The organism is Desulfovectis peckii, from assembly GCF_055391705.1.
Window position 1 is genome coordinate 1,265,535 of the sequence record NZ_AP042409.1, and the last position, 57,671, is coordinate 1,323,205.

General features: G+C 45.2%; 51 protein-coding genes, 2 CRISPR repeat arrays and 1 riboswitch (2 of these 54 cut by a window edge). Of the genes, 14 read left to right on the forward strand and 37 right to left on the reverse strand.

What is annotated here, in order from left to right; genetic code table 11:
* The 11 genes from hslU to ku form a co-directional block, all read right to left on the reverse strand.
* A protein-coding gene (gene hslU, locus ACZ5NG_RS06320) for an ATP-dependent protease ATPase subunit HslU (RefSeq protein ID WP_464250982.1) crosses the window boundary here: on the reverse strand, positions 1-569 show its start. It extends 838 nt beyond the left edge of the window; the window shows 569 of its 1,407 coding nt (coding positions 1-569); it begins with the start codon at positions 567-569; its stop codon lies beyond the left edge, outside the window.
* A gap of 14 nt (positions 570-583) precedes the next feature.
* Positions 584-1,114, reverse strand: a complete 531-nt coding sequence (hslV, locus tag ACZ5NG_RS06325) for an ATP-dependent protease subunit HslV (protein ID WP_464250983.1) — start codon at positions 1,112-1,114, stop codon at positions 584-586.
* Positions 1,115-1,222: 108 nt separating this feature from the next.
* On the reverse strand, positions 1,223-2,125 hold the full coding sequence (gene xerC, locus ACZ5NG_RS06330; RefSeq protein ID WP_464253113.1) for a tyrosine recombinase XerC: 903 nt from the start codon (positions 2,123-2,125) through the stop codon (positions 1,223-1,225).
* A 29-nt stretch (positions 2,126-2,154) separates the two neighbouring features.
* Positions 2,155-3,480 (reverse strand): FADH(2)-oxidizing methylenetetrahydrofolate--tRNA-(uracil(54)-C(5))-methyltransferase TrmFO, encoded by a 1,326-nt coding sequence (gene trmFO, locus ACZ5NG_RS06335; RefSeq protein ID WP_464250984.1) that lies wholly within the window; start codon positions 3,478-3,480, stop codon positions 2,155-2,157.
* 17 nt (positions 3,481-3,497) lie between these two features.
* Positions 3,498-5,606, reverse strand: coding sequence for a type I DNA topoisomerase (topA, locus tag ACZ5NG_RS06340; protein WP_464250985.1), 2,109 nt, complete (start codon positions 5,604-5,606; stop codon positions 3,498-3,500).
* An 83-nt stretch (positions 5,607-5,689) separates the two neighbouring features.
* Positions 5,690-6,799, reverse strand: coding sequence for a DNA-processing protein DprA (gene dprA, locus ACZ5NG_RS06345; RefSeq protein WP_464250986.1), 1,110 nt, complete (start codon positions 6,797-6,799; stop codon positions 5,690-5,692).
* Positions 6,800-6,976: 177 nt separating this feature from the next.
* Positions 6,977-7,888, reverse strand: a complete 912-nt coding sequence (ligD, locus tag ACZ5NG_RS06350; RefSeq protein WP_464250987.1) for a non-homologous end-joining DNA ligase — start codon at positions 7,886-7,888, stop codon at positions 6,977-6,979.
* Positions 7,889-7,970: 82 nt separating this feature from the next.
* On the reverse strand, positions 7,971-9,158 hold the full coding sequence (locus tag ACZ5NG_RS06355) for a hypothetical protein (RefSeq protein ID WP_464250988.1): 1,188 nt from the start codon (positions 9,156-9,158) through the stop codon (positions 7,971-7,973).
* Between the two features lie 63 nt (positions 9,159-9,221).
* Positions 9,222-10,166 carry a non-homologous end-joining DNA ligase gene (ligD, locus tag ACZ5NG_RS06360; RefSeq protein ID WP_464253114.1) on the reverse strand — a complete coding sequence of 315 codons (945 nt, stop codon included), beginning with the start codon at positions 10,164-10,166 and terminating at the stop codon, positions 9,222-9,224.
* Between the two features lie 45 nt (positions 10,167-10,211).
* Positions 10,212-11,939, reverse strand: a complete 1,728-nt coding sequence (locus ACZ5NG_RS06365; protein ID WP_464250989.1) for a chloride channel protein — start codon at positions 11,937-11,939, stop codon at positions 10,212-10,214.
* Positions 11,940-12,044: 105 nt separating this feature from the next.
* On the reverse strand, positions 12,045-12,869 hold the full coding sequence (gene ku / locus ACZ5NG_RS06370) for a non-homologous end joining protein Ku (RefSeq protein WP_464250990.1): 825 nt from the start codon (positions 12,867-12,869) through the stop codon (positions 12,045-12,047).
* Between the two features lie 223 nt (positions 12,870-13,092).
* Here ku and ACZ5NG_RS06375 point away from each other — a divergent pair, with 223 nt between their 5' ends.
* The 3 genes from ACZ5NG_RS06375 (at position 13,093) to ACZ5NG_RS06385 (ending at position 17,134) form a co-directional block, all read left to right on the forward strand.
* Positions 13,093-14,841 (forward strand): LytS/YhcK type 5TM receptor domain-containing protein, encoded by a 1,749-nt coding sequence (locus tag ACZ5NG_RS06375; RefSeq protein WP_464250991.1) that lies wholly within the window; start codon positions 13,093-13,095, stop codon positions 14,839-14,841.
* Entirely contained in the window at positions 14,841-15,554 is a 714-nt protein-coding gene (locus ACZ5NG_RS06380) for a LytR/AlgR family response regulator transcription factor (protein ID WP_464250992.1), read from the forward strand. The genes ACZ5NG_RS06375 and ACZ5NG_RS06380 overlap by 1 nt, the downstream gene beginning before the upstream one ends.
* A 131-nt stretch (positions 15,555-15,685) precedes the next feature.
* Positions 15,686-17,134 (forward strand): carbon starvation CstA family protein, encoded by a 1,449-nt coding sequence (locus ACZ5NG_RS06385; protein WP_464250993.1) that lies wholly within the window; start codon positions 15,686-15,688, stop codon positions 17,132-17,134.
* Positions 17,135-17,183: 49 nt separating this feature from the next.
* On the opposite strand, the gene ACZ5NG_RS06390 is transcribed toward ACZ5NG_RS06385, so the two are convergent.
* Genes ACZ5NG_RS06390 through ACZ5NG_RS06400 form a run of 3 tightly spaced genes read right to left on the reverse strand, consistent with a single transcriptional unit; the run spans position 17,184 to position 21,646 of the window.
* A complete protein-coding gene (locus ACZ5NG_RS06390) occupies positions 17,184-18,587 on the reverse strand; it encodes a SpoVR family protein (protein ID WP_464250994.1) in 1,404 nt (467 codons plus the stop codon).
* A gap of 17 nt (positions 18,588-18,604) precedes the next feature.
* The gene (gene yhbH / locus ACZ5NG_RS06395; protein ID WP_464250995.1) at positions 18,605-19,750 is read right to left on the reverse strand and encodes a sporulation protein YhbH; all 1,146 of its coding nucleotides are present in this window, start codon (positions 19,748-19,750) and stop codon (positions 18,605-18,607) included.
* Entirely contained in the window at positions 19,751-21,646 is a 1,896-nt protein-coding gene (locus tag ACZ5NG_RS06400) for a PrkA family serine protein kinase (protein ID WP_464250996.1), read from the reverse strand. It abuts the gene before it with no gap.
* Positions 21,647-21,974: 328 nt separating this feature from the next.
* Positions 21,975-22,269: direct repeats of the CRISPR family, unit length 30 nt; unit sequence GTTTCAATTCCTCATAGGTAGGCTACAAAC.
* Between the two features lie 179 nt (positions 22,270-22,448).
* Here ACZ5NG_RS06400 and istA point away from each other — a divergent pair.
* The gene (istA, locus tag ACZ5NG_RS06405) at positions 22,449-23,660 is read left to right on the forward strand and encodes an IS21 family transposase (protein WP_464250997.1); all 1,212 of its coding nucleotides are present in this window, start codon (positions 22,449-22,451) and stop codon (positions 23,658-23,660) included.
* Between the two features lie 2 nt (positions 23,661-23,662).
* A complete protein-coding gene (gene istB / locus ACZ5NG_RS06410) occupies positions 23,663-24,436 on the forward strand; it encodes an IS21-like element helper ATPase IstB (RefSeq protein WP_464250998.1) in 774 nt (257 codons plus the stop codon).
* Positions 24,437-24,555: 119 nt separating this feature from the next.
* Positions 24,556-27,920: direct repeats of the CRISPR family, unit length 30 nt; unit sequence GTTTCAATTCCTCATAGGTAGGCTACAAAC.
* Between the two features lie 366 nt (positions 27,921-28,286).
* Here the strand turns inward: istB and ACZ5NG_RS06415 are convergent.
* The 3 genes from ACZ5NG_RS06415 to modA are packed head-to-tail and all read right to left on the reverse strand — an operon-like array spanning position 28,287 to position 30,520.
* Positions 28,287-28,958 carry an ABC transporter ATP-binding protein gene (locus tag ACZ5NG_RS06415; RefSeq protein ID WP_464250999.1) on the reverse strand — a complete coding sequence of 224 codons (672 nt, stop codon included), beginning with the start codon at positions 28,956-28,958 and terminating at the stop codon, positions 28,287-28,289.
* Entirely contained in the window at positions 28,951-29,718 is a 768-nt protein-coding gene (locus ACZ5NG_RS06420; RefSeq protein ID WP_464251000.1) for an ABC transporter permease, read from the reverse strand. The genes ACZ5NG_RS06415 and ACZ5NG_RS06420 overlap by 8 nt, the downstream gene beginning before the upstream one ends.
* Positions 29,699-30,520: a molybdate ABC transporter substrate-binding protein gene (gene modA / locus ACZ5NG_RS06425; RefSeq protein WP_464251001.1), complete on the reverse strand. Its 822-nt coding sequence runs from the start codon at positions 30,518-30,520 to the stop codon at positions 29,699-29,701. The genes ACZ5NG_RS06420 and modA overlap by 20 nt, the downstream gene beginning before the upstream one ends.
* A gap of 138 nt (positions 30,521-30,658) precedes the next feature.
* Positions 30,659-30,773, reverse strand: a riboswitch (molybdenum cofactor riboswitch).
* Between the two features lie 443 nt (positions 30,774-31,216).
* Here modA and ACZ5NG_RS06430 point away from each other — a divergent pair.
* The gene (locus ACZ5NG_RS06430) at positions 31,217-31,552 is read left to right on the forward strand and encodes a YmaF family protein (RefSeq protein ID WP_464253115.1); all 336 of its coding nucleotides are present in this window, start codon (positions 31,217-31,219) and stop codon (positions 31,550-31,552) included.
* A 33-nt stretch (positions 31,553-31,585) separates the two neighbouring features.
* Here ACZ5NG_RS06430 and ald read toward each other — a convergent pair whose 3' ends face one another.
* From ald to ACZ5NG_RS06485, 11 genes are all read right to left on the reverse strand, one after another.
* A complete protein-coding gene (gene ald / locus ACZ5NG_RS06435) occupies positions 31,586-32,725 on the reverse strand; it encodes an alanine dehydrogenase (protein WP_464251002.1) in 1,140 nt (379 codons plus the stop codon).
* A gap of 262 nt (positions 32,726-32,987) precedes the next feature.
* A complete protein-coding gene (locus ACZ5NG_RS06440) occupies positions 32,988-34,385 on the reverse strand; it encodes an amino acid permease (protein WP_464251003.1) in 1,398 nt (465 codons plus the stop codon).
* A 409-nt stretch (positions 34,386-34,794) separates the two neighbouring features.
* Entirely contained in the window at positions 34,795-35,103 is a 309-nt protein-coding gene (locus tag ACZ5NG_RS06445; RefSeq protein WP_464251004.1) for a thioredoxin family protein, read from the reverse strand.
* Between the two features lie 22 nt (positions 35,104-35,125).
* The gene (locus ACZ5NG_RS06450) at positions 35,126-36,037 is read right to left on the reverse strand and encodes an NAD(P)/FAD-dependent oxidoreductase (protein WP_464251005.1); all 912 of its coding nucleotides are present in this window, start codon (positions 36,035-36,037) and stop codon (positions 35,126-35,128) included.
* 190 nt (positions 36,038-36,227) lie between these two features.
* Positions 36,228-38,093: an aryl-sulfate sulfotransferase gene (locus ACZ5NG_RS06455; RefSeq protein WP_464251006.1), complete on the reverse strand. Its 1,866-nt coding sequence runs from the start codon at positions 38,091-38,093 to the stop codon at positions 36,228-36,230.
* Between the two features lie 60 nt (positions 38,094-38,153).
* A complete protein-coding gene (locus ACZ5NG_RS06460) occupies positions 38,154-38,450 on the reverse strand; it encodes a hypothetical protein (RefSeq protein WP_464251007.1) in 297 nt (98 codons plus the stop codon).
* Between the two features lie 247 nt (positions 38,451-38,697).
* Positions 38,698-39,351 (reverse strand): Crp/Fnr family transcriptional regulator, encoded by a 654-nt coding sequence (locus ACZ5NG_RS06465; protein ID WP_464251008.1) that lies wholly within the window; start codon positions 39,349-39,351, stop codon positions 38,698-38,700.
* A 147-nt stretch (positions 39,352-39,498) separates the two neighbouring features.
* On the reverse strand, positions 39,499-39,624 hold the full coding sequence (locus ACZ5NG_RS06470) for a hypothetical protein (RefSeq protein ID WP_464251009.1): 126 nt from the start codon (positions 39,622-39,624) through the stop codon (positions 39,499-39,501).
* Between the two features lie 347 nt (positions 39,625-39,971).
* Positions 39,972-40,700, reverse strand: a complete 729-nt coding sequence (locus ACZ5NG_RS06475) for a type 1 glutamine amidotransferase (RefSeq protein ID WP_464251010.1) — start codon at positions 40,698-40,700, stop codon at positions 39,972-39,974.
* Positions 40,672-42,072 (reverse strand): MurT ligase domain-containing protein, encoded by a 1,401-nt coding sequence (locus tag ACZ5NG_RS06480; RefSeq protein WP_464251011.1) that lies wholly within the window; start codon positions 42,070-42,072, stop codon positions 40,672-40,674. Before ACZ5NG_RS06480 ends, ACZ5NG_RS06475 begins: the two co-directional genes overlap by 29 nt.
* Before the next feature lie 53 nt (positions 42,073-42,125).
* Positions 42,126-42,941 (reverse strand): lipoate--protein ligase family protein, encoded by an 816-nt coding sequence (locus ACZ5NG_RS06485; RefSeq protein ID WP_464251012.1) that lies wholly within the window; start codon positions 42,939-42,941, stop codon positions 42,126-42,128.
* 247 nt (positions 42,942-43,188) lie between these two features.
* On the opposite strand from ACZ5NG_RS06485, the gene ACZ5NG_RS06490 reads away from it, so the two are divergent.
* The 5 genes from ACZ5NG_RS06490 to ACZ5NG_RS06510 all read left to right on the forward strand — a co-directional run bounded on the left by ACZ5NG_RS06490 (position 43,189) and on the right by ACZ5NG_RS06510 (position 47,043).
* Entirely contained in the window at positions 43,189-43,692 is a 504-nt protein-coding gene (locus tag ACZ5NG_RS06490; RefSeq protein ID WP_464251013.1) for a DsbA family oxidoreductase, read from the forward strand.
* 89 nt (positions 43,693-43,781) lie between these two features.
* A complete protein-coding gene (locus ACZ5NG_RS06495; protein WP_464251014.1) occupies positions 43,782-45,224 on the forward strand; it encodes an IS1182 family transposase in 1,443 nt (480 codons plus the stop codon).
* Positions 45,225-45,668: 444 nt separating this feature from the next.
* On the forward strand, positions 45,669-45,893 hold the full coding sequence (locus tag ACZ5NG_RS06500; protein WP_464253116.1) for an autorepressor SdpR family transcription factor: 225 nt from the start codon (positions 45,669-45,671) through the stop codon (positions 45,891-45,893).
* Positions 45,883-46,539 carry an SdpI family protein gene (locus ACZ5NG_RS06505; protein ID WP_464251015.1) on the forward strand — a complete coding sequence of 219 codons (657 nt, stop codon included), beginning with the start codon at positions 45,883-45,885 and terminating at the stop codon, positions 46,537-46,539. Before ACZ5NG_RS06500 ends, ACZ5NG_RS06505 begins: the two co-directional genes overlap by 11 nt.
* Before the next feature lie 33 nt (positions 46,540-46,572).
* On the forward strand, positions 46,573-47,043 hold the full coding sequence (locus tag ACZ5NG_RS06510) for a DUF456 domain-containing protein (protein ID WP_464251016.1): 471 nt from the start codon (positions 46,573-46,575) through the stop codon (positions 47,041-47,043).
* A 163-nt stretch (positions 47,044-47,206) separates the two neighbouring features.
* Here ACZ5NG_RS06510 and ACZ5NG_RS06515 read toward each other — a convergent pair whose 3' ends face one another.
* The 3 genes from ACZ5NG_RS06515 to cobT all read right to left on the reverse strand — a co-directional run bounded on the left by ACZ5NG_RS06515 (position 47,207) and on the right by cobT (position 50,239).
* On the reverse strand, positions 47,207-48,280 hold the full coding sequence (locus ACZ5NG_RS06515) for a pyridoxal phosphate-dependent aminotransferase (RefSeq protein ID WP_464251017.1): 1,074 nt from the start codon (positions 48,278-48,280) through the stop codon (positions 47,207-47,209).
* 28 nt (positions 48,281-48,308) lie between these two features.
* Entirely contained in the window at positions 48,309-49,049 is a 741-nt protein-coding gene (gene cobS / locus ACZ5NG_RS06520; RefSeq protein ID WP_464251018.1) for an adenosylcobinamide-GDP ribazoletransferase, read from the reverse strand.
* 152 nt (positions 49,050-49,201) lie between these two features.
* Positions 49,202-50,239, reverse strand: coding sequence for a nicotinate-nucleotide--dimethylbenzimidazole phosphoribosyltransferase (gene cobT, locus ACZ5NG_RS06525; protein WP_464251019.1), 1,038 nt, complete (start codon positions 50,237-50,239; stop codon positions 49,202-49,204).
* Positions 50,240-50,317: 78 nt separating this feature from the next.
* On the opposite strand from cobT, the gene ACZ5NG_RS06530 reads away from it, so the two are divergent.
* A complete protein-coding gene (locus ACZ5NG_RS06530) occupies positions 50,318-50,629 on the forward strand; it encodes a YmaF family protein (protein WP_464251020.1) in 312 nt (103 codons plus the stop codon).
* Positions 50,630-50,656: 27 nt separating this feature from the next.
* Here the strand turns inward: ACZ5NG_RS06530 and ACZ5NG_RS06535 are convergent, their stop codons facing one another.
* On the reverse strand, positions 50,657-50,995 hold the full coding sequence (locus tag ACZ5NG_RS06535) for a hypothetical protein (protein ID WP_464251021.1): 339 nt from the start codon (positions 50,993-50,995) through the stop codon (positions 50,657-50,659).
* Between the two features lie 191 nt (positions 50,996-51,186).
* Here ACZ5NG_RS06535 and ACZ5NG_RS06540 point away from each other — a divergent pair, with 191 nt between their 5' ends.
* The gene (locus tag ACZ5NG_RS06540; RefSeq protein WP_464251022.1) at positions 51,187-52,722 is read left to right on the forward strand and encodes a YifB family Mg chelatase-like AAA ATPase; all 1,536 of its coding nucleotides are present in this window, start codon (positions 51,187-51,189) and stop codon (positions 52,720-52,722) included.
* A gap of 21 nt (positions 52,723-52,743) precedes the next feature.
* The gene (locus ACZ5NG_RS06545; protein ID WP_464251023.1) at positions 52,744-53,322 is read left to right on the forward strand and encodes a nuclear transport factor 2 family protein; all 579 of its coding nucleotides are present in this window, start codon (positions 52,744-52,746) and stop codon (positions 53,320-53,322) included.
* 48 nt (positions 53,323-53,370) lie between these two features.
* Here ACZ5NG_RS06545 and ACZ5NG_RS06550 read toward each other — a convergent pair whose 3' ends face one another.
* From ACZ5NG_RS06550 to ACZ5NG_RS06570, 5 genes are all read right to left on the reverse strand, one after another.
* The gene (locus ACZ5NG_RS06550; protein WP_464251024.1) at positions 53,371-53,538 is read right to left on the reverse strand and encodes a small, acid-soluble spore protein, alpha/beta type; all 168 of its coding nucleotides are present in this window, start codon (positions 53,536-53,538) and stop codon (positions 53,371-53,373) included.
* 199 nt (positions 53,539-53,737) lie between these two features.
* The gene (locus ACZ5NG_RS06555) at positions 53,738-54,040 is read right to left on the reverse strand and encodes an AzlD domain-containing protein (protein ID WP_464251025.1); all 303 of its coding nucleotides are present in this window, start codon (positions 54,038-54,040) and stop codon (positions 53,738-53,740) included.
* Positions 54,033-54,797: an AzlC family ABC transporter permease gene (locus ACZ5NG_RS06560; RefSeq protein ID WP_464251026.1), complete on the reverse strand. Its 765-nt coding sequence runs from the start codon at positions 54,795-54,797 to the stop codon at positions 54,033-54,035. The genes ACZ5NG_RS06555 and ACZ5NG_RS06560 overlap by 8 nt, the downstream gene beginning before the upstream one ends.
* A gap of 78 nt (positions 54,798-54,875) precedes the next feature.
* A complete protein-coding gene (locus ACZ5NG_RS06565; protein WP_464251027.1) occupies positions 54,876-56,315 on the reverse strand; it encodes an NAD(P)/FAD-dependent oxidoreductase in 1,440 nt (479 codons plus the stop codon).
* A gap of 206 nt (positions 56,316-56,521) precedes the next feature.
* Positions 56,522-57,671: the 3' portion of an alanine/glycine:cation symporter family protein gene (locus ACZ5NG_RS06570; protein WP_464251028.1), read on the reverse strand. The gene runs 242 nt beyond the window's last position; only the last 1,150 of its 1,392 coding nucleotides appear in the window; its start codon lies off the right edge, out of view — the gene reads right to left on this strand; its stop codon occupies positions 56,522-56,524.

Genomic DNA, 57,671 nt, shown 5'->3' on the forward strand with positions numbered 1-57,671 from the left:
TCACCCCGGGCCAACTTTTCCCGCAGTATTTCCCGTTCAAACTCCACTCTTTTTTCCCGCTGTTTTTGTAATTTATCTTCCTCACTGTCAGCAGTCGGGTTGTTCATGCCAAAAAGCATTTCAAAGGGATTTTTAACCGACGTATTCCTTGCCGGTTTGGGAGCCAGGATCTCCACAATCCGCTCTTCCGCCATTTTCGCGGCCCTGTCTTCCACTTCGGCAATTTTTTCCTGCTTAACCATGCGCACACTGGTCTCTACCAGATCCCTGATCATCGACTCCACGTCACGGCCTACATAACCAACTTCGGTAAATTTGGTCGCTTCTACTTTAATAAAAGGTGCTTTCACCAGCCGGGCCAAGCGGCGCGCAATTTCCGTTTTGCCTACACCGGTCGGACCGATCATTAAAATGTTTTTCGGCAGCACTTCTTCCTGCATTTCTTCCGGAAGCTTGCTTCTGCGGTAGCGATTGCGCAAGGCAATGGCTACTGCCTTCTTTGCTTCCTCTTGGCCCACGATATATTTATTTAGCTCAGCGACAATTTCTCGGGGAGTTAAAGAACTCATCTTCTGATGCCCCCTTACAATTCTTCCACACTAATATTGTGGTTGGTATATACACAAATATCAGCCGCTGTGTGCAGCCCTTCAACAGCAATCTCCTTGGCAGAAAGGTTCGAATGTTTTAACAGCGCCCTGGCCGCTGCCAGCGCATAATTGCCGCCGCTACCGATAGCGGCAATGCCGTCATCCGGCTCAATAACTTCACCGCTGCCGGAGATAATTAAAATATGCTCTTTATTGGCCACAATGAGCATCGCTTCCAAGCGGCGCAGCGCTCTGTCCATACGCCAATCTTTGGCCAGTTCTACGGCTGATCTTAAAATATTGCCGTGATATTCTTCTAACTTGCCTTCAAATTTTTCAAAAAGTGTAAGAGCATCGGCAACAGAGCCGGCAAATCCGGCCAGCACCTTTCCTTGATAAAGCCGACGCACCTTAGTGGCCCTTTGTTTAAAAATGGCGTGTTCACCGAAAGTTACTTGGCCGTCTCCGGCAATCGCCACCTGTTCACCTTTTTTAACCGCCAGTATTGTTGTGGCATGAAACATAGAATATTCCCCTTTTCACAATTTATAATTATATCGGCTTTATTGTTTTTTGGCAATTAAATTTTCAACACATTTTGACAATTTATACTTTACAGACTGCCAATGGGTTCATGCCCGCGGATGGGTCTTTTGATATATCTGCCTTAGTTTTTCTCTGGTAACATGGGTGTAAATTTGCGTAGTTGAAAGGCGCACGTGTCCTAAAAGTTCTTGCACCGTGCGCAAGTCCGCCCCCCGATCCAACAGGTGGGTGGCAAAGGTGTGTCTTATGGTATGGGGGCTGGCACGGCGCTCCATGGCCACTTTCTTTAAATACTTATCCAGTATTTTGCGTACGCCGCGGGCAGTCAGCCGCTCACCCCGATAATTGACAAACACCGCATCAACACGGTGGGCTTTGGCCAATAGCTTTTCGCGGCCGTTGTTAAAATATATTTTTAAAGCTTCTACCGCATATGAGCCTAGGGGCACAATCCTTTCTTTCGCCCCTTTGCCGTAAACCCGCAAGTATCCGCCGGCAAGATCAACATCGGCAACATCTAAGTTAACCAGTTCACTCACCCTTAAGCCACAGGCATAAAGGGTTTCCAGCATTGCCTTGTCCCGCTGCCCTAAAGGTGTGTTGTCCGGCGCGTCCAACAGTTTTGTCACTTCTTCGGGATAAAAAAAACGGGGCAGCTTTTTCTTTACTTTCGGCGTTGCCACCCGGGAAAGGGGGTTATGATCAATAAAATCTTCCCGCAACAGATAATTATAAAAAGAGCGCCAGGCAGCAAGCTTGCGGGCAACGGTGCTGCGGGCCATGTCCGAAGATTGCAGCGCGGCCAAAAAACCGCGCATTAAATGATGATTTATGTCTGCCGGGTGCAGGTCTTCATCTTTCTTGCCGGTAATGGCACTAAAGTAATCCAACCCTTGAAAGAGATCCTTTTGATACTCTTCTATGGTGCGGGTTGAGGCGTTTTTTTCCAATTGTAAATACAGCAAAAACTGATCAATGTAGTGATACAAAGAAATCATCTTCCTTATAATACGATCTGTTAACACTCTTTTAGGTCATGTTCGGCAATAAATGTGCTTAGTTTTTCCAGTGCCCGCCGGGCAATGGTTTGATTGCGCAGTTTTTTGTTTTTAATTTTCTTTTCCAGCGGCGGTATCAAACCAAAGGTGATGTTCATCGGCTGGAAGCACTTGGCATCTGCCGTGGTGATGTAATGCAGCAGTGCTCCATGGGCGGTTTCCCGCGGAAAGACAAGGGGACTTTTGCCCACTGCCATGCGGGCGGCGTTAATTCCCGCCACCAAGCCCGCTGCCGCCGATTCCACATATCCTTCCACGCCGGTTATTTGGCCGGCAAAAAATAAACTTTCCCTTTTTTTGCATTGCAAGGTCGGCTGCAACAGGGTCGGCGAGTTAATGTAGGTATTGCGGTGCATTACACCGTAACGAACAAATTCCGCATTTTCCAGGCCGGGTATTAAAGAAAACACCCGCTTTTGCTCGCCCCACTTTAAGTTTGTTTGAAAGCCGACCATGTTGTACAGTGTTCCTTCCGCGTTGTCCTGACGCAGCTGCACCACGGCATAGGGGCGCTTGCCGGTCCGGGGATCGATCAGCCCCACCGGCTTGAGCGGCCCATACAACAGCGTATCCCGCCCGCGGGAGGCAAGTACCTCTACCGGCATGCAGCCTTCAAAGTGAATTTGTTTTTCAAAGTCTTTCATGGGTGCACGCTCGGCATTAATCAGGGCCTCATAAAAAGCGTTATACTCCTCTTCGGTCATCGGGCAGTTCAAATAAGCCGCCTCTCCCTTTCCATACCGAGAGGAGCGAAAAATCACGTCCATATTTAAAGATTCCAAGGTCACGATGGGTGCCGCCGCATCGTAGAAATACAAATAATTGCTACCGGTAATGGTTTTTATCTGGGCCGCCAAACTGTCTGATGTTAACGGTCCGGTAGCAATAATGACAATTCCCTCTGTCGGTATTTCCGTTACTTCCTCATAAACCACTTCCACCAGCGGATGGGCTTGCAGCACTTCGGTGATGTATTGGGAAAACCCCGTCCGATCCACTGCCAGCGCCCCACCGGCGGGAACGCGATGGCGCTCGGCGCTTTCCATAATCAGGGAACTCAGCCGGCGCATTTCTTCTTTTAACAGGCCGACGGCATTTTCCAGCCCGTTGGCTCTTAGAGAGTTGCTGCAGACCAATTCTGCAAAGTAGGCTGTATGGTGAGCCGGCGATTTCTTTTCCGGCCGCATTTCATACAATTTAACCGGAATACCGCGCCGGGCCAGCTGCCATGCGGCTTCCGATCCGGCCAAACCGGCGCCGATAACGGTTACAGCGTTGCTTTTCATGTGCTATTCTACAACTCCTATTGGTTATCTTGAAAAGATTGTTCCGCCCGGTAGCCGCATTCCTCATTGGTACACTTGACATAAGTTTTGTTGCGGCTATTTTTCTGCACCATTAAACTTTGGCAGTTGGGGCATTTTTCTTTCACGGGCAAATCCCAGCTGACAAACTCACAGTCGGGATAATTGCTGCAGCCGTAAAACTTTCTGCCTTTTTTACTGCGGCGCAACACTATGTCGCCGTCACATTCCGGACATTTTACGCCGGTAGGCTCCAGTAAGGGTTTGGTAAACCGGCAATCCGGAAAACCCGGGCAGGCTAAAAACTTACCGTAACGGCCAAACTTAACCACCATATTGCGCCCGCATTTTTCGCAAATTTCATCCGTTACTTCTTCTTGCAGTTCTACTTTACCGATGGCCTCTTCCGCCGCTTTTAAGGTTTGATCAAAGGGGCCGTAAAAGTCTTTTAAAACCTTTACCCAATCCTCTTCCCCTTCGCCGATTTTATCCAGTTTGCTCTCCATTTCGGCGGTAAATTCTACATTAATTATATCATTAAAATATTCTTTAAGTAAATCAACGACAATGATGCCCAGTTCCGTGGGGTAAAACTGCTTATTCTCCCGCACCACATATCCCCGCTTTTGAATGGTATCTACAATCGGTGCGTAAGTGCTGGGGCGGCCGATGCCCTGTTCCTCCAGCGCCTTTACCAAGGTGGCTTCGGTATAGCGGGGCGGGGGTTGGGTAAAGTGCTGCTTGGGATCCAATCCCTTTAAGTCCAACTGTTCCCCTTCATTGAGCGGCGGGATAATCCCTTCCGTTTCCTTTTCATCGGTTTCATCGTCCGTTCCCTCGATATAAACCTGCATAAAACCGGGAAACTTCATAATCGAGCCGTTGGCGCGAAAGATATAATCATTGGCTTTAATGTCAACGCCGGTGGTGTCCATCACTGCCGGCGCCATTTGACTGGCGATAAACCGGGACCAAATCAATTTGTAAAGTTTATATTGGTCGTTGGTTAAATATTGTTTGATTGACGCCGGATCAAGATGTACATATGTGGGGCGAATTGCCTCGTGGGCGTCCTGAATTTTTCCTTCCTTTTTATCTTTGCCCTTTTGCTTTACTTCTTCCGGCACATATGCCGGGCCAAAGCGTTCCAAAATAAACTGCCTGGCTTCTTGTTTAGCCGCCTCTGACACTCTTTGCGAGTCGGTACGAATATAAGTAATCAAACCGGTAGTGCCTTCGCTGCCAATATCCAAGCCTTCATAAAGCTGCTGCGCCACCACCATGGTCTTGCGGGCGGTAAAGTTTAGTTTTCTGGAAGCTTCCTGCTGCAGTGAGCTGGTGGTAAAGGGGGGTGCCGGGTAACGCCGCTTTTCCTTGCGCGTGATTTTATGCACAATAAAGGACGCATTTTTCAGCTCGGCCAGCACTTGCTTCATCTGCTGTTCACTTTTTACTTCCAGCTTTTTGTCGCGGTACTTATTTAGCTTCGCTTCAAAAACACTCTGTCCGGGTTTGGAAAGTTTTGCGGTCAGGGTCCAATATTCTTCCGGCACAAAAGCATTAATTTCTTCTTCCCGATCAACAATCAAGCGCACCGCCACCGACTGCACCCTGCCGGCAGACAGCCCTTTCTTTACTTTCCGCCACAACAGCGGACTTAAGTTATAGCCAACCAGGCGATCAAGAATTCTTCTGGTTTGTTGGGCGTTAACCAAATCCAGATTAATCTTGCGGGGCTGTTTAACCGCTTTTTGAATTGCGGATTTGGTAATCTCGTTAAACTCAATGCGGCAGGGCATATCTTCGTCAATACCCAACAGATGCTGCAAATGCCAGGCAATGGCCTCCCCTTCCCGGTCGGGGTCAGCGGCCAGCAATATGCGGTCCGCTTTTTTGGCTTCCTTTTTTAGCTCCTTGATTATTTCGCCTTTTCCCCTAATGGTGATATATTTGGGAGTAAAATTATTTTCTATGTCAACACCAAACTGGCTTTTCGGCAAGTCTCTGACATGACCCATAGAAGCCTTTACTTTGTAATTCCTGCCAAGAAATTTACTGATACTTTTGGCTTTAGCCGGAGATTCCACAATTACTACAGTCTTTGCCAACTGTTATACACCCCTATACATAACAAAGTTCAATAGCGCAAATATCTTTACTGTTATTTCTAACAATCTATCCAACTGCTCATTTATTTAGAACTGTGCCCAGAATTTATCACGGCATACATTTTGCCGGGCAGTTTTTTTACCAAGCCCTTAACTTCTAAAAAGGTAAGTGCCGATACCACTTCCGCTGAAGGTGCATTTACCTTTAAAATTAATTCTTCCAAATGGAGCGGATCGCCGGTTAACGCCTGATATACCTTTTGCTCTGTAAGGCTGAGCTTTAACTTGCCGAAGCTTTTGGCTTTGGGTTCAGCAAATAAAGTTTCCAGCCCCAGCTCATCTAATATATCGCCAACTTCCGTTACCGGTCTTGCCCCCTGCTTTAACAGTTTAAGGGGCCCCTTGCTTAAACTGCTGAATATACTGCCCGGAACGGCCATCACTTCGCGCCCCTGTTCCAGCGCCAAATCTGCGGTAATTAAGGCGCCGCTTTTTTCCGCCGCTTCCACAACCACCACAATCTTGGCCAGGCCGCTGATAATGCGGTTGCGGGAAGGAAAATGCCAAGCCTCGGGCGGTGAACCCAGCGGAAACTCGGTAATTAACGCTCCCTGCTCGCCGATTTGCTGATATAGCTTTGCGTTCTCTCTGGGATAAACCACATCTAAACCGCAGCCCAACACGGCAAGGGTAAAGCCCTTTGCTTCCAGGCAACCGCTGTGTGCCGCCGTGTCTATTCCGCGGGCCAAGCCACTGACCACTATAACATTATTTTCCGCCAATTCACCGGCTAACCTTCTCGCGGCGGTAATGCCATAAGCCGTCGGCTTGCGGGTGCCCACCACCGCCACCGCCTGTTCATGGTACTTTTGCAAATTGCCGCGCACAAACAATCCCGGCGGCGGATCATATATTTCCCGCAGCGGCTGCGGATAAAGAGGATCGTCAAAGGTAATGAAACTAATTTTGTGCCGGTAGAGCCGGTCCAGTTCGGCATCCAAATCTATCTGCGAGCGCTGCCAAACCAAACCTTCCGCCATTACTGACGTAATATTGGGAACGGCTTTAAGTTCCTGCTCACCGGCCAGCCAGGCATTTTGGGGCCCGTCAAAGTGATCAATAATTTGCCACACTCTTTTCCCGCTGCCCGGCAGTAATAACTGCCAGCCCAGCCAATACTTTTTATCATCCATCAACATCCACCCCGAGGAAATGCACAACCTGTCAACTGCATTAGCCTATTCGGGGCGGAAGATATATTTCCTGCATATTCAGATAATTATTTTGTCCGGCCGATTGTCAATACAGCTGTCAACACATTGCCAGGGCTTAGTTTTTTCGGGGTACATAAAAATATATTTTTGGCAAAATCACTCTGTCAACTCTAAAATAGGGTCCAAATTTTGCCGTACCGTTAACAAATCGGCGTATAAATCGCCGTACACTTTAAGGCGTTGAAAAATTGTTTTTAGATTAAAATTAGCCTGATTTATACCGCCGGCCTCAATTTCACTCCAAGTTAGCGGGGTAGATACCGGCCCACCCGCTTGCGGCCGCAAACTGTACACCCAGGCCATTGTCTTTCCCCGGGTGTTTTGTAGATAATCCAAATAGATTTTTTGCCCCCGTTTGCTTACCGTTCTTTCCGTGGTGCATTTTGCCGGATAAATTTCTTCAATTGTATTGGCGATGTACTTCATCGCCGCGGTAACTTCCTTAAAGGTGTGTTTGGGTTCCAGCGGGATAAAAATATGCAGCCCGCTCAAGCCGGATGTTTTGGGATAGCTTTTAAGATTAAACTCTTTTAAGGCCTGCTTTACCAGCAAGGCTACCTTTAACACTTCATCAAAGGCCATGTTTTGAGCCGGATCAAGATCCAGCACCGCAATGTCGGGGTATTCAATATGTTCTATGCGCGATGTCCAGGCATGAATCTCGATACAGCCCAGGTTAGCCAGCCAGAGCAATACCGGCAGCCGATCGCATACCGGATAATTTATTTTTTTCTCCCCATGGTCAACGGCATGGGTTTTTACCCAGGCGGGAGCGTGCTCCGGACATTCTTTTTGATAAAAATATTCCCCGCCGATACCGTGGGGATAGCGCTTCATCACCAACGGCCGCCCGGCAATGTGCGGCAGCAAGGTTTGTGCAATATCATAATAGTATTTAATTAGCTCACCCTTGGTGATGCCGTCGGTAAACATAACTTTATTTAAGTTGGTAAGCTTCACTTTTATGCCTTCAACTTCTACTACCGCCTCGTCTTTTTTCACCGCCATTTTTGCCAACCACCTTATCCCGCTGATATTAACCATTAGGTTATGCAGATTATCAAAAAATAAAAAAATGCCCCCGGATTTTTTACGTGCATTCGTCCGTTCGTGGGGGCAAATCGGCAAAGTTAGCGGTGGTTTTTTGTTCAAAAACCTGCATGATACTGCGGGGATCTATTTTCCACCAATAACCCAGGCTGTAAATCATTTGTAACTGCAACTCCTTTTTTACATCCTGCGGCCCGTTCACATAATCAATCTGCACTTTAACGTTGACGGTGCGGGTGTTTTTATCCATTTCACCGATTTGATAATCCAGCCCTTTAACGGTGCGGGCCTGCCGGAGAAAATCTTTGGCATCCAGTTCCGGCACCCCGGCCAAAGTGTGCAGGGCAATGTCCGGTGCCTGCTGATCTAAAGCACATAAGGCAATTTCCGCCACTTCTTCCGGATTGGCCGTTTTAAGCATTTCCGGCAGGCGGCAGGCCGCCTTCCACACCATTATTTGGTGCGCCAAATTGGGCTCATCGGGATGGGCATGGGTAGTGCTGCCTAAAAAGTGAATGCAAAAATGGCCGTCAAAGTTATTGTAGCGAATGCGCCCCTCCCCGTGGGGCATGCCGTTCATCGAGGCGGCCAGGCGCATGTCGGCTACCTCCACCACAATGGCCCGCCGCCGCCAGCTCCACTCACCGTTGTAGATTTCTTTCATGATTTCGGTATCGCGGGCGGTCAGCGGCTGCACGTCGGCGTGATAAGTGCCGGCACGGCGCTGCACTTCAAAGCGCAGCCCGGTATCAACATCTTCAACGGTGGCCTTGGTATAGCAGCGGAAAATGTGCCTGGCCTCTTCCCAGGGCATCAATTGCCCGTAAGGGCTTAGCCTTTCCAAGCGGGCAATATAACCGTTAGACATCTCCCTTAAGCGATAACTGGGCAGTACCGCAGTACCGTCCGGCAAAAAATAATCACCGTCTTCTGAGAGCAAATACTGCACTTCTTTCTTACCCTTCTTTACCGTAAGCGAATACAAGGCCAACTGTTTCGGCGGGCCGGGCTGGCGCATTTTTTGCACATATTTCAATGCTTCCAGAATATCTTTTTTGTCCTGTTCATTGGTTACGGTAATCTCCCCCGGCCACCTGAGGGCGGCATAAGTTATTTCCGCCGGCGTTTCCGGCCAGTAAACCCGGGCTAAAAAGGCAATGGGCAGGACAAACAATAAAATTTTCGCCAGCAAACGAAAGCGGATAAAAATTATCCTTTTTAACTTCACGGTGCTCACCCATATCTTTTCCTTCTAAAAAAAGATATGGGTAAAAAACAAAATTATGTCTAATCATTTTTCCAACCGGCACTCTTTAACGTCCTTATCCGGGCGCAGGCCTTTGAAACTCGCATGCCGCAGCCTGCCGTCGGCGGTGAGCTCGCTGTAGTGCACCTCACAAACATAGCGGGGCGCTACCCACTTAGGATTGTGCAGATCCTTTTTCGGCGGCACTTTAAAGGGCGGGGCAGCGGTTTCCAGGGGTTTGAGCAATTCCGTTAAACGCTGCTTTTCACGAAAACTAAAGCCGGTACCTACCTTTCCCCGGTAAGTTAAGCGGCCTTGGCTGAAATCTGCGACAATTATTGCCCTTAAATCATCACTTTGCCGGGCCCCTTCATAACCGCAGATCACCAGATCTGCCGATTTTACCCGGCGAATCTTTTTCCAGCTGTGAGAGCGTTTGCCCGGCAGGTAAACGCTGTCTAGCCTTTTAGCCACTACCCCTTCCAAATCTTTTTCCACACAGGCCCGATAAAAGTCAACGCCCCTTTCGGTAACAAACTGTGAGAGTAGCAAGTTGTTTTCCGCTTTTACCATGGCGGCTAATATTTCTTTGCGTTCTAGCAGCGGCAAATTCATCACCGGCTCCCCGGCGGCATAAAGCACATCAAAGGCGACAAAAACAGCAGGCAGCTTTAATGCCGCCTGCTTAATGCGGACGGCATCATTCGTGCGGCCCCGCGACTGCAGCGCGTCAAATGACGGCATGCCTTTATCCAGCACGATGATTTCTCCGTCTAAAATTGCCGGCAGCCGCCCAACCTGCCGGTGTATACCGCCCAACTCCGGAAAAACCGCGGTTAAATCCTGTAAATTGCGCGAGCGGATTTGCGTGGTATCGTCCAGATAAAGCAGTCCGCGGTAACCGTCCCATTTAATTTCAAAAAGATAATCCCCACTGTCAAAGGGCGCTGAGCTTACCGCCAGCATTGGTTTGAGCAAAGGCAGCGACACAACAGCCAACCTCCTAAATTAGCTTTAGCAGTAGCTTTGCCCTAATCAGCAGGATTTATCTGCTGTTTTTTCCGGCCGGCTGACAATTGGCTGATGAACGGTGTAGGCCTTAAAGATATCGCTGCGGCTGACAATGCCCACCAGCCTGCCGGAAGCATCCAATACCGGCAGGCGGCCGACGCCGTGATCGCTCATCAATACTACCGCGGTAATTAGCGACTGCTCTTCTTCAACGTAAATCAGCCGCTGCTTCAACAGCTCGGCTAAATTTACGTTGTGCTTGCCTTCTCGCAATGCGCGCCGCAGCATTTTGCGGGTAACTATCCCCTGCACCGTACCGTCGGATCTTACCACAACCAAGCCCTGATGGGTGCTTTGCTGTATCTCATTCCAGGCCTGCCGGACTGTGCTCCCTGCAGAAACCGTTTCCGGCATGGGCGTCATTACTTCCTTAATAGTAGTATTGGTCAGCACGTCCGGCCGGCGCATTTGTTCTAAGTCCAAGCCCTGACGGTACAACTTGGTGGTGTAAATGCTGTGCTTGCTCAAGGCGGTGGTAATCACATAGCTGATAATGGCAGTAACCATCAGCGGCAGGATTAATTTGTCGTCACCGCTTAATTCCAGCAGTAAAAAAATTCCGGTCAGCGGAGCAAAAGACCCCCCGGCCAGCACACCGGCCATGCCCACAAAGGCATAAGCCATCGGGCTGGCCACCAACTGGGGAAACAGTTGTTGGACCAACAAACCAAAGATGCCGCCCAGCATGGCGCCCAGGTATAGGGAAGGGGCAAATACGCCGCCCGAACCGCCCGAACCAAGGGTAATGGAAGTGGCCAATAGTTTTAAAATCAGCAGCGCAGCCATTAGCCCCAGCGTGTATTTTCCCGCCAGCGTGATTTCAATGATGTCATAACCTACCCCAAACACCTGCGGAAAATAAAGGCCGATGGCGCCGACAATCAACCCGCCCACCGCCGGCATGAGAAAGCGCGGCTTTAAGGGAATGCTGTTGAAAACATCTTCAATGCGATAAAAGGTTTTGATGTAAACATAAGAAAAAAGGCCGGTGGCAACGCCCAACAGCGCAAAAAGCGGTATTTCCGCCAAACTGCTAAGCACAAACTGCGGTACGGCAAAGGATGATACCGGCAACAAGATGTGGCTGACCACGGATGCGGTTACCGCGGATGTGATCACCATCAAGAGATGGGTAGTGGCAAACTCGCCTAAAATTACCTCTAGGGCAAAAATTACCCCGCCAATCGGCGCATTAAAGTTTGCCGCCACCCCGGCAGCCGCCCCGCAGGCAACCAGCGATCGCATAAAATGAGGCGGCAGTTTTAAAAGCTGGCCAAAGAGCGAGCCGATGCCGGAGCAAATGTGGATAATTGGCCCCACCCGCCCGGCGGAACCGCCGGAACCGATGGTTATTGACGCAGCCAAGGTCTTTACCGCTACCGTGCGGACGGGAATATAACCGCCGTGCAGTATTTCATCCGCCATTACCTCGGGCACGCCGTGCCCTCTGGCTTCTTTCGCTCCGTAATATACCAGCGGCCCGACAATCAAGCCGCCGATAGCCGGCAGCAGCAGGACATAGTACTGCTGCAAAAAAGCAAAAAGCTCTTTGCCCTGTCCGAAAAATATACCGTTAAAAAAGTCCAGCAGCCACAAAAATACAAAAACGACAATACTGCACAAGCCGCCGACTACAATGCCATAGATAATTTCTGTTAAATGACGGTTTTTACTGTTATTGCTTGCCGGCATAACTTACCCCTCGATACTGACTTTTTATTATGTAAACATACCATTATCATACTTCTAATTAACCAATTAGTAAATAATGCCCGGTAAAAAAGCCCAAAACGCTTATTAAATTGCCTTTTGGGCTTTGCGGCGCGAAGCGGCTTTCTTCTTTTTCTCCTTTTCTTGTTTGGCCAAATCAATGCTGGTTTTCAGCGCGGTCATTAAATCCACTACCTTTTCGGTATCCGGCTGCGGCGGCACTTCTACCGCCTCTCCGGCAATTTTAGACTGAATTACTTCCATTAATGCCTGGCGATACTCATTGGTGTATTTGGCCGGATCAAACTCAGCGGAAAGATTGTTAATTAAAGTTACCGCCATTTTCAGTTCATTATCATGCAGCTCAACCTTGTAATTCAGCTCAGGGATGTTTTCCGGCTTGCGCACTTCATCGGGGTAATACATGGTACTCATCATAATAGTGTCCTCTGCCACCCGGATAACCGCCAGCGCCGGTTTGCTGCGGATAACCACCTTCGCCACCGCTACCTTGCCGGTTTCCTGCATGGATTTTTTCAACAGCTGATATACTTTTTGCCCCCCTTCACCGGGCACCAAATAATAAGCTTTGTCATAATAAACCGGGTCGATTTCCTCTAAATTGACAAAATCTATAATATCAATACTCTTGGTTGCCGCCCCCGGCAGGCGTTCAAAATCTTCTTCCTTAAGCACCACATACTTGCCTTTTTCGTATTGATATCCGCGCACGATTTCCTCCGGCGGCACCTCAACATCACAATAGGCGCAATAACGCCGGTATTTTACCGGTGTTTTGCACTTTTCATGCAGGTAGTTAAATTTTATATCCTTATTTTCAGTGGCAGCGTACATTTTAACCGGCACATACACCAGGCCAAAGCTGATTGCCCCCTTCCAAAGCGGTCGCACCTAAAACACCTCCCTTTATTTAGCCTTTTATGAAATATTTTCCCTATAAACCAATCACTTCACCCAATTACCTGGGTTGCTACTAGAATAACCCACTAAAACTATGCTTATCCTAAGTAAAAGAAAATAAGAATGACACATTTTTATTATCCATTTTACCGACTGGCTGCCATTATGCTTTCTGCAAGTATAATGACAAATTATTTAGAAATGAGGCTTTACATTGATCTGGTTATTGATTATCTCGATGGCCGAACGCATGGGGCTGATCATCGCCATTGCCTTTTTGTTCACCCGCTGGACTCGCTTTCGGCAACTTTTGGATCAAAAACCCAGCAATGAAGAAAAGCTGGTGTTGGCGGTAATTTTCGGCCTGTTTGGCATCATCGGCACCTACACCGGAATTACCATCAGCCCGGGGGAAGTACAGCATCAGTTTCCCGGCGAACTGGCTTACGAAGATGCCATTGCCAGCTCCCGGGCCATTGGCGTCATTGTGGCCGGCTTATTAGGCGGCCCGATTACCGGTGTCGGTGCCGCTTTAATAGCAGGCACCCACCGGGTATTGCTGGGGGGGTTTACCGCCCTTGCCTGCAGTGTCTCCACTTTATATGAAGGATTATTGGGCGGCCTTTTTTACAAAATACTTGGGCAGAAAAAAAGCAACCCGGTAAAAACGGCACTGTTGGCCGGTTTATTAGGTGAAATAGGCCAAATGCTGATTATTTTAATGATCGCCAAGCCCTTCTCTAAGGCTTGGCAGCTGGTACAAATCATTGCCGCTCCGATGATCATTGCCAACAGCCTCGGCATTGCCTTGTTTATTGCCATTATACAAATCATCATGGAAAACGATCGGCGGGTGGGTACTGCCTATGCGCAAAAGGCCTTAACTATAGCCAATAAAACCCTGCCCCATCTACGCACCGGTTTAAATGAAAAGTCCGCCCTGGCCACCGCCCAAATTATCTACGATGAAACAAACGTAGTTGCGGTGGCGATAACCGACCGAGAAAAAATTCTCGCCCATGTCGGGCAGGGCGCTGACCACCATTTAGCCGGTGAAGCCATATTAACGGAAGTAACCAAACAGGTACTAAAAAACAAAGAGCTAAAAATTGCCGCCAACCCTTCAGAAATAGTTTGCCGGCATCCCCACTGCCCGCTGCAGTCGGCGATAGTGGTGCCGCTAACCGGCAGCAGGCAAATCTTCGGTTCTTTTAAACTGTATTTTGCCAACAGAAAAATTCCGGACAAATTTATGATTGAACTGGCTCAAGGCCTGGCCCATTTGTTTTCCACCCAGCTGGAACTGGCCGCTGCCGAAAAACAGGCCCGTTTGTTACAAGATGCGGAAATTAAGGCATTACAGGCGCAAATTAATCCCCACTTTCTTTTTAACGCCATCAATACCGTGGTGGCACTAATTCGCACCAACCCAGCAACCGCACGCAAGGTGCTGGTTAGCCTAGGCAGCTATATCCGGCAAAATTTAAAATCTTCATTAAATAAATGGAATACACTGGAGAACGAGCTTAAACACGTACAGGCATATTTGACGGTTGTACAAGCCCGTTTTTCTAACAAACTGCAAGTGGAAATAGATATTCCGCAAAACTTGTACCATTTGCTGCTGCCGCCCCTTACTTTGCAGCCGTTGGTGGAGAATGCTGTGCAGCACGGGTTTGACAAAATAACTGAGCAATCAGCCGTTGCTATCTGCGCGGTGCAAAAAAATAATTATGCGTTGATACAGGTAAAAGATAACGGCAAAGGCATTGCGCCGGAAATTCTTCCTACCTTATTAGAACCGGAAAAAAGAAAAACTACCGACGGCATTGGCTTAATTAACGTGCACAGCCGCTTAGTGGGACTGTTTGGAGCACACTGTGGCTTGCAGATTAAAAGCACATTGGGAGAAGGCACCACAGTAACTTTTAAGCTGCCGATAAACACAAGGGAGGAGCACTGATGCGAGTTGCCGTAGTGGATGACGAAGCGCCGGCCAGAGATGAATTAATCTACCTTTTAGAACAGCATCCCGATGTAGAAGTGGTAGCAGAGGCGGAGGATGCGGCAACGGCAGTGCAGGTATGTTGGCGCCTGCGCCCGGATGTGGTGTTTTTGGACATCAACATGCCCGGAACAGACGGATTGACTGCAGCCCGCCGGCTTGCCGAATTAAGCGAGCCGCCGCTGTTGGTCTTTGCCACCGCCTACGATCAGCATGCGCTGGAAGCCTTTGAAGTTAATGCGGTAGACTACCTGCTAAAACCTTTTTCTGAAGAAAGAGTGGCGGAAACCATTGCTAAACTGCGCAAGCTGGTGAAAAAAAGAAGGGCGGAAACCATTATTGAACAAAAGATTGCCGTGCAAGATGAAGAAGAAATTAAATTGATAGATCCCAAGGAAATAGTATTTGCCGCCAGGGAGGGCCGGAAGGTTGTGCTAAAAACAGCGGACAATAAATACACGGTGGACTTTACGCTGCAACAGCTGGAAAACAAAATAGCGGACAGCGGCTTTTTTCGCCCCCACAACAGTTTTTTAGTCAACGCCGAGATGATAGAAAAAATTGAACCTTGGTTTAACGGCTATCAACTGGTAATGAAAGACCGGGATGCTTCTAAAATTCCCGTCAGCCGCAGCGGCATGAAACAAATTCGCCGCCTGTTAAATATATAAGTAACGCAACCAACTAAGCTTTACTTACGACAGTTGATACCGGGAATATGACCAATGAGACAAATTTTTCACTGCCACCATTTCTTCCGATTTAAAATATAACTGCAAAAAAGCTAAAGGGAGGGAAAATAATGTTCACTTTTCTTCTTGCTATCGCTTTGTTATTAGGCGGCTACTTCGTATACGGAAAATTTGTGGAAAAAGTGTTCGGTATTAACGAAAATCGCCCAACCCCGGCCTATACCATGACTGACGGTGTTGACTACTTGCCGCTCGATACTAAGCGGGCCAGCTTAATTCAGCTGCTGAACATTGCCGGCTTAGGACCGATTTTTGGGGCAATCATGGGTGCGCTGTGGGGCCCGGTGGCCTTTCTTTGGATTGTCTTTGGTAGTATTTTTGCCGGTGCAGTTCATGACTACTTCTCCGGCATGCTGTCGATCAGAAATAACGGTGCCGGCTTGCCGGAAATGGTCGGTAAATACCTTGGCAAGGGCATGCAAACTTTCACCAACGGGTTTGCTCTTATACTGTTAGTTTTAGTCGGTACTGTTTTCATGACCGGACCGGCAAAATTGCTGGCAGACTTAACACCCGGCTGGATGGATTTATCAGTTTGGGTAGGTATTATACTTGTCTACTACATTTTAGCAACGCTTTTGCCGGTTGATAAAATCATCGGCCGTTTTTACCCCATGTTTGGGGCGCTGTTGTTAATTATGGCCGCCGGTGTAGGTTTTTCTCTGCTTTTCCAAGGATATCAAATTCCGGAACTGACTTTAGCTAACCTGCACCCGGATAACGCACCGATTTGGCCGCTGTTGTTTATTACCATTGCCTGCGGGGCGATTTCCGGCTTTCATGCCACCCAGTCACCGATTGTGGCCCGGGTAACCAAAAACGAAAAATACGGACGGCAAATTTTTTACGGCATGATGATCGGTGAAGGGATTATCGCCTTGATTTGGGCCGCTGCCGGTATGACCTTCTATGGCGATACAGCCAGCCTGTCTGCAGTGTTGGCCGGTCCCGGCCCGGCCGGTGTAGTAAAAGATGTGGCCACCACCATGCTGGGGGCGGTAGGCGGCACACTGGCAGTGCTAGGGGTAATTATTCTGCCCATCACTTCAGGTGATACCGCTTTCCGCAGTGCCCGGCTGCTTATTGCCGACTTTTTGAAACTGCCCCAAAGACAAATCGTTAAACGCTTGTCAATTGCGATTCCCATGTTTATCGTTGCTTACACTTTAACTAAAATTGACTTTAACTTCCTATGGCGGTATTTCTCTTGGGCCAACCAAACAACGGCAATGATCATGCTGTGGGCCGCTGCAGTTTACTTGCTGCAGGAAGGCAAAAACCACTGGATTGCGTCCGTGCCGGCTGCCTTTATGACCATGGTGTCATTCACCTACATCTTAATGGCGCCGGAAGGTTTCCAACTTCCTACCGCCATCTCTTACCCGCTGGGTGCTATCCTGGCAATGATTCCGATTGGGCTGTTTATTGCTAAGGCAGTAAAAATCGGCAGAAAATCGCTGGCAGCAACTGCTAAAAAGCCTACCGTTGATGAAGAATAAAAAAGTAACAGGCGGGGTATGCCCCGCCTGTTGCTTTTTTTGTATGTCGTTAAATAAAATTTTTCGTTACCTTTTCGCCGTCATAACTAAACAGCACCGGCTTATGATCAACCACCGTTTCTAAGTGTACCGGCCGCCCCCAGATTAAATGCACATGGGGCAGCGTTTTTTCTAAGTGGGCTAAATCCAGGTCCAACCCTTCATGCTTATGTAAGAGATAAAGTTCTCCCCGTTTTAAATAATCGCCGTCTTTAACCACCACAACCGGCACACCGCAGTTAGTTAAATTCTTTACCAGCTCATCCCGCACATTCCGCCAGTTTTTATCCACTATTTTATAATCTTGACCCACAAGGCGATAAAGATATAAATCCATTTCTTCCACCAGTTCTTTAGTTAAATAATTTCGTAAAAAACTGACATCGTTGTCTACCGCGCGCACTTCAAAAATTTTTTCTCTTCCCTCTCCCCCCGGGCGGCCATACTTTTCGCGCTCTTCAACAGTAGGATGATCCCATCTTTTTTCAATATCTTCAAAGATTTTCATGCCCAAGTAATAGGGGTTGATGCCGGTGGCAGATTTTTGGATCACTTCGGCATGCATTTTGGCGAACTCCACGGCATCTGCTTCCGCTAAATCCAGTTCCCGCATAATGCGCACATGCCAGTAAGAAGCCCAACCTTCGTTGATTATTTTAGTTTGCATTTGCGGCCAAAAATAAAACATCTCATCCCGCAGCACCGAAATAATGTCCCGCTGCCAGTCTGCCAAATCCTTGGCGTGTTCCATTAAAAACAGCATTAAGTCGTTTTCATGCCCTTCGGGAAAGGGTCTGGCTTTTTGTTCACCCTTATTGCCGCAGGCACAAGCTTGGAGCCGGTCAAGCTCCCATAAATCATCGTAAGGTGTAGCCTGTTTATTACAGCATTTTTCTTCTTTGCTTGGTTCTTTTATGTAATAGTGAGGATCGATGTGCTGCTGCAATGCCAGTGCCGCATCTAAAAACCGCTCTACCCGTTCGTACCCGTACTGCAGTTCATAGCGGCGAAAACGCTCGGCGGCAACGGACATTGATTCCATCATATCCCGGTTGGTATGGCGAAACCAGGCGTTGTTTTTGAAAAAATCACAGTGAGCCAGCACATGGGCTACCACCATTTGATTTTGAATTAAACTGTTGCCTTCCAGCAAAAAGGCATAACATGGGTTGGAATTAATCACCATTTCATAAAGCCGGCTTAAGTTATAGTCATATTGCGTCTTCATTTTATGATACATTTTTCCAAAGGACCAGTGGGTGTACCGCGTCGGCATGCCGTATGCCCCAAAGGTATAAATAATATCTGCCGGGCAGATTTCAAAACGCATCGGATAAAAATCCAGGCCGAACTTTTGAGCGATATCAATAATTTTTTGGATTGATTTTTCTAAAATTTTAATTTCCCGGTCCATGCCACCCCCGCCTATCTTCACCTGCTTGAACGGTCGCTGAAAAAGGCCTTTAAAGCCGGATAAACCCCGTGTTTATCGCGAATACTGACAACGGTAAACTTTTCGTTTTCTATCCGTTTGAAGGCTGTTTTAAGCGTGCTGGTGTAATAATACGGGCCTTCGATTTCGCCGTAGCCGATTAAGTTGCAGTACTCCAGCAGTTTGGTTACCAGTTCAACACAGCGCTCGTTATCGGTATTTAAATTGTCGCCGTCGGAAAAGTGAAAGGCATAAATGTTATAATCCTTTGGGTTATACCGCTTTTCAATTAAATCTAAGGCTAATTGATAAACTGACGAACACTTGGTGCCTCCGCTTTCGCCTTTGGTGAAAAATTCCTCTTCGGTAACTTCTTTTGCTTCGGTGTGATGGGCTAAAAACGCAATTTCTACCTGCTGGTATTTGCTGCGCAAAAAGCGCACCATCCAAAAAAAGAAACTGCGGGCAATATACTTTTCATAGGGACCCATGCTGCCGGATGTATCCATCATCGCCAGCACCACCGCAGCGGACTCATACTTATAGTTGGTTTCCCAAGTTTTATAGCGTAAATCCTCCGGCATGATGCCGTAAATGCCGGGTTTACCCTTTTTGGCATTGCGCTTGAGGGTTTCCAGCAGCGTCCGCTTGCGATCTATGTTGCCGGAAAGCCCCTTTTTTCGAATGTCGCGAAATTCTATTGCTTCCGATGCCAGCCGCTTGCTGTGTTTTTGCTTTAAATCCGGCAGCGTGAGATTTTCAAACAGCATCTCAGATACTTCTTCCAGGCTGACATCCGCCTCGTAGAAATCTACACCGGGTAAGTCTCCCGCCCTTTTGCCTTTGCCGCTGCCCTGGGGGCGGCTGCCGCCAATGACATCCCCTACCTTGCTATTTCCGTCGCCCATGCCGCCGTGCTTTTGCTTGCGGTGGTCGTAGCGAAAGCGGTATTCTTCCAGTGACCTAATCGGCACCCGGATGATCCTGTTTTTATCAGACATAATGATGCTTTCTTCAGTAATGATATCAGCTAAATTATTTTTAATTGCCTGGCGTACCTTTTCCCGGTGCCGCTGCTGATCTAGCTCTCCCTTGCGGTGCAGCGACCAGTCTTCCTTGGAAACAATGCATTCCACAGCTCTCACCTACCGATTCAACAAACTGCCCACGTACTTTAACAATTCATTGGCACAGATTGGGCAGTAACCGTGTTCAGATATCAAACGGGCGCTTACTTCGTTAATGCGCTTTAACTGTTCGGCATCGGGAGTTTTAGTAGAGGTGGTGATTTTTACTACGTCTTTTAAGTCGGCAAACAGTTTTCTCTCAATGGCCTCCCGCAAGCGCTCGTGCGACTGATAATTAAACCGCTTATTTTTACGGGCATATGAGGATAAACGAATGAGAATTTCTTCCCGAAAGGCCTTTTTGGCATTTTCTGATACGCCGATTTGTTCTTCAATTGAACGCATTAACCGCTCATCCGGGTTAATTTCTTCATCTGTAATCGGATCCTTCAACTTTACCCCGTTGCAGTAAGCCTCGACGTTATCTAAATAGTTTTCAAACAGCACCTTGGCATTTTCTTCAAAAGAATAAACAAATGCCTTTTGCACCTCTCTTTTAGCTATTTCGTCATATTCACGCCGGGCAATGGAGATAAAATTAAGCAGTTTTTCTTTATCTTCTTTGGTAATGGAAGGATGCTGATCCAGGCCGTCTTTAAGTGAGCGCAGCACATCCAGCGGGTTAATGCACTTGGTATCGCTGCGAATTAGCGCACTGGACAGGCGATTGATTACATACCGGGGATCCACACCGCTCATCCCTTCGTCTTCCGCTTCCTGCCTAAGCTCATCTATATCCTTTTGCTTAAAACCTTCAACATCTTCGCCGTCATACAACTTCATTTTTTTGACAATATCCATTCCCTGCTTTTTGGATTCCTTCAAGCGGGACAATACCGCGAAAATGCTGGCCACTCTTAAGGCGTGCGGTGCTATGTGAATGTCTTTTAGATCACTTTGTTTAATTAACTTATTGTAGATTTTAATTTCATCGGAAACGCGCAGGTTATAGGGAACCCTGATGACAATCATGCGGGATTGCAGCGCTTCGTTTCTTTTATTGGAGATAAAGGCGCGGTATTCGTTTTCATTGGTATGTGCGACAATCATCACGTCGGCATAAATTAAAGCAAACCTACCGGCTTTGAAATTTCCCTCTTGAGACAGGGACAAGAGGTTCCACAGAAACTTTTCATCGCATTTAAGCATTTCCTGGAATTCCATTAAGCCCCGGTTGCTGATGTTTAACTCGCCGTCAAATCGATAGGCCCGCGGATCGCTTTCTGAGCCGTATTCGGCAATGGTGGAAAAATCAATGCTGCCGGTTAAGTCTGCAATATCCTGACTTTTGGGATCAGACGGCGCAAAGGTGCCGATTCCTACCCGGTCATCTTCACTGATAATTACCCGCTCTACCGGTACTTTTTCAATGTCTCCGTTAAATTCCGTCTCCAGCCGCAGACGGCAGACCGGGCATAAGTCTCCTTCAATATAAACGTTGTACTCTTCCATAAATTCTTTGCGCAGTTCATGGGGAATGAGATGCAGAGGCTCTTCGTGCATGGGGCAACCCTTTATTCCGTACAGCGCCCCCGCATCGGTGCGCGAGTACTCTTCCAAGCCTTTTTTCAGCATCGACACCAATGTGGATTTGCCGCCGCTTACCGGCCCCATTAACAACAAAATGCGTTTGCGCACATCAAGCCGGCGGGCGGCAGGGTGAAAATACTCTTCCACCAGCTTTTCTAAGGTTGTATCCAAACCAAAAATCTCTTTATTAAAAAAGTTATAACTTTTTACACCGTTAATCTCTTTAAAACCGGCGTCTTTAATCATGTTATATATTCGGGCATGAGCCAATTGCGCCACATGCGGACGTTCTTTGACGATCTCTAAATAATCTTTAAAGGTCCCTTCCCAAGCCAATTCCTTCTCTTTTTTTTTATACTCATTCAACCGCTTCAAAAAATCCAACCCGTGATCACCACTTTCTTTATGAGATTGGCAAAACACATACCTTACAAGCGCACTAGACAGCAATTATTTTATGTTGTTACATTATATGCATAAAGAAAACAAAAAGAAGAGCAGCCTAAATGTTTTCGGTATAGTGGAAAGTGGAGAACGGAAAGTCAGTTAGTGTGATAAGCGCTCAACAGGCTGGACAAAAGTAACGGCACGGTTTCAACCGTGCCGTTAAACTTAACATGGCAGGTGCCATGGAGTTGTTTTTTTAGGTGGGGCTAACCAGGCGGGCTACAAACTTGGAGCCGCACTTGGCACAAGGCAGTATACCACCCAGGTTTCAATTCCTCATAGGTAGGCTACAAACAAAGATGTATCAACATCACCCCATATTTTCATTTGAGTTTCAATTCCTCATAGGTAGGCTACAAACCATTAATTAGGACGTTTTGCGTCCCGTGCAAACCGTCGTTTCAATTCCTCATAGGTAGGCTACAAACTCACTGACGCTGAAGAGGAAGGCGGGAGAGCATGGGGTTTCAATTCCTCATAGGTAGGCTACAAACAGGGATTATATACACAAACGATAGCCGAATTGTGGAGTTTCAATTCCTCATAGGTAGGCTACAAACATGTATCAAGCCATTGGTGCCTTGTCCCATTAGAGGGGTTTCAATTCCTCATAGGTGTTAAAAACGGTGATAAAATCCCTATAATCACCGGGGAAAAAATCCCCACCCCCTAGAAATATAAACACCGAAGATCTGGCAAATCGGAGGTGTTTAAAATTTACGTAGGGAGTGGGGAATGGTTGAACATTAAGCAAATGTATGAAAATGGTGTTTCTATCAGCGAAATTGCTCGCCGTACCGGGCGAGACCGCAAAACCATAAGAAAATGGATACAATCTGATGGTCCGCCCAAAAAAGTTAGGCGGAGAAGACCTAGTAAGTTAGATGAATATAAAGAATATATAGTTTCCCGTATGCAAGAAGGTGTACTTAACGCCACCGTCATCTATGATGAAATAAAAGATAAGGGCTATAAAGGTAAAATTACCATATTGAGAGACTTTATGCAGCCATACCGGCCAGTATTAAAGGCCCAAGCAACCGTAAGATATGAAACAAGACCTGGTGAACAGGCCCAGGTAGATTGGGCTCATTTCGGCTATATCATCGACCTAGATGGAGCACGCCGTCCCTTGTATTGCTTTGTTATGGTATTAAGTTACTCACGTATGCTCTATCTAGAGTTTACCACATCTCAGGATGTTGCAACACTATTAAAATGCCACATTAATGCTTTTGAATTTTTTGGAGGCATACCAAAAGAAATACTTTACGACAACACCAAGACAGTAACCCTGGGGCGTGATGATAACGGTCATATCATCTGGAACGAACGGTTTTTGGATTTTAGTGTTCACTTTAATTTCAGTCCCCGGCTTTGTCATCCGTACAGGGCGCGGACTAAAGGCAAAGTAGAACGCCCAATCCGGTATATCCGGGAAAACTTCTTTCCCGGGCGCAAGTTCAGTTCCTTGGAAGACCTCAATTTCCAAGCCCACAAGTGGCGGGATGAAAAGGCCAACGTACGTATTCACTCTACTACTCTAGAAAAGCCGGTTACTCGGTGGGCCCATGAGTTATTGCAGCCATATACCGGTTACACAGACTTTGACTTGGCATATTACTGCCAGCGCAAAGTCAGCCGAGACTGCTTTGTTTCCTACAAATGCAACTTCTATTCTGTACCCTGGCAGTTAATCGGACGAGATGTTTTGCTTAGAATTATCGGGGACCAACTACAAGTATATTGGCAAGGGCAAATGCTCACTCAACACACCCTGGTAAAACATAAACGTTATCAGCGTATTGCAAAACCGGAACATTACTATGGGCTTCCTGGCCAAAACATTACCAGCCAGCGCAGAAAAAACTCTGTAACAGTGCTTCAACCGCCTCAGGTTGAAAAAAGGCCTTTAGACTACTATGAATCCCTGGTTTGGGAAGGTGTATAGCAATGCTGCAGATTGAAATATTGCGTGAACATCTTACCGAACTGGGGCTAAAAGAAATGGCCAGAACTTTAGAATACCGGCTTCAAGAAGCAGTTGATAAAGACCAAACATACTTTGATTTTCTAAATACACTGGTAGAGGAAGAATTATCAGCCCGGAAGGACCGTGCATTTAAAACCAGGTTAAGCATGGCACGACTTCCCTTCCAGAAGACTATTGCCGATTTTGACTTTTCATTTCAACCATCAGTAGATGAACGGCAAATTAAAGAATTGGCCACTTTACGGTTTGTACATGAGGCCGGGAATGTAGTTTTCTTAGGGCCGCCGGGAGTGGGGAAAACGCATTTGTCGGTAGCCCTTGCTATGGAAGCTATTGCCCAGGGAGCAACTGCATATTTTGTAAAGACTGATGAACTTATTGCCGATCTAAAGAAAGCTTATGAGGAAAATCGCCTAAAAAAGAAGATGAAAAAGTATATACGTCCGAAAGTTCTCTTAATTGACGAAATTGGCTACCATCCGCTAGACAAGCTCTCAGCATCTTTATTCTTCAATATCATATCCGAGCGGTATGAAAACGGGAGTATTATCCTTACTTCCAACAAGAGCTTCACGGAATGGGCTGATATATTTGGTGAAAGTGTCATAGCTACTGCCATTTTGGACAGATTATTGCACCATGCTAGCATTGTTAACATTCGCGGCTCCAGTTACCGCATGAAAAACAAGAAAAAATCAGGCTTATGCCTTAGTAAGGGGGATGATGAAAGCTAGATAATTTTACACTAGGGTGGGGAATTTCTCACCGGAGAAATCGGGGAATTTTAAACCGGTGTTGACATAGGTAGGCTACAAACTGTCGGGTTCGGGAGATACAACAACAACATTATTATGTTTCAATTCCTCATAGGTAGGCTACAAACTCCCGTTGCTGCAGCTGCATGGCAGCATGGGTTCTAGTTTCAATTCCTCATAGGTAGGCTACAAACGGTTTTTTTGCCTACACTGTACGGTGTATTCTGACCCGGTTTCAATTCCTCATAGGTAGGCTACAAACCGAGGGACGCAATTCAATTCAGGCTACTTATACGAGTTTCAATTCCTCATAGGTAGGCTACAAACTGAGCTTGGAAGGCGACGCAATGCCGAAAAAGTTTTGTTTCAATTCCTCATAGGTAGGCTACAAACGGCCTGTTGAAACGCCTTAGCCAGCTTTTCAAACTCGCGTTTCAATTCCTCATAGGTAGGCTACAAACGAGCCGCTTTCGGGCCCATTTGTCTGAGTTCTTCGATGTTTCAATTCCTCATAGGTAGGCTACAAACCCCACCCGCAACAGCGGAACAGGCTATAACACATAGTTTCAATTCCTCATAGGTAGGCTACAAACCGAAAGCGGAGACAGGGCGAAGACGCTAGAAAACGCCAGTTTCAATTCCTCATAGGTAGGCTACAAACCGCCGTACACCACGGCAACAACATCTTGCCCCGATAGTTTCAATTCCTCATAGGTAGGCTACAAACGAGGGATTTATATTATGAAAATGAAAATCTTTACTATGTTTCAATTCCTCATAGGTAGGCTACAAACGCGGGAGATTGAAACACGGAATGACAAGGAGGAAGCAGTTTCAATTCCTCATAGGTAGGCTACAAACCGAGTTCCCGAAGTTTCCTCCGAAAACCTTTTTTGTGTTTCAATTCCTCATAGGTAGGCTACAAACCAGGCCAGCAACGCGCTCTACCGGCAACCGTCCAGCGGTTTCAATTCCTCATAGGTAGGCTACAAACTTTTGGGAGCAGGAACTGGGGTTAAAAACCGATACTTGTTTCAATTCCTCATAGGTAGGCTACAAACTTTTGGCCATCTTTAAGCAAGTGTTGCCCAACATATAGTTTCAATTCCTCATAGGTAGGCTACAAACTGGAGGAAGCATCTGGAGAGAATTGACAAGGAAAAGAGTTTCAATTCCTCATAGGTAGGCTACAAACTCCTGAAGGTATTCCGTGGTTATGGTTACCCTCAATACGTTTCAATTCCTCATAGGTAGGCTACAAACACGTACTAAGTATTTAGCCAGTTGGCGTTTTTGCTCGAGTTTCAATTCCTCATAGGTAGGCTACAAACGAAGTTTTGCCATCTCTTCCTGTGTTTTACCTTTACGTTTCAATTCCTCATAGGTAGGCTACAAACCGGCGTGGTGGGCAGTTAGTACCTTCATAGCAAAGCGGTTTCAATTCCTCATAGGTAGGCTACAAACATAATGATGTGGAAAACAACTGGAGAAGTCAAAGTATGTTTCAATTCCTCATAGGTAGGCTACAAACTATAGTTCTGTAGATATTTTATACGATTTGATTTGATGTTTCAATTCCTCATAGGTAGGCTACAAACCATCCATTACTTTCAATATAGATAAATCAATAAATCAGTTTCAATTCCTCATAGGTAGGCTACAAACCCTCGTTATACACATCTTGATAAACTTTGCAAAAATAGTTTCAATTCCTCATAGGTAGGCTACAAACGGGTTTTTGCGCCCTTTTTCAAAACTGATTTTGAGTGGTTTCAATTCCTCATAGGTAGGCTACAAACACATAATACTGACTCGAATGTGAATCACTGCCACCAGTTTCAATTCCTCATAGGTAGGCTACAAACCAATCGGGTCAGGAAGTACAGCTTTCGCCCACTCAAGTTTCAATTCCTCATAGGTAGGCTACAAACTATGTAGATACAACCAGCGAATCTATAACAAGAGAAAGTTTCAATTCCTCATAGGTAGGCTACAAACTCATTCTCCGCTTTAATTACTGTTCCATCATCATAGGTTTCAATTCCTCATAGGTAGGCTACAAACTGGCAATGACATTCGCCAACGCCGACATCTCGCCGCGTTTCAATTCCTCATAGGTAGGCTACAAACCGTTGTATTGTTCGACAGTTATTCGGTTGCCTAATAGGGTTTCAATTCCTCATAGGTAGGCTACAAACTCGTGCCGGACTACTCCCTTGGTCGACGCAGAGGGCGTTTCAATTCCTCATAGGTAGGCTACAAACGATGGAAGGTGTAGACGAATTCCACGATAACTGGAAGTTTCAATTCCTCATAGGTAGGCTACAAACTACGGCATCTCCCTATCTTCATCTAGCGACAACACGGGTTTCAATTCCTCATAGGTAGGCTACAAACTACATCTAAAGCGTTACTGTAATTATTTCTTTCTGTAGGTTTCAATTCCTCATAGGTAGGCTACAAACAAACTTGAACAAGCAATAGCATATTTTGAGGATGCAAGTTTCAATTCCTCATAGGTAGGCTACAAACCAATCATAGGTACAGCTTTTGGCGCAAACTTTTGGGTTTCAATTCCTCATAGGTAGGCTACAAACGCTGAAATGACGGCGTTTGGTCGGTGTATAGCTCGGTTTCAATTCCTCATAGGTAGGCTACAAACCTGGTGATTTCTTCATACAGCGGTTCTTTGTGACCGGTTTCAATTCCTCATAGGTAGGCTACAAACCCAGCAGGGTTTTCTAGATATCTCAACCAATGACGAGTTTCAATTCCTCATAGGTAGGCTACAAACTAACTTCTCCGGCCTTTGGCGAATACTCGTTTAGCTAAAGTTTCAATTCCTCATAGGTAGGCTACAAACCAATAGTTGAAAATGGTGAAATAGCAGCAGTAATCGTGTTTCAATTCCTCATAGGTAGGCTACAAACTCGCCTCATCAAAAGTGAGCGGAGCAGCGGAACGAAGTTTCAATTCCTCATAGGTAGGCTACAAACTGATAAAATTTCAGGAATATCAACGGTTAGAAGGTGTGTTTCAATTCCTCATAGGTAGGCTACAAACTGGACGAAACAAAGGAAAAGGCGCTGAATCTGGCATGTTTCAATTCCTCATAGGTAGGCTACAAACGTGTTATTGAAAAATTACAAAAAGACGCTTTTACTAGTTTCAATTCCTCATAGGTAGGCTACAAACCTTTTGAGATATGTTTCCAGCTTCTGGTTTTTATGTCGTTTCAATTCCTCATAGGTAGGCTACAAACTTATTTTGTCTGCTTTTTTGACTGTATCTGATACAATGTTTCAATTCCTCATAGGTAGGCTACAAACCATAGAACACCGGCATTTTGGTATTTTGGCCGTAAACGTTTCAATTCCTCATAGGTAGGCTACAAACTGTTTATCCAAAAAGAACCAGAACCGCAACCGAAGTTGTTTCAATTCCTCATAGGTAGGCTACAAACCCATTTTCCGGGGTTTTTTAGGTGGTATTTTTCTTTGTAAGGATGTTTTTTCAATAAAAATCACTCATATTCCCCATATAAAATGGTACTCTACATAGGATAATAGCATTATTTTGCCAATTTTTCTACAGGTAGGCGCTATTTTTTTCCGTCGATCTCCAGGGGTTTTTGCATTATTGCAGGTCGACGGAAAATTTTTGTAGCAGAAACAGTCACCAACAACATCAACGAACTTGCAGAACTGCAGGCACCGGCCAATGCGGAAACATCGGTATAGTTGTAAAGTAAGTTGTCAGATGGTCAGCGGAATGGGCTTTACAGATGTAACGGCACGGATTAAACCCGTGCCGTTACTGTTAAAACTTTTTAATTTTCTTGCTTTCTCATTAATTTAAATGCTTCCGAAGAGTTAACCAAGGAATTTACCCGCCCGGCAACGATCACTGCAAAACTTTCTGCCAACAATTCTGCTTCGGCGGCATCATGGGTGACAAATAGTACCGGCACCCCGGAAGCTTTTAAAGCTTCCTTAAATTCCGGAAGCATTTTTTCTTTCAGTGCTGCATCTACCCCATTTAGAGGCTCATCCATTAGAATAATTCTGGGTTTAGGAACAAGGGCCCTGGCTAAACTGCATCTGCTTTGGTAACCGCCACTGAGTTCTGCCGGCTTCTTTGACAAAACACTTTGCAAATCTAATAGTTTTACTACCTCTCGAAAGCTCTCTTCCGTACCTCTGCCGTTACGCATGCAATAACGGATGTTGTCTTCTACCGTAAGGTGTTTAAATAATGCCGGGTGCTGGGGAACATAACCAATGTTACGTTTTTCCGGTGGCAGCATTGTAACATCGTCATCATCTATCCATATCTTTCCTTCATCTAATGGCACTATTCCGGCTATTATTTTCAGCAAGGTAGATTTGCCGCTTCCGTTAAGGCCGATAAGGGCCTTAATTTCAGAGCCTACTTGCAAAGATACGCCAGCCAATATCTGTTCTTTACCGTAACTCTTTTTAATACCTTCCAGTTTAAGCATGTTTTACCCTCCTAATACTTAAAACTGATAAAATTAACAGCGAGAGTAAAACACAGAAAACGGCTGCAGTTACTGCCATATCCAGTTCCCCTACCTCTACCTTGGTGAAAACATAGGATGCCAGTACCTGGGTAGAACCGGGCAAGTTGCCTCCGAACATAATAACTGCGGCAAATTCACTAATCGCCCGGGAGAATCCTAAAATATATCCGGAAAAAAGTGCTTCGCCCATCATCGGTAAAACTACACGAAAATATGCTTGAGCAGTGTTGTCTCCCAGCGTACGGGCGACATCAATAACCTCTCTGTCCATCCGATCCACACCCGATACCAAAGTGCGCGCGGCCAGGGAGTAAGATACAAAAAACATTGCTAAAATTACCGCAAACAAAGTAAAGGCTGCTCCGGTTTCACCGATAAAACCCAAAGTTTTTCTGCCAAATGCCAGCAACAAGGCTAAGCCTGCTACAGTATGGGGCAGTGCAATGGGTAAATCGTTAAATAGATTTGCAATGCGGTAAATTAACGAATCCCGATGAAACAGGTAATAATAGGCAAAGCCAATGGCAACTACAACAGCAAGGGCTGAAGATAGCGCTGCTGCGATAATGGTGTTCCTTACACTGTTCCAAAAATAGCTGTCTGCCAATGTTTTCTGAATACCCTGCATGTCAAGGTTTATTACCAGGGCTATTACCGGAAATACAATCAGCAGAAAAAATAAGGGCAGAAATACGGCGTTAATTAGCGTCTTGTTCATAAGCCCTCCACCCGTATTTTTCAAAATTGGATACATTTTCTTGGGCAAAATTCATAAAGGCTTCGGCCAATTCAGTTTTCCCGCCTTTAATAACGGCTGCACCGAAAATAATCTTACCGGAGTATTTTTCGTCAATTGTTTCTACCGGCTCTAAATTGTTTCCATTAGCAACACTGCTATATATAATACCGGCGTCTACTTGGTCTTCTTTAACCATAATTGCTACCTGGTTAACTGTGTTGGGATAAGCTTTAATGTTGTCACCTAATCTATTCATCAGGCCTAATTCACGTAAGGCATTGTCAGTATAAACTCCAATTGGCGCCTGCCGATCGGCAACAACCATGCTAACATCTGGCTTAGTTAAATCTTCCATGCATTGTACTTTCTCTTTGCCGCTTGCAGATACTACCAACACTAAATTATCGCTTAAAAATTTACTGCCTTTTTCTAACTTACCTTCTTCCTCCACCATTTCGATGTAGCACCAGTCGGCGGAATAAAACAGGTCACAAGGTTGATTCTGTATAATTTGCGTATATAAGCCGCCGGAAGGGCCATAGTTTACATTTACTTTTGCTCCGCTTGCTTCTTGGAAAGCCGCGATAGTTTCATCCATAGGTTTCTTCATACCGGCTGCCACAAACAGATTTAGCTCCTGGCCTTCAAACTGCCGCAAATCATTACCATTTGATTCTTGACCTTCTTCTGCCGGAAGCTCCGCCGCTTCTTGCGAACTACCACAAGCCACCAATGTACAAACTAATAATAAGGCCATTAATATAGATACAAATTTTTTCATAAACTTAACCCCCCTATTTTCTTTTTAAGAACAGTTATTAAAAGTTAACCTCCTTTCCACTCCAAACACGCCCACCCTAAAAAAAATGTCCGCATAAAATGCGGACATAAGGATCTAAAACCAATAGCTTTAGGTAAAGCTATTGGTTAAATAACTCCTTTCCGCATTGGGAGGCATATTCGTTACCAAATATACCCTATCGGCCTGACCTCCCTAAATACCAGGGCGAGCAGGCTCGGAGTAATATTTTTCAATTGTTTATTCCTAATTCGATTTTAATATATAATTTCCTGCCCTTATTCGTGGCAATTTTACTATTTTATTTACAACTTAATAATGTGTTATATTTACTAATTGTTGCAATGCAATAATACTAATTTAATATAAATGTTGTTTTAATTTGCTAAGGAACAATTAGTTATAAATACCTGCAATGAAGAAACTTAAGAACATTCATTTGGATAGTACAAGGATGTGCAATTATTCAAAGGGCGAAAACAACCTAGTTCCCTGCCATGGGGACGGTGTTTTTGGCAGGTCATAAATAGAGCTACATAATTTACTAACTAATTATAACAATTAGTTTGAAATAAAGGGGCTGCTTTCACGTTAAAGCGGCAACAAAAATGGCAATAAAAAAGAGGCCGGTTTAAAATTTTATGAACTCTTTTTAACACCCTTCATAAAGTATACAAAATCAAATTATGGAGGGATAATGACAACAATAACCGAACCCGTCATGTACATGACCATATCTGCACTACCAGCTGCAACGACGGTCACTGTCATATGTACCCCGGTGTTACGGGACCGGCAATACCGTATCGGAATAGCCATTATCATGAAATAAGGACAACATGTAAAATGTCAGCCAAAAATCTCTGTGAATTGCATCGTACAGCACCTCCCTCAATTTTTTCCAAAAGCTGCCATAGCTTTGACTGCCGAAAGGCGTATTTTCCCGTTGCTCTCTCGGGGTTTTTTGTTTTATTAACAGTACGCAGGCCTTTCAAATTAATAACAAGCGGTTAAAACATTAAAGGCAGCCTGTTTAGGCTGCCTTTTTTAACCTTTAAATCCTTCCGGTACCGCAGTAACTTCATTTAACGGGGTGTACTCTAAGCCTAAGGCTTCGGCAACTGCCTTGTAGGTTACTCTTCCTTCAATTGTATTTACCCCTTTGGCTAAGGCCAGATCCTGTTCTATTGCCGCTTTGTAGCCCATGTTGGCCAGTTTTAAAGCATAGGGTATAGTAACATTGGTCAGGGCAAAAGTAGATGTTCTGGCTACCGCTCCCGGAATGTTGGCCACGCTGTAATGTACGACGTCATATTTAGTAAAAGTAGGATTAGTATGGGTGGTTACTCGGTCAACAGTTTCAACTGAACCTCCCTGGTCAATAGCAACATCTACAATCACAGAGCCCGGTTTCATAGTCTTAACCATTTCTTCGGTAACCAGTTTAGGTGCCCGAGCCCCGGGGATCAACACTGCTCCAATTAATAAGTCGGCTTCTTTAACGGCTTGAGCAATATTATAACTATTCGAGGCTAAAGTTTTGATACGTGAGCCAAAAACATCATCTAAATAGCGCAAGCGATTGATATTAATATCTAAAATGGTAACTTCTGCACCTAAACCTACTGCCATTTTCATAGCATTGGTGCCAACTATACCGCCACCGACAATGGTAACTTTAGCGGGAGGTACACCGGGCACACCGGCTAAAAGAACCCCCGCACCGCCATAATGCTTTTGCAGTAAGAAAGCACCGATTTGTACAGACATTCTGCCGGCCACTTCACTCATCGGCGACAACAGCGGCAGAGACCCGTCGGGCAGCTGAACGGTTTCGTAAGCAATGCCAACAACCCGCTTTTTCAGCAATGCCTGGGTTAATTCCGGTTCAGGGGCAAGGTGTAGATATGTAAACAGCACCTGACCTTCTTTAAATAAATCATATTCCTCTTTCAGCGGTTCTTTTACCTTCATAATCATATCGGCTGCTTCATATACTTCCGCCGCACTGTTTAAAATTTTTGCCCCGGCAGCAGTAAATTCTTCGTTAGAAAATCCACTGCCCACACCGGCATTTGTTTCGATAACCACTTGGTGGCCGGCTTTAACCATTGCATCAACACCGGCCGGAGTAATAGCTACCCGGTTTTCATTGGCCTTTATTTCCTTAGGCACACCAATAATCATTTTTTAAACACTCCTTTTAATTTATTTTTAACATGCAGCTAGCCGTCAAAAGTAGCCGGGTTCATAATTGTACCAACACGTTTTTATTATTAGCCGGCGCAGTATAATTTATTAAATTGATTGGATAATTTTTTTTAGCGCATTAAATTTAGAGACGGTTTTCGGTCCACTAACTACGACCGACTAAAAAAGCTGAAGCACACTCACTTCAGCTCGTGATGCTTCAGCTTTTTTGTTATTAATAAAATATTTTTTATTTTTTTTAAATATTGCTTTCAGGTGCTGCTACATTACTTTTTTGATCTTCTTTATTAAATCCAAATGCATAGTAGCTGCCGACAATCAATGCAAACCATATTGGACCGACAATTAATGCAATTTTGGTAGCTTCGTCAAAGGCCATCATTACAAGCACCAAACCCATAAAGCCTAATGCTAAATAGTTAGATAGCGGATACAATGGCATTTTGTAAGTTAATTTTGCCGCTTCTTTAGCCGAAAGAGATTGGCGATATTTAAGTTGCGCTACTAATATTATCGACCAAATATATATCGCCCCGATTGTAGCTACACTGGTTACATATACAAAAACCTCAGCCGGCATAACGTAGTTCAGTAACACACCAATTAAAAGCAGCGCCGAAGAAATAATTATGCCCACATACGGCACCGAATTTCTGCTGGTTTTAGCAATGTACTTCGGTGCTTTACCTTGTAAAGCCAGGTTAAACAGCATCCGTCCGTTACTGAAAATACCGCTGTTGCATGAAGACAGTGCTGCAGTAAGCACAACAAAGTTAATAATACCGGCTGCTGATTTAATACCGATTTTAGAAAAGGTAAGTACAAAGGGGCTGCCTTGAGTGCCTACTTCGTTCCAAGGGAAAATTGACATCATTACTAACAATGCACCAACATAAAATATCAATATCCGCACCGGAACTTTATTAATTGCTGATGGAATTACTTTTTCCGGGTTTTTAGCTTCACCGGCAGTAACACCAATTAATTCTACCCCTAAGTATGCAAAGGCTACCATTACCAATGCCTTTACAGTACCGCCAATTCCGTTCGGGAAGAAACCTTCATGGGACCAAAGGTTAGATATCCCGGTAGGCACACCATTGTTGCCAATACCAAAAATAATTATTCCCAAGCCTAACAAAATCATGGCTATAATGGTTATTACCTTAATCATAGCAAACCAAAACTCAAATTCACCAAAAGCTTTCACGTTAATCAGGTTGACAGTTGTCATAACCACCAAAGTCAGTAATGCCCACATCCACTGCGGCGTATCCGGGAACCAAAATGTCATATAGATACCGGCTGCGGTTATCTCAGCCATACAGGTTACAACCCACATAAACCAATATGTCCAACCGGTTACATAACCCGCCAGCGGGCCTAAGTAATTATACGCATAAGTAGTAAAGGAACCTGATACCGGATTGGATACAGCCATTTCACCTAATGCCCGCATTACCAGAAAAATAGCTATTCCGGCAATTAAATAAGAAAACACTATCGACGGTCCGGCAGTTTGAATTGCTTTTGCCGAACCTAAAAACAAACCTACACCGATTGCACCGCCAATGGCAATTAATTGAATATGTCGTTCTTCCAACCCTCGCCGCAAACTTTCATTGTTGCTTGCCATATTGTACCTCCCCAGTTAGTTAGAAAATTGTTTCATCTTAGAAAAATTGTTTTCATGTTTTGTTTAACAATTTTTCTATAATTTAGACAAATTAATTATAATATAAAAATTAGAAATTTGTAATTTTCATTACATTTGACAAGCCCCCAAAATTAACTCTGAGACAAAATAATTTCATTATATGCGTTAAATAATTAAGTTTTTTTATGAATTTTCTTCAAATTGCTTTGATTTTCCATGTATTGCCTTAAATTTTAGCCTTATTCGGTAAAATAGCCCTTTTTTGGAGTAATTTAAAAATAAGCTACACAATTTCCTAGTTAAAATTTAAATAACCGGATTTTAGACATATACCGGTATAAAAAAATAACAACCCGAGTTCGGCATGGGAACTCCAGGTTGTTATTAACTACTTCAGCATTTCGACTATTTTTGGTTTTTGTTGCAGTCCTTTTAACCGGGTTACTTCTTCACCGTTGTTGAAAACAATCATGGTGGGGTAACCGGATACCTTATATTTTTCTACCGCTTTTTTGTTTTCGTCAAAGTCTAAAGTCAGTATTTCTACCCCTTCAACCTCTTTGGCTACGTCTTTCAGTACAAAGCTAAGCATTTTACACGGTCCGCAGCTTTTGGAATAGAATTCTACCAATACTTTACCTTCTTTAATGGCTTCATCTAATTCCTTTTGGCTAATTTCTCTGATGGTGGCCGGCATGTTGATCTCTCCCCTCATTATTTTAAAAAATTTCCACGTATTTGGCCACAGATTGGGCGGCAATGGCCCCGTCACTGCAAGCGGTTATCACTTGCCTTAAGTGTTTGTCGATGATATCTCCGGCGGCGTAAATGCCCGGTACTTTGGTCGCCATATATTTATCGGTTTCAATATAGCCCTGTTCGTTAACAATGCCTAAATTTTTAAAGGGCTCGGAAGTCGGTTTTAAGCCAATGTATTCAAAAGCACCGTCGGCCTCTAAAACAAGTTCTTCGCCGGTTTTGGTGGATTTTACTCTTAAACCTTCAAATTTATCATCACCTAAAAACTCAATGTTTTCGTAGTACTCGTATATTTTTACGTTGGGCAGTGCTCTTAATTTTTCACAGGCAGACGGATCAGCTGTCAGGTTAAACAGTGTGACCACAATTACTTCTTTGGCCAAACCGGCTAAGTAAATGGCTTCTTCTACCGCCGAGTTGCCGCCGCCAATGACAATTACCTTTTTGTCCCGATACTGGGCCCCGTCACATATCGCACACCAGCTAATGCTGGTGCCGGCAAAGTCCGCTTCTTTCGGGATGCCCAACATTCTGGGCTTGGTACCGGTAGCAATAATTACTGCCTTTGCCTCAAAGGTATGACCTTCTTCGCAAATGATCTTCTTTATATCCCCTTCACATTGAATCTCGGTTACGGTGCCGTAATCAAAGGTCACGCCCAGTTCCTGCGTATGTTCATACATTTTGATCGCCAGCTCGGCGCCGTTAACGGTGCCCATGCCGGTGTAGTTTTGTATTTCAAAGGTGTTTACTATTTGCCCGCCGGGAGCCAGTTTATCTAGCAGCAACACGTTAAGGTTGGCTCTGGCAGCATAAATAGATGCCGTCATACCCGCCGGGCCCGCGCCAATAATTGCCACATCGTATGCCATTTTAATCCCCCCAAGTAAATATCAGCAAAAGTCAACTTGCCCACACTTAAAATATATCACTGTGTTAAATGCAGCTGTTATAACCTATACTACCGTAATAAAAATCTAGTTAAAAAGAACACATAAATTTTATGTTTATTCAAAAAGGATGCAGTGGTCCCACTGCACCCTTTTTTAGTTAAATGGTTAATTAAAATTTAACGGTTACCCCGGTATCGTATTTATAGTCATCAATAATTACCGATACTTTGTATTCGCCGGGGATGTCTTCTTTGCTGATCGGGAATTCTACCGACCGTTCGTCGTTATCTAAGAAGGTGCCTACGCACATGGCCAAGAACGGGCGCTTGGTGGTGGGTACAAAGTAGGCGTGAGTGGTGTCCCCTTCCAGTAAAACCATGACTAATTGGCCTTTTTCAAATTTTCCTTTAAACACCAAGCGGTCTGTTTCTAAGCCCAGTTTTACTTCGTATTTGTCGGGCACTTCGCCGCCATTTTCTAATTCCGGAATGGTGGTGAATTCTTCGGTTACGCCTAGGCTGCCCAAAAGTTCACCTTTGCCAAATGTCAATACATCTTCTTTGCAGTACAGTTTTAATTTTTCCGCCCGGTAGTAGTTTGCCGGCAGTTCCATTTCGTACACTACTTCGTCATCTTTCAGCTCAACTGTTACCGAACGCAACTCTAATTTTTTCTCGTCTTCGCCGCGGTATTGTACCGGTGGTATGTTGCAAGGTTCGCCCTCAAATGTGCCGATACCGCCGGAGTGCACCAGGTAGTGGCCTTCATCGTAGTATTCTACGTTGCAAATATAGGTAGAGAAGAATTCCGCCCCCCTCTCCTTGCCGTACTGCCACACTTGTTCAATTTCCATTTTGTCGGTATCAATTCTGTATCTTACGCCGCGTGAGAAATTATCTTTGGCCGGTACGTATTTTTCTTTAACTTTTGCCCGCCAGTGGCCGTTGTCAAAGGCCATAATGTCGCCGTCGGGCAGAACGACACAGGCATGCTGTTCATACTGCCAGTCAAAGTCGCCGTCGCCCACCAGTTTAAAGAAGTACTTGTCTACCATTTCCTGCGGCCAGCCTTCCGGGTCACCGATAATCCAGTTTAGTTTTCCGGTATCGTAGTCAATATTGATGATGGCATCTTGGTGACGGCCGGATAACGTCAAGGTGTGAGTTTTTTCATCGTACCACACAGCGTTGTTGTGGAACCAGTCATGTTCGTCCTGGCTGCCGGAACCGCCCACATCTGTCGGCAGTATTTTTTGGTAATCCCAAGTTTTGAGAATTTCACCGGTTTTGCGATCCACCAAAACCAGCATGTCTTCTACAGTACCGCGCTTCGGATCTTGAGTGCAGATTAGCAGATTGCCGTCCGGCATTTCAAATTGGTCGTGGTGGTAGCCGCCGGGTATGCGGTATTCTTTGTAGATTTTGCCAATCATGCCCATTTCGTAAATACCGGTTGTATGATACGGCGGCATCAGCAGGCGGTGAGTGCCGATTAACAGCCGACCGTTTCTCACTCTTTTAATATCAAAGGCAAAGTTCAGTGTGCCATACCAGCGAACGTCGCCTCGGTAGTCATAACCGGCTGTCATGGCCTTTGAGGTGGGGCTGAGGAACATAATGTTGTCTTGGAAATACTCCGGTGTAGTGGTGATCTTGGTAACGGGTTTTACGTCCTCCGGTGCCGGTTCGGTTTGAATGGTTATCACCTTGCTTTTACCGTTGGCCAATTTTAACTCTACTTGGTTGGCATAATCGGCATAGAGGCCGTAAACCGGAATAACGTGTTCAGTGGCTTCCGGAAAGTCAAAGCTGATGTCTCCGGCTTTTTCTTTGCCTTTCACGGTAATGCTTACGCTCGTCGGTTCCGCGGTTTTAAACATTACCAAGGCAGTGAGCGGAGCAATTAAGTAGGGGTTTAATTTCACATATGGGTTTTCGAAGCTATACTCCCCTTGTTGGTACTCGGCCAAAAACGCTTGTTCTGCCTCATACTGTTGATCGATAATGTGCTTAAACTCCTTAAACAGTACTGACATATCTACTTCCTCCTTTATGATTTATAATTTTGGGCATTTATTTTAGTAACCGCGTCAAGGCTAAAATATCAACCTTGACAGCGGCAGACCTACAAATAGGAAGATGGTAAAGGTAGTGAGAATAATTGTAAGCCCGTATTTGATGATGTCGGCAGGTTCTACCCACACAAACGACCACATGTAAATCAGGCCTAGAAAAACGCCTAGCACCTGCATACCCAGCTGGGTAATGCCGCCAAAGGGGTGCAGCATGCCAAAACCGAACATTAGGGCAATGCCAACCAGGCAGTGAAAGTAGTACAGTATGTTTTTTGACGGGATGCTTGCAGGGACATTTGCGCTAATGGTTTTATTCACTTAAAACTACCTCCTTTTACAATCAACCGGCTTGTTAAATGCTGTTTGTCATGATTTTGCCGGTACTTGAGGGTTTAAAACTATGTACTAGTTCCTTCATGCACATAATAGCAAAGTTGAATTTCGCAAACTAATAACCTATGCTACCGTTCTTGAATTTTTTTAATTTTAGATTAAGAAACAAAAAAGGGGCTGTTGCCCAAGGGTTAAAGGTTTATTAAGCAACAGCCCCTAATTATCTAGCACTCTAGTATTCAATTATTTCTTCAGCATTAGCATAGGCGGTTAAACGTTTTTCATCGAGGATGATTATGTTTTGTCCTTCTTTGGTAATAACCCCCTGCTCTTTTAACACTCTGATAATTTTGGCAACGGTAACTTTATGTATGCCTAAAAAGCGGGCCAGTACCGCATTTTTACTGTATTCTTTGCTGACAACCAATTTGCCGCCGGTTAGGCGGGCATTGTTTAGCAGCTGTGCGCACAAGCGGTTGGCCACTTTTCCCTCCTGTCGGGCCAGAAAAGACTTAGCCAGTTCGCGCAGCTCTTTCATCGCCATGGTTAACAATTCTTTTAAAGTTTCCGGATTGTTATTTACATATTGCAGAAATATTTGGGTAGGAATCCGATAACACTTACAATCACTTTTGGCGATAAAGTTACTCATACTGACACCGTCTGTGTATAACACCAATACCCCAACCAAAGACTGAATAAAGTTGGGGGATGATTTTTTAACTGAAAAAATAAGCTCGACCCCTTTTTCGCTAAGGGTTGTCCGATAACAGCTGCCGGTTTGCAAATAATATAGGTATTTAATTTCTTCCCCCTGGCGGATGAGGTAATCACCTTTTTTAAAATTACATTGCACAACACCGGGTTGTTTAAGTAACTCCTGCATGGCGTCTCTCCTTAAATACCAAAATTATCGCTTAACAAATATACTATATCGAAAGCCATTGCAAAAGTCAGCTATGAAAATTAAACAAAAAAACTGCTGCATTTGTTACTTTAGCTGCAGCAGGGTTTTTCGGCGGGGTATTTATTTTTAATCATCCAGCGGGGTTATTATCAAATTCCTTCCTTCATACAATATTCTATCGATTTCACTTTCCGAGTTAACAAAACGGTAAAACACGTCGTTTCCTTCCACCCAAGTAAGTAGATACCTCATCAGCGCCACCCCCAGATATATTGTATACAATATTCTTTACACACATGGTAACACAAAAACTATCTTTTGGCAATAGGTTTGTGAAAAATTTTTCATATTAATTTGTTTATGTTTTGGGGTAAGACAATATAACTAGAGGGGCGGTCAAAATGAAGAAGGCTAAAGTTACTACAAACTAAAGATTGGCGGTAACTTCAGCCTCTTAGTAAAAAGCAGACGGTTGGTCAGCGGACAGCAAACAGTTGGTCAGTTGGAAAGTAGTCGGTCGGTCAGGATGATATGGGGTCGGTAAACAGGCTAATTAAATGGGCCTATAGGTCAAATCTCTTTACGGCAGGCAGAAAAAATTATCTGCCATGCCCCAGGCGTTTTAACATAACATTGTTCGCCCGCCGTTCAAATGAGTCGTCCAGCGGAGCCAGTTCAATATCCATGCCCCGGCGGTTTAACGCCAGTTTAATCAGGTAATCGGTAACGGCGGTGTTTTTCGGCAGCAGCGGCCCGTGCAGGTAGGAGCAAAAGGTGTTTTTATACCGTGCCCCTTCCGTTCCGTCAGTGCCGTTATTGCCGTGCCCGGCCAGCACTTTTCCCAAGGGTTCGATATCCCCTAAATAGGTTTTGCCGGCATGATTTTCAAAACCCGTTATTTTAATTAACTGCCCGTCTAAGTTTACTTCTACCGCACAGTCGCCGGTCAGGCGGTTTTCTCCGGCTAAAGTATAATAGTCTAAAATGCCCAAGCCGGGGATTTCTTCCCCTTCAAGGGTGCGATAATACTTGCCCAGCAGCTGGTAGCCGCCGCAAATTGCCAAGGTGACCAAACCCGCTTCAATGGCTTCTTTAAGCATATCCCTGCGGGCGGCTAAATCGGCAGCGATAATGTTTTGCGCCCGATCTGAACCGCCGCCCAGAAACAAAAAATCCATCTCAGAAAAATCCACTTGGTCCCCTAAGTTTACTTCCACTAATTCCACCGGAATATCACGCCAGCGGCAGCGTTGGATAAAGGCAATGACGTTGCCCCTGTCACCGTACAGGTTTAATAAATCAGGATACAGATGACACACTTTGAGCATGGGCATCCTCCTTTTCCGCCAGGCTGCAGAGAAGTTTCTGTACCGGCCAAAGTGCGGTATAGGTGGTAAACAGATAGGCAGTTTCCCCACCCCGGTTAAGCACTGTGTGCACCGCTTCTTCCAAATTGTAATTTACCGCGATTTTTTCTACCGGAACACCGGCATACTTTAATCGCAGCGCCATCTCATCCGCCCTGGTGCCCGAACAGGTAAAAGTTTGCAATTCATCAAGGTGAGAGGTTAACACTTCAAAATCTACATCCCATAACCAAGAAATATCCCGACCGTCGGCGGCATTGTCGTTTAAAGCCATTAAAATATCTTTGCTGCCGGGAAGAGCCAGCAGCGTGGCCAAGCCCTCGCTGTAGCCGGTAGGGTTTTTTACTAAATTTAAAAAGATTGCCTTCTGTTGATAGCGGAAGCGCTCCATGCGCCCGACAGCCGGCCGATACATTTCAATCCCCTTAAGAATGTCAGCATCACTAATACTTAAGTGCCGGCCGACGGCAAAGGCAGCCAAGGCATTGTAGAGGTTGTAAAAACCGGCGGTGTGCAGTGTCATCACCGAGCACCCCGCATCATGACTTACTTCAGCCCGATAGCCGCCGTTTAAAACAGCGGCGTCGGCAAGCTCAACCTGGGCTTTGGGGCGTTTAAAACCGCACTGCGGGCAGCTGTAGTCACCCAGTTGGCTGTAATGGTAATAATTGTATGCCAGCTCACTGCCGCAACAGGGGCAAAAACGGGCGTCGCGGGTTTGAGCCACCGCAACTTTATTACCGTTTTGGCGGGAAACACCGTAATAAATTGCGCTGTGCCCGGTGACCCAGCCCAACTGGGCTACCAGCGGATCGTCGGCATTTAAAACCAGGGTAACATTGTTTAAGTTTTTTAAGGTATCTTTAACTACATTGACCGTTTTATCCAGCTCACCAAACCGATCCAGTTGATCCCGAAAAAAGTTGGTAACAACCACCATCTGCGGCTGCACCTCGCGCACGACTTTCGGAAAAGTTGCCTCGTCTACTTCTAATGAAGCGTAATCAAAATCCAGGCGTCCAAGAAAATTGGCCGCCCGCACGAAACTGGCCGTCACGCCGTTAATTAAATTGGCCCCTTCTTCGTTATAGTTAACTTTGTAACCGGCGGCTTGCAACACTTTAGCAATCATGTTGTTGGTAGTGGTCTTGCCGTTAGTGCCGGTAACCATGATAATTCCCTTTTTGGCCTGGGCGGATAGGTCGCGCAATGTATGGGGATAAATGCGCCTAGCGACAAGCCCGGGCAGTGATGAACCTCTGCCACCGGTAATTTTGCTTAAAAAGGCTGCTATTTTACCGCAGATTACCGCAATAATAAGAGCTAATCTCAAAGCCGTTTCCTCCTGTAACCTGTTAGCTTAAGTTTGTCCATTATTAAATTAAACTACCGTTTGTAATTCCACTCCCTTGTTGCATACTTCTCTTTAGCCAGCTGCATGGCCATTTCTTTTTCCGCTTCGCTCAATTCACCGTCAACAAGCTCAATCTCTAGCCCTTTAGCAAAACCGGCGCGAAAGGCGGCAGTAATTTCATGAAAAAAGGGCTTACGCCCCATTGCTTCCGCCAGGCAGGTTGCTTTTTGGCTAAAGCGTTCGCAGGCCGCGGCACGCACTTTATCGCCGGAGAAGTTTAGCAGGGCAAACAGCAACTGACTGTCGGTTTCCACCGGCACGGAACCATGCTGCAGCAGTACCCCCATTTTGCGGGTTTGCGCACTGCCCACCAGTTTCTTGTTGTTGACCACCAGCTCGTACCAGGACGGGGCATCAAAACAGGCAGCCGTTTCATGCCGGCTTTCCACCCCTCCTTCAACCATTTGCGCTTTTACACCTAAATTTGCCAGACCGGCCAACAGCCCTTTGCTGATCGTTAAATAAGATTGCAGTATTGTGCCGGCAACTTTGGGGTGGGTTTCCGGGGCAATTACGCTGTATGTCAGCTCATGCTGATGCAGCACAGCCCGCCCGCCGGTGAGGCGGCGCACCACATCCACCCCGTGTTTTTTACAGGCTGCTTCATTTATTTGCTTTTGCAACTTTTGAAAATAGCCAATAGAAATAGCCGGCGGCTGCCAGCGATAAAAGCGTATGGTCGGCGGTGATTTGCCGGCGGCAACACTGTGTAGTATTGCCTCGTCAACCGCCATATTGGCAAAGGCATCAAGGGGTTCGGTTTCAATAAAGCGCCATTTATTTTGCATAATAACCACCTAACCTTCGCAGATATAAGAAAAGGTATTTAAACCTTTAATGTATAATTAATAACAGGTAAATTATATCCAATATTGTTCCATAAACAAAGCAGTAAGGAAAACTTTTGAATTAAATATTTTCACTTAGGAGGATTTTTTGATGCATAAAGTAAAAATGAAAGTTTTTTCCGACTATGCCTGACCATTTTGCTATATCGGCAAAGGTATTGTCGAAAAACTGTCAGCACAGTATCCCTTGGAAATTGAATGGGTTGGTTATGAGCTGCATCCCGAAACGCCACCGGAAGGCATTAAGCTGGCAGACGCATATCCCGATTTAGATGTGCCTAAAATGATTGCCGGTTTAAACGAGGCCGGGGCCCCCTACGGCATTAAATTTGCAAAAATGGAATTGATCTCTAACACCCGCCTGGCGCTGGAGGCCAGTGAGTTTGCCCGGGATCAGGGTAAATACAATGAGCTGCATAAGCTTTTGTTTGAAGCTTATTTTGTTCACGGGCAGGATCTGGGCCAAATGCAAACCGTTTTGGATGCCGCCAAAAAAGCCGGTTTGGATATTGCGGCACTGGAAAAATGTTTAAAAGAACAAGTATACACCCCGCGCCTTGCCGCAGCCCGGGAAAAAGGGCAAAAATACCAAATTGCCGGCCTGCCCACCTTTATTATCAATGAGCAGAAAAAATTTGTCGGCATTAAGCCGTACCAAACTTTTACCGCCGCCATAGAAGCCTTTTTATAACAGGGGACGGCAGACTGTGTGAAAACCTCATAAAATCCACAAAACCATGGCACCTTCTGGTAGAATGATAAATAAAGGGAGGTGCCATTATGGCATATATAAAGGGAGAAGATCGCAACCAACTTACATTGTTTTCCAATAGTATTGATGAATATATAAGTAACGATAATCCGGTACGAGTAATAGAGGCTTTTGTAGAAAGCCTTGATATGATAGAGTTAGGCTTCACACACGCCCAAACCCATTCAATCGGTAGACCCCCTTATGACCCGCGGGATCTGCTCAAACTTTACCTTTATGGTTATCTAAATGGTATTCGCTCTTCACGCAAGTTAGAAGCTGAAGCCCATAGAAATCTGGAAGTAATCTGGCTGCTCTCCAATCTTAAGCCCGATTTTAAAACCATAGCTGACTTTAGAAAAGATAACAAGAAAGCTCTTCAAAAAGTCTTTAAGCAGTTCAACCTTCTCTGCAGAGAATGGGAATTATTCGGCCAAAACGTAGTAGCTATCGATGGTTCCAAATTCAGAGCAAGCAATTCCAAAAAAAATAATTACAATAAAAAGAAACTAAATAGACTGCTCAAACACATAGATCAAAAGATAAACGACTACCTAAATGAGCTGGACAAAGGGGACCGGTGTGAAGAAGATACCCACAAACCTACCGCTGAAGAAATTGCCCAGCGTATAAGAGAACTCAAAGAGCGCAAAGAAGATTATGAAAAGAAACTGCAGACTATTGAACAAACTGATGTTACAGAAATATCTACAGTTGACCCAGACGCCAGACAAATGTCAGTCAATAACAACGGTACAAACATCTGCTACAATGTTCAAACTGCCGTTGATGGAAAGCACTCCATGATAGTAGATTACGATGTCATAAACAATCCCACGGATCATGGACAGTTAAGCCAAATGGCTAAACGGGCTCAAGAAATACTAAATAAAAGGGAACTACATATTCTGGCCGATAAAGGATATTATTCTGCAGCAGAATTAAAGGAATGTGAAAAAGCCGGATTAAAAACCTACGTGGCTAAGCAAAAATTCTCCAATGCAACGGAAGATACAGATTTCTATGCAGACAAATTTACTTATGATAAGGAACATGATTATTACATATGCCCTGCCGGGCAAACTTTGCTCCCTGCCGGTTATCGTAAATCTAAAGGGAAAACAATCGGGCGAAATTATCGAAACTACAATGCTTGCCAAGCTTGCAAACTTAAGGACCGCTGTACTAAATCAGTACGTGGAAGAACGATAACCCGACATATTGACCAAGACCTTCTTGATAAAGTAGACCAACGAACACGTGAGAACAAAGAACTATATTTAAAAAGGCAAATGATAGTTGAACATCCCTTTGGTACTATCAAGGGTATCTGGGGTTTTGGTCACTTTATTACGCGCGGCCTGGAATCTGTAAAAACAGAGTCAGGTCTAGCTTTTCTTGCCTACAATTTGAAAAGAGCAATAAATATCCTGGGTGTTAAGGAATTTGTAAGGAGGTTACAGGAAGCATAGAGGAGGTTACCTCCTTTGGTTTCATTTTAATTACCAAAATTCGGGAATAATGAACGGCAGTGTGAATTTATAAGCAAAAACATGCTCGTTATTCACACAGTCTGACGGTTCTCTGTTTCGCCGCTTTTATCGGTAACCGCCTTTTCCGTTTTCCGCAACAGGAACAGTTAGTTTCCTGTTGCACAGGATCTTCTGATAAACACCCTTCCCCGCTAACACCGCATTTAACCGTTGGCCAGGCGTACTTCCCCGCCCGGCCTTTTTCGCCGGCCAAACCTTGAGGCGGCTTATTTAGGTGACAAAACACCTTTTACTTGACTGTACATTATTGATTTTGTAAACTAAAGATAATTAGATAATTTTCTAAATATCTAAAGGTGATTGGCCGTGAACAGTAAAACTTTTTCTGCCTTATCCGATGCAACCCGCAGGGAAATCCTGAAAATGCTGCGCGAAGGCGATTTAACTGCCGGCGAGATTGCCGCTAAATTCGACATTTCTAAACCCAGCATTTCGCATCATCTTAATATTTTAAAAAACGCCGGTTTAGTGTTAGATGAGCGCAAAGGGCAGTATATTTATTATTCGTTAAACACATCAGTGCTTGATGAGGTAATGGGATGGATTGCTAATTTACTGGATAAAGGGGAAAGCAAAAATGAAAAATAACGGAACAAAATTAAATTGGATGATCGTAGTTGTTTTGCTTCTTTTCTGGGGAATATGCGCTTCTTTCTATCCCTCACTGCCGGAACAGGTGCCCACCCATTGGAATTTTAAGGGCGAAGTAGACGGTTATTCCCACAAGGCAGTGGCTGCATTTATCCTGCCGCTTTTGCCGTTAGCCATTTATTTATTGATGACTTTCCTTCCCAAAATCGACCCTAAGCGCGAAAATTATCAAAAATTTGGCACCAGTTATGAAGTAATTAAAATGTCGATAGTGATTTTAATGGCCGGTGTTTCTCTAATAACCATTTTAGCCGGCAAAGGTTATAACATAAATGTTGACTTAATTATGCGTCTGGCGGTACCGATGTTATTTATCATTATAGGTAATTTCATGGGCAAAATTAGATTTAATTATTTTACCGGCATTAGAGTTCCCTGGACTTTAGCCAGCGAAACGGTATGGAACAAAACTCATCGTTTTGCCGGCAAGGCCATGGTAATTGGCGGGTTAATCGCCCTGTTAGGTGTTTTCGCCCCGCCGATAATTGGCATGATTATTCTTTTTAGCGGAATATTTGTCCCAATGATTATCAGCATAATTTATTCTTATTTTGCCTATAAAAATACAACGTCTGAAAAGTAAAACCCCCGGTACGAGGTGATTGTTCTGGATTGGTTGGGTTTGGTTGTTGCCCTGATAATTATGTTCATTGGTTTGGCCGGTACAGTGCTGCCTTTACTGCCCGGCGCCCCGCTGATTGTGCTGGGGATGGTTGTTTACGGCTTGTTTAACGGGTTTCAGCTTTTTAACACCCTTTTTTGGGTCGGGCAGGCAATACTGTTGCTATTGGTTTTTGTCGTGGATCATCTGGCTGCCGCCGTAGGGGCAAAGAAATACGGCGGTTCGAAAGCCGCCGTTTGGGGAAGTGTTGTCGGCGTTGTTTTGGGCTTGTTCACCATGGGGCCTTTCGGAATATTGATCGGCCCTTTTATTGGCGCGGTAGTAGGCGAACTAATCAACAAACGCCCATTTGCACAGGCGGTTAAAGTAGGGGCAGGCACGCTGCTTGGCTTTGCCGGCGGCACATTAGTTAAGCTGATTTTTGAAATCGGTATGATTACCTGGTTTTTATTGGTTGTGTTGTGATTTTTATTATTGATAATATTGCCTTTCGTCAGAACGGGCAGGGTTTCACCCTTGCCCGTTTTCGTGTATGCTAGGTTGTTTGGACAGCCAGGCCATTTCCGGAGAGCAAACGGTTAGCCGGCAAATTCAAAGAGCGTTGCCAAAGAAACAACGCCCTTATACTCTACAAATTACATAATACCTCTCTAAGCTTTTTTAATAAGGTTAAGTTATCATTCCGTTGGCGAACGGAGATGCGAAAATAATATTGATCCAGCACCGGTAAACATTCCGCCACCTGAATTAATATCCCCCTCATTCTTAACTGCTCGCTCAGTTCATAAGCGGTTTTGCCGGTATTTTTACAATTTACTAAGATAAAATTAGCGCTGGAGGGATATACCTTTAAACCCCGAATCTGCCTTAACCCATAAATTAAAAAGTCCCGTTCCCGCTTGGTAAATTTCAGTGTAGTCATGATGTACGAGGTATCTTCCAGCGATGCCTTTCCGGCCAGCTGAGCCATTATATTTATCCGCCATGGCAGCATAACTTGCGCAACCTTTTTCACTATGCTTTTATCTGCCGCCAAGTAACCTAATTGCAAACCCGGCATGGCAAAAAACTTTGTCAGTGAGCCAATGACGATCAACGCGGGGTTTTCTATGCATTCCGGAAGTAAGGTTTCGTTCTCTTCTACAAAGTCCATGTATGCTTCATCAACAACCAGCACCGCTCCCTTTCTTCTTACTTCTTCGGCTATTTTCTCCATTCTTTTTCGCGGGATCAGCATCCCGGTTGGGTTGTTGGGATTACTGATTAAAATTAAATCTCCGGGTTGAAGGGTGTTTTGCAGTGATTTTACCGGAAAGGAAAAGGTATTGCCGCGGTTAAGAATAAGATATTCTACGGGAATATCCGCCGGCAGTTCACCCCGCTGCTCCATCAGCGGTATCGGCAACAGCAATCTTTTCGGAGACAGGGCCTTAATTAAACTATGGATAATTTCAGTTTCACCGTTCCCCAGCAAAATGTTTTCAACGGGTGTGTTTAAAAATCGCGAAAAAGCCATCTTTAATTCCCGGGAATCCGGATCCGGATAGTGGCGTATTAAGCTAACCCCGCGCCGCAGGGCATCCAAAGCCATTGGTGAAGGCCCCAAGGAATTAATTACGGTGCTGAAATCTATAAAACTTTCCGGATGGTAATTATTTTTTTTATGTACCACATTATTATTAGGCTCAAGTAACTTATACAACGGCAAACTCCCCCACTTGCTCAATTTATCACAAACACTTGCACAATAAAGCACCGAGCATAAACACTGCTGTTTCTGTCAATTCAGTTATCGCCCCGTAACAATCTCCTGTCAATCCGCCAAGCTTTTGGGTAATATATTTCGCAGTCAGCACAGCAAACATAAATGTCATCCCAACGGCTATTAATCCGTAAGGATAAACAAATAAGGTCAGGGCACAGATAATCAAAAATGCTACCGGCAGGTAATATTTGCCGGTATGATTGGCAAAAGTGGCCCCGGTACCCCTTTTTCTGGCATAAGGGTAATTATTAATTGCATAAAGCATGCAGGCCCGGGATACCGCAGGAGCTAACATTAACCAGAAATATTTTTCCGGCGGGGAAATTTCATACAAGTAAGCAGCCTTCAGCAGCAAAACAACTAGCGCGGCCAATACCCCCATTGCTCCTACCCGGCCGTCCTTCATCACCGCAAGTTTTTGTTCCCTATCTTTGTTGCAGCCCAGTCCGTCGGCGGTATCCATTAGTCCGTCTAAATGCAGGCCTCCGGTAAGCAAAACAAGCAGCATAACAGCAGTTGCATCGGCAGCAAATTCAAACCCAACATAATAAAGCAAATAACAGGCAGCGGCGCAAATCCCGCCTAAAATAAGCCCCACCAAAGGAAACCAAACTTGCGAGCGCCCCATTTCCTGCTCGCTAAAGTACATATTTCTGCCAATGGGCAGCACGGTAAGAAAGCTAACCGCTGCTATCAAGCTTCGCAAAAGTAACACCTCACAAAGACTTTTTATAATTCGACTTAATTACATCTATTTCCTTTTTTTCCAGTAAGTTTTTTAAAAATTTTTAAACGATTCTGTTAATAAGCACTGAAAAATCAAACCCGTACTGCCTATAAGGCAATACGGGTAACAATCTAATTTGTCAGTTCTTCAAAGGTAGCCATCTCATTTAAAATGTTTGCTGCCGCCTCTAGTAGCGGAAAAGCCAATACCGCACCTGTTCCCTCACCCAGGCGCATGTTCAGCTGTAAAACAGGTGTGAGCTTTAATATTTCCATGATTTTTTGGTGCCCCGGCTCTGCGGACAAATGAGAAGCAAACATATAGTGCCGACACAGGGGAGCTATTTTATCAGCCAACAGTGCTGCCGTTGCGGCAATAAAACCGTCAATTACCACCGGCACACCTAAAGCGGCCCCGCCGATAAACAAACCGGCCATGGCCCCAATTTCCAGGCCGCCTACCTTAGCCAGCACATCCAGCCCGTCAGCGGCATTTGGTTTGTTCACCGTCAATGCCTTGGTTATTAGGGCAATTTTTTTTGCCAGTGCCCGTTCATCAATGCCGCTGCCTCTGCCGGTAATCTCCTTAGGATCAACGCCGGTTAAGGCAGCCAAAACCGCACTGCAAGCCGTGGTATTGCCAATGCCCATATCCCCCGCTGCCAATAGCGTTGCTCCTTCTTTGATTTGTTTTTCTGCCAGCAATATCCCCGCTTCCACTGCGGCAACCGCTTCTTCGCGCGACATCGCAGGTCCATATATAAAGTTATCAGTGCCCTTTTTTATCTTTAGGTTAATTAAGCCCGGGTGACTAAAGTCTGCCGCCATACCGATATCAGCCACCACAACATTTGCGCCTACTGTCCGGCTTAAAACGTTGATTCCCGCGCCACCTTTTAGAAAGTTTATCACCATTAATTTGGTGGTGTCTGTAGAAAATGCACTGATCTTTTCCTGCACAATGCCATGATCGCCCACACATACAACTACCCTTTTGTCGCCGATAACGGGGTGGGCACGCCGCTGAATGCCCGCCAAGCGCACCGCAATATCTTCTAAAACCCCCAGGCTGCCCTTAGGCTTGGTTAGTTTATCAATGCGCGCTGCGGCAGATTGCATGGCTTCGGCATCCGGCAGTTTTATATTGGCAATTGCTTCTTGTAGCTTCATGTAATCAATCTCCTTCAAATATTTGTAACCATTTGTAATAAAATTCCATATATTATCATAAATTGGGAGGGATGGCTGATGAGAGGTCACGTTCACTCTTATTACGGTATTACCAGTTTCGATTTTGGGCATGTCCATTATTTTCGGGGCACTTCATCCAGAAACTACGGCGGTGTAGACTACCACACCCATGTTTTAGCAGGGCGGACCACTTTTGATCAAGGGCACACCCATTTTTACAGAGTAATAACCGGACCGGGAATTCCCGCCGGTTATGGATACCACATCCATCCTTATTTTGTAGTTACCAGCACTAACGGGCGGGTGCCGCACGTTCATTTGATCAGCGGATACACCGCTCCCGCACCTAATGACCGGTATTATTACTAAGCGCCGTTACGGGCGCATTTTTCTCTTTTACTGCAGTTTTTTATCCGGCATATCTAATATGCGCATCACATAAGCGGCAGCGGTCATTTTGGCGTTTAATATGTCCGGGCTTTGTTCCTGCGCCAGTTTAACCTGCTGCTGAAAACCGCCCTTCCCTTGAATGCAGTTAAAAATTTCTTCACTCAGCACTTGACGGGCCTTATCTGTTTCCGCAAAGCGAATGGCCGAAGACAGCATGTCTTTTAACAAATTCTGCTCCACTTCCGGCTCAATGTTCGGCACCGGTGTATTGAACCCCCGATATACATCTATCAGTAAAGCCAAATATTCCTGTGGGGTAGTTTTATTTTGCCTACTATTTGTCATAATTAGCTCACTCCCTAATTAAATACTGCTAAGCTACTTCCCCTTACCTTACTTTACCACAAAAATACGCCTTTGACATAAAGCATTTACCTGCTGATACCGTTGTCATACAATTTTGGCAGGTAATTTTTACGTCTTGGTAGAATATTGCAATATTAACCACTTGAACTGTCTTTGGAGGATAGGTTGACATGCTGGCCATTACCAACAGTGTTGCCCTGCAGGGTTTGCAAGGCGTAATCGTAAAAGTGGAAGTAGATGTATCAGCCGGACTGCCCAAATTTGACTTAGTCGGTCTTCCGGATACTGCCGTGAGAGAATCTAAAGAGAGGGTGCGGGCAGCCATTAAAAATTCCGGTTTTGAGTTTCCGGTAAAACGCATTACCGTCAATCTGGCCCCGGCGGACATTCGCAAAGAGGGCCCGATATATGATTTGCCCATTGCCATTGGCATATTAGCCGCATCCGAGCAAATAGACCCGGTTAATTGTTTAGAGCACATCTATATCGGCGAACTTTCCTTAGACGGGGCCATTCGCCATGTTCACGGCTTGCTGCCGGCAGCTTTAACGGTACGGCAAAAGGGTTACCGCAGTATGATAGTGCCGGCGGAAAACTGTGCCGAAGCGGCGCTGGTACAGGGAATTGATGTTTATCCGGCCGGCAGCTTGGCAGGCTTAGTAGCCGCATTAAAAGGAGAAGAACAGCTTACCCCCTACACGGTGGACATGCAGCAATTGCTAAAAAACACTTCTTCTCACCTGGTGGATTTTGCCGACGTTAAAGGACAGCTTGCCGTAAAGCGGGCCTTGGAAGTAGCCGCTGCCGGCGGTCATAACATTTTAATGGTCGGCCCACCCGGTTCCGGTAAAACAATGCTGGCACGGCGATTACCCACCATTCTGCCGGACATGACTTTAGATGAAGCCGTTGAGGTCACCCAAATATACAGCCTGGCCGGGCAGCTAAAGCCCAACCAGGCATTGGTAACAGAGCGGCCCTTTCGCTGCCCGCACCACTCGGCGTCAAGCGCCAGTTTGGTGGGGGGCGGGCGCATTCCTAAGCCGGGTGAAGTGAGCCTTGCCCACCATGGGGTGCTTTTTCTCGATGAAATTTTAGAATTCCGCAAAGATGTGCTGGAATCACTGCGCCAGCCGCTGGAAGACGGCATAGTTTCCGTTACCCGGGTACATTCATCCCTTACCTATCCGGCTAACATTATGCTGGTCGCCAGCGCCAACCCCTGTCCCTGCGGCTACTTTGGCGATCCCCTTAAAGAATGCACCTGCACGCCGCCGCAAATTCAACGCTATTTGCGCCGCCTGTCCGGCCCGCTGCTAGATCGCATCGATATGCACATTGAAGTTTTGCGCGTGCAATTCAGCGATTTACAAGACCCGACACCGGCTGAACCGTCGGCAGAGATAAAGGCCCGGGTGGAAAAAGCCCGCAGCATTCAACGGATGCGTTTTAACGGCATGCAGTCCAAAGTTACCTGCAACGCCCAAATGCCCCCTTCAATGATCAGAAAATACTGTGTCCCTTCCCGCGAGGCCAAAAGTCTGCTGCGTGCCGCCTTTAAGAGTTTAAATTTATCTGCCCGCAGTCACGATAAAATACTAAAGCTGGCCCGCACCGTTGCCGATTTGGCCGGCAGCGAGCTCATCTTAGAACAGCACATGGCAGAGGCATTGCAGTACCGCAGTTGGGAAAATAAATTTATTTAGTCATATTAAGGAGGAAGCAAGATGTTAAAAACTAAAAATCTTTTGGCGGCAGCCATGTGCATTTTGTTGTTTTTAACAACTGCTTGTGCCGACAGCTCTTCCCCGGAAACCGTGACCGGGAATTTTTTAAATGCGCTTAAGGAGTCTGACTTGAGCAAAGCTAAAAAATATGTAGTAAACACTGATATCGAAGGGGCTTTGCCAGATAAAGAAATAGCCAAATTAATTCTGGCAAAAATTGAATATAAAATAACGGAAACGAGCATTAACAGCGACAAAGCAACCGTTAAAGCTGATATTACCGCACCGGACATGATGGGAATAACAGCAAGTACCGTAAACGAAATGATACCTTTAGCATTTGCCACGGTTTTTTCCGCTGAAACCTCTCCGGAAGAGATAGATAAACTCGTAGATAAGTACCTGATCAACAGCATATCCGATGACAATGCACCAATGACAACCACCCAAACCAATATAAATCTGGTTAAAACCAAAGGCGGCTGGAAGATTTCCCAAGCCAATGATGAGCTTTACCGTGCCATTACCGGGAATGCCCTAAAAGCTTTTGAAATTTTAGAAACCGAAAATAAATACTAAAACCTCTTGGCCTCTTACAACCGACCAAGAGGTTTTCATCACCTTACACTAAAACATTTCATTGGCCTTTTCAATAGCAATTTTCACAAAGTTGCCGCACTGGCGAGAAGTTAAGTTTCCGTAGTCGCTGTGCTCTCCTTCAATTAAGCCTTCCACACCCTGCTGTCTGGCAGCGTAGTGTTTCAGTTTCCAACTCATTACTTTGTCCCTGGCCACAGAAACTACCTCCTTTTTGGTTGTTATCGTTAGTTTCTGCAGCAGTAAATTTAATATAACAAGTAAGTTCAGCTAGTATATTTAGTAGCTGCAAATGCAGATGAAATTTATTAATAGTACTAAGAAATAGCATTATAAAAGTATTAATTTTTTATATTATTTTCAACAAAGCATTGGTTTATTTAAGTTCATTAATTAATTACATCAATAAATTCCACAAAAACACGCCGGCGATACCGCCAAAGATGACAATAATTACGTTTAAGCCAAAATAAGCCAAAATTAAAGCTACAATGCTGCCGGAAATAGCAGAATGTATGTTGCCGGTAGATTGTAAAATGCCGGGAAAGAGCAAGGCACTGATTGCCGCACAGGGAATAAACTGTAAAAAAGTTTTCAATGCAGGTGGCAGTTTAGTAGTGTCTAAAGCTACCAGCGGCAGCATTCTGGGAATGTAAGTCACTGCCGCCATGCCAATGACGATCAACAAAAGTTTATCCATTGTTTGCACCCTCCTTGGGGAACAGAGCTGCACCAAGGGCTGCGGCAATTAAGGTGGAAATAATCACCGTCCACCCGGTAGACAAAGCGGCAAACAGCGGCAGCCAGTTAAGCAGGGCGTGAGTAGCTGCGGCAATTATGGCCACAATTAAAAAGGGTTTGGAAGTTTTTAGCGAAGGAATTAACAACCCGATAAACATGGCGTAAAGGGCAATGCCCATGCAGGCTTTAACGGATTCCGGAAGTCCGGAGGCGAGAAATATCCCCAGCCATGTTCCGATATTCCAGGCGGCAAAGGCGGTAAAATTTAAACCTAACAAAAAGGCCGGACTTAAAGTTTTCTCTTGACGAAAAGAGGCTACAGAAAAAGTTTCATCAGTAACGCCAAAGGCAATGAGTGAACGCATCTTGGCAGATACATTTTTTTCAATGCGTTGCGCCAATGAGGCAGACATCAACAAATGCCGCAAATTAAGAATAAAGGTAGTCATGACAATTTCTCCGCCCATAACTCCTAAAGACATTAGGTTAACGGCCATAAACTGGCTGGCACCGGCATAAACCAACAGTGACATCAATGCACAGATTATATTGGGCACATCTGATGCTTTAGCTAAAATTCCATAAGCCAAGGCAATCGGGATAAAGCCAATGGCGATGGGAACGGCGGCTTTAATGCCGTCAACTGCCGTTAGTTTTTCTGTAGCTTGCATGTTATTTTTAACTTCGGTTGAATGTTTTGTCACCGGTTGCACCATTTTTTGCCTCCTGCTGGAAAACTTATACAGGGCCGGTAAATATCAAGTTAACCGGCCCTGTACAATGTTGCACTCTATTTAAGCCAATTTTGCCGCAATATCTCTTGCTATCCAAACACCACAGGCACTTGCTTGGGCCAAGCCTCTGGTTACACCTGCCCCGTCACCGCCGGCATATAAGCCGCTAATTTCCGTTTCAAATTTATCATTTAATTTCGGCCGGCTGGAGTAAAACTTGGCCTCCACACCGTAAAGCAGGGTATGCTCACAAGCCAGTCCCGGTGTAACATGATCAAGGGCTTCAATCATTTCGCAAATACTTTTCATGGTACTGTAGGGTAAGGCCAGAGCCAAGTTACCCGGCACCGCTTCTTTCAGCGTCGGCTCAACAAAACCAACCTTAATTCTCTTTTCAGTTGATCTTCTGCCTTTTAAAATGTCACCGTACCTTTGCAGCAAAACACTGCCGTTAGATAAGTCGTTTGCTAATTTAGAAATTGCCCGCGCATATTCATTTGGCTTGTTAAAAGGTTGCGAAAACTTGTGCGAAACCAATATGGCAAAGTTAGTGTTCCCACTGCCCAGTTTTTTATCTTGGTAAGCATGTCCGTTAGCCAGCATCACACCGCTGTGATTTTCAATTACCACATAGCCGGAAGGGTTACTGCAAAATGTCCTTACTGTTGTGCCTACTGAGGTGCGATAAATAAACTTGCCTTCGTATAGATGTTCATTTATCTCTTCCATAATGGTGTCCAGTGTTTCTACACGCACACCCACATCAACCTGGTTGTTGGTCATCTCTAAATTGTGCTTGGCCAATACTTCTTCCAGCCATTTAGAGCCGTCTCTGCCCGGCACAATCACTACTTTTTTAGCTTCAAAGTATTGCTCATCTTTAGTGACAATACCGCTAACGGCTAACTTGCCGCTCCCGTCTTTTTTTACCGTAATATCTGCTACTTCAGTTTCAAAAATCATGTCAATTTTATCTTTTAAGTACTCGTAAATGTCAATTAAAATTTTTATGTTGCGCTCGGTACCCAGGTGACGGACCCTGGCCCTAAGCAGCTTAAGACCCACTGCCAGTCCTCTTTTCTCGATGGCTTTAACCGCCGGCGAAGTAGGATCGGTAATTTCTGACGGCGCACCGTGCTTTAAGTTAATTTCATCTACATAGTTAATTAATTTCAAAACTTCAGAAGGAGGCAGATAGTCGGTCATCCAGCCGCCAAATTCAGTAGTGATGTTAAATTTCCCGTCCGAGTATGCCCCGGCACCACCAAAACCGTTGGTAATTGAACATGCCGGAATACAGCCGGCGTAATCTTTTTTCTCATTAGCCGGCGGACACTTTTCCAGTTTTTTTTCCAACATCGGACAGCTGCGCTTGTATATGTCCCTACCCTTATCAATCAACAATACCTTTAAAGAAGGCGCTTTCAAGGAAAGTTCATAACAAGCGAAAATACCCGCTGGCCCGGCCCCTACAATAATTACGTCATACCCTTTGCTCATTGCTTTCACTCCAAGCTTATATTAGTCTTTTAACATCCCAAAGTTACATTATATACCAACTAAAATTATATAGCAAACTTATTTATTGTAAGAAAAGGAAAAAATTTAAAAACCGATCCCCATCAACATAATTAGAATTATATACCCACTAAATAGAATTGCCAAGGCAAATTAAATAAAGGTGTGATAAAGCACACCCTTATTTATTAATTTGATTTGGCTGTCTTTAATTCAGTTTTTGCCTTGACATTAGATTGTTCTTCTTGAAGATGTTTCAGGTAGCGGTTTGTTTCCGCCACTACCACGCCACTTAAGCCCAGTAAGGCAATTAAGTTGGGGATGGCCATTAACCCGTTCACTATATCGGCAATTATCCAAATCATATCCAGTTTAAGAAAAGCGCCCAAGCCCACTAAAACTATAAAGATAATGCGGTAAGGCATAATTGCTTTTACCCCGAACAAATACTCACAGCAGCGCTCGCCGTAGTAATTCCACCCCAAGATGGTAGTAAAAGCAAAAAAGGCAATAGCGATCGTTAAAAGGTGGGGTCCAAACGCCGGGAACCCGGAGGCAAAGGCCAATTGGGTCATCGCCGCACCTTCGGCTGTACCGCACCACACGCCGGTAACTACCAACGTCAAGCCGGTCATGGTACAAATAATAATTGTATCAATAAAAGTACCGGTCATGGAAATTAAACCTTGTTCTGCCGGCCATTTGGTTTTTGCCGCCGCCGCCGCAATCGGGGCACTGCCCAGACCGGATTCGTTAGAAAAGACGCCCCGGGCAATACCGAACTGAATAGCCATCATTACGGTTGCTCCTAAAAAGCCGCCGGTTGCGGCAGTACCGGTAAAGGCACCGTTGATTACCAGTTTAACTGCCGCCGGCAATTGTTCTATGTGCATTATTAAAACTGCCAGGCAGACAACAACATAAAAAACAGCCATAAAAGGCACAACCTTAGTGGTAACATTAGCGATTCTCTTAATACCGCCAATGGTTACCAAGGCTACCAACAAGGTAATTACAGCGGCAGTAAGATAAACGGGAATGCCCATGGAGTTTTCTGCCGATGATACGATGGCGTTTACCTGGGGAAAGGTGCCGATGCCAAAAAAGGCAACTAAAATACCGCTTATGGCAAACATTATCGCCAATGGGCGGAATTTAGGGCCCAAACCTTTTTCAATATAGTACATCGGCCCACCGGAAATTTGCCCGTTGTCATCTACCGTGCGATATTTAACAGCCAACAGTCCTTCGGCATATTTGGTAGCCATGCCAAAGAAGGCTGCCAGCCACATCCAAAAAAGGGCCCCCGGGCCGCCGGCATAAATAGCGGTAGCCACC

What these genes read in the sequence shown, in the direction of transcription:
- ACZ5NG_RS06565 (WP_464251027.1), bottom strand. Translation starts at nt 56,315, where the DNA reads ATGAGCAAAGGGTATGACGTAATTATTGTAGGGGCCGGGCCAGCGGGT.
- ACZ5NG_RS06495 (WP_464251014.1), top strand. Translation starts at nt 43,782, where the DNA reads ATGGCATATATAAAGGGAGAAGATCGCAACCAACTTACATTGTTTTCC.
- ACZ5NG_RS06440 (WP_464251003.1), bottom strand. Translation starts at nt 34,385, where the DNA reads ATGGCAAGCAACAATGAAAGTTTGCGGCGAGGGTTGGAAGAACGACAT.
- ACZ5NG_RS06390 (WP_464250994.1), bottom strand. Translation starts at nt 18,587, where the DNA reads ATGGACCGGGAAATTAAAATTTTAGAAAAATCAATCCAAAAAATTATT.
- ACZ5NG_RS06540 (WP_464251022.1), top strand. Translation starts at nt 51,187, where the DNA reads ATGCTGGCCATTACCAACAGTGTTGCCCTGCAGGGTTTGCAAGGCGTA.
- ACZ5NG_RS06505 (WP_464251015.1), top strand. Translation starts at nt 45,883, where the DNA reads ATGAAAAATAACGGAACAAAATTAAATTGGATGATCGTAGTTGTTTTG.
- ACZ5NG_RS06560 (WP_464251026.1), bottom strand. Translation starts at nt 54,797, where the DNA reads ATGGTGCAACCGGTGACAAAACATTCAACCGAAGTTAAAAATAACATG.
- ACZ5NG_RS06365 (WP_464250989.1), bottom strand. Translation starts at nt 11,939, where the DNA reads ATGCCGGCAAGCAATAACAGTAAAAACCGTCATTTAACAGAAATTATC.
- ACZ5NG_RS06485 (WP_464251012.1), bottom strand. Translation starts at nt 42,941, where the DNA reads ATGCAAAATAAATGGCGCTTTATTGAAACCGAACCCCTTGATGCCTTT.
- ald (WP_464251002.1), bottom strand. Translation starts at nt 32,725, where the DNA reads ATGATTATTGGTGTGCCTAAGGAAATAAAGGCCAATGAAAACCGGGTA.
- ACZ5NG_RS06545 (WP_464251023.1), top strand. Translation starts at nt 52,744, where the DNA reads ATGTTAAAAACTAAAAATCTTTTGGCGGCAGCCATGTGCATTTTGTTG.
- ACZ5NG_RS06420 (WP_464251000.1), bottom strand. Translation starts at nt 29,718, where the DNA reads ATGAACAAGACGCTAATTAACGCCGTATTTCTGCCCTTATTTTTTCTG.
- ACZ5NG_RS06450 (WP_464251005.1), bottom strand. Translation starts at nt 36,037, where the DNA reads ATGGCATACGATGTGGCAATTATTGGCGCGGGCCCGGCGGGTATGACG.
- hslV (WP_464250983.1), bottom strand. Translation starts at nt 1,114, where the DNA reads ATGTTTCATGCCACAACAATACTGGCGGTTAAAAAAGGTGAACAGGTG.
- modA (WP_464251001.1), bottom strand. Translation starts at nt 30,520, where the DNA reads ATGAAAAAATTTGTATCTATATTAATGGCCTTATTATTAGTTTGTACA.
- ACZ5NG_RS06475 (WP_464251010.1), bottom strand. Translation starts at nt 40,700, where the DNA reads ATGCTCAAAGTGTGTCATCTGTATCCTGATTTATTAAACCTGTACGGT.
- ACZ5NG_RS06535 (WP_464251021.1), bottom strand. Translation starts at nt 50,995, where the DNA reads ATGACAAATAGTAGGCAAAATAAAACTACCCCACAGGAATATTTGGCT.
- ACZ5NG_RS06470 (WP_464251009.1), bottom strand. Translation starts at nt 39,624, where the DNA reads ATGAGGTATCTACTTACTTGGGTGGAAGGAAACGACGTGTTTTACCGT.
- ACZ5NG_RS06385 (WP_464250993.1), top strand. Translation starts at nt 15,686, where the DNA reads ATGTTCACTTTTCTTCTTGCTATCGCTTTGTTATTAGGCGGCTACTTC.
- ACZ5NG_RS06380 (WP_464250992.1), top strand. Translation starts at nt 14,841, where the DNA reads ATGCGAGTTGCCGTAGTGGATGACGAAGCGCCGGCCAGAGATGAATTA.
- trmFO (WP_464250984.1), bottom strand. Translation starts at nt 3,480, where the DNA reads ATGAAAAGCAACGCTGTAACCGTTATCGGCGCCGGTTTGGCCGGATCG.
- cobT (WP_464251019.1), bottom strand. Translation starts at nt 50,239, where the DNA reads ATGAAGCTACAAGAAGCAATTGCCAATATAAAACTGCCGGATGCCGAA.
- ligD (WP_464250987.1), bottom strand. Translation starts at nt 7,888, where the DNA reads ATGGCGGTGAAAAAAGACGAGGCGGTAGTAGAAGTTGAAGGCATAAAA.
- dprA (WP_464250986.1), bottom strand. Translation starts at nt 6,799, where the DNA reads ATGGATGATAAAAAGTATTGGCTGGGCTGGCAGTTATTACTGCCGGGC.
- ACZ5NG_RS06445 (WP_464251004.1), bottom strand. Translation starts at nt 35,103, where the DNA reads ATGCCGGCCACCATCAGAGAAATTAGCCAAAAGGAATTAGATGAAGCC.
- ACZ5NG_RS06530 (WP_464251020.1), top strand. Translation starts at nt 50,318, where the DNA reads ATGAGAGGTCACGTTCACTCTTATTACGGTATTACCAGTTTCGATTTT.
- ACZ5NG_RS06500 (WP_464253116.1), top strand. Translation starts at nt 45,669, where the DNA reads ATGCTGCGCGAAGGCGATTTAACTGCCGGCGAGATTGCCGCTAAATTC.
- ACZ5NG_RS06555 (WP_464251025.1), bottom strand. Translation starts at nt 54,040, where the DNA reads ATGGATAAACTTTTGTTGATCGTCATTGGCATGGCGGCAGTGACTTAC.
- ACZ5NG_RS06415 (WP_464250999.1), bottom strand. Translation starts at nt 28,958, where the DNA reads ATGCTTAAACTGGAAGGTATTAAAAAGAGTTACGGTAAAGAACAGATA.
- ACZ5NG_RS06455 (WP_464251006.1), bottom strand. Translation starts at nt 38,093, where the DNA reads ATGTCAGTACTGTTTAAGGAGTTTAAGCACATTATCGATCAACAGTAT.
- ACZ5NG_RS06465 (WP_464251008.1), bottom strand. Translation starts at nt 39,351, where the DNA reads ATGCAGGAGTTACTTAAACAACCCGGTGTTGTGCAATGTAATTTTAAA.
- istB (WP_464250998.1), top strand. Translation starts at nt 23,663, where the DNA reads ATGCTGCAGATTGAAATATTGCGTGAACATCTTACCGAACTGGGGCTA.